The sequence below is a fragment of the Bacillus sp. JJ1533 genome (assembly GCF_036965045.1).
In the GTDB taxonomy this organism is placed as follows: domain Bacteria; phylum Bacillota; class Bacilli; order Bacillales; family Bacillaceae_L; genus Ferdinandcohnia.
Genome location: NZ_JBALOV010000005.1, coordinates 123,551 through 169,029, shown reverse-complemented (window position 1 = coordinate 169,029; position 45,479 = coordinate 123,551). Strand labels below are relative to the sequence as shown.

Here is a 45,479-nt window from a genome sequence, read left to right as displayed (position 1 = left end):
CGAAAATATGCGTGGCATGGGCAAGAATATGCGTCTGATTCCGAAAATATGCGTCGTTTGAGCAGGATATGCGTGCATTTCCGAAAATATGCGTCAAATCCCGAAGATATGCGCCACTTCACATGCAGCCTCAATCGAAATCCTTCATCTCCCCATAATAAACAAAGCCCCACAATCAAATGTGGGGCTTTACCTTTACACTGTTTTGGCTTTCTTTTTTAAGGCTTCAAGATCAAGGATATGAATATCCCTTTGACCATTTACCTCAATTAGATTTTCTGAAATGAACTTAACAAACTTACGGCTAATGGTTTCCGGTGTTGTGCCGATAAGAGATGCTAACACCTTTTTGTTAATCGGGAGCTTAAAGCGACCATCCTTGGAGCGTACTCGGTCGTTGAATAAAAGGAGTACACTTGCCAAGCGCTGCTCGACCTCCATTAAGCTTAGCAAACTCATCCACTCGTCTGCTTGATAAATTCTTTCGTTTAATGCCCGCATGAAGCGTAGCGCCATTTTGTGATTGCGCTCTAATGTATTAAAAAAGTCCTGTTTCTGAATGGTATAGATAACAGTATCGTTAATCGCAACCGCATTTGCATAATGATTTTCTGATTGAAGCATAGCAGATTGACCAAAAAAATCATCTGGGAATAGGAGGCGAACAATTTGTTCCTTTCCGTCTTCTGCTACTTTTGTGATTTTAATAAGACCCTCACCGATGATATACAGCGTATCAGAAGGATCACCCTCTCTAAAAATCACATCTCCTTTGCGGTAGTCACGAATTTGAATGACCTTTTGTAAAAGCTTCATTTCCTTCTCATTTAAACCTTCAAAAATAGGTACCTGACAAATATTGCTTGGATCATGTGGACTGCTAATCATACAGAACACTTTTTCTCCTTTCAAAATGCCCATAAAATGTGGACTCTTGTTGTACTTAAGTTTACCTACCCTGCCGAAGTCTAAACGGACTTTTAGTTGTAAAAGTGTAAGTGGATCAACGACTTTTCAAACGGTTCCTTTACTTCTAGTGGAATGTTGTACTACAATAGAGACTTCACTTTATGTTACTTAAAATCTTATTATTTTCTTTAGCAAAATTCCTTTGAAAACTTGATTTATATCAAGGAAACTTTCTGCTTTCAACTATAAGATAAGAATAACATATTTAATCAGAATTATGACTATATAATGACTCTTATTTTGCCTATTTTTCAGGGTTTTTTCTGGAAAATTCCAATGTAAGCATTTTACTAGAAATTAACTGGAAATGGGGTATAGTATGGGTAGACGTCATAGTTCTATGAAACACAATTGTCTATGTGAATATTACAATAGGTAATATGGAGGCTAATAACAAAATGGATAACCAACTAAGGAAAAATGTGTGGGAGTCATTCTATGGCCCGAACATGGGTTATGTCTTTGACATGTATGAAAAATACAAGAATGATCCGAGTTCAGTAGACCCTTCTGTGAAAGCGCTTTTCGAAGAACTTGGGCCGCCACCGGCAGATGAGCAAGCAGCAACAGCAGAGTTAGTAAGTGGGGGCATCTCACCGAAGACAATCAAGACAATCACATCTGGAAGTAAATTAATTAAAAACATTCGTGCATACGGGCATTTGGCGGCTGATATCTATCCGCTTCGTACAAGACCGAAGCCAGATACAAGCTTTTTAGAGCCTGATTATTATAATCTCACGAAAGAAGATTTAATGGACATTCCAGCAACATATATCTGGGAGGAAGCACCTCCAACCGTTCAAACTGGATGGGATGCTTATGAGCATTTAAAGGCAGCTTATACACAAACCATTGCTTATGAATTTGCACATGTTGATGAGGAAGACGAAAGACAATGGTTAAGACAGCAGGTTGAAATCAATGGAGTAGGCTTAAAGCTTACGGCTGATGAAAAGAAACAGCTGGCAGAGCGCCTGATGAATGTTGATGGCTTTGAAAAATTCTTACACAAAACATTTGTTGGTCAAAAGCGTTTCTCAATCGAAGGATTGGATATGCTCGTGCCAATGCTTGAAAAATTAATTGAAGAAGGCAGTAGTGATGGTACCGACAATATTATGATCGGTATGGCTCACCGCGGCCGATTAAATGTGTTGGCTCACGTACTCCATAAGCCATATGAATTGATTTTCTCTGAGTTCCACCATTCACCAAATAAGGATTTAATTCCATCTGAAGGCTCAAGAGGAATTAATTATGGTTGGTCAGGAGATGTGAAGTATCACTTAGGAGCTGACCATCGCTTCAAAGGCCCTAAGGAGCATGTGACTCATATTAATCTTGCTAACAACCCAAGTCACTTGGAGTTTGTAAACCCTGTTGTATTAGGTATTACGCGTGCAGCACAGGATAACACAAGCAAAGCAGGATACCCTGTTCAAGATAAGCAAAGTGCGATTAGTGTTCTTATCCATGGTGATGCGGCATTCCCTGGCGAGGGTGTTGTTGCTGAAACACTGAACTTAAGCAGATTAAAAGGCTATGAAACTGGCGGATCGGTTCATATCATTGCCAATAACATGGTTGGTTTTACTACAAATAATACAGATTCTCGTTCAACTCGTTTTGCGAGTGACCTTGCGAAAGGCTATGAAATTCCAATTGTACGTGTCAACGCAGATGATCCTGAAGCTTGTCTTTCAGCAATTCACTTTGCGTATGAATACCGCAAGCGTTTTGAAAAAGATATCTTAATTGACTTAGTTGGTTACAGACGTTTTGGCCATAACGAAATGGATGACCCAAGTGTTACACAACCATTATTGTATAAGAAGATTACAAATCACCCTGTTATAGCCGATAAATACGGTCAAAAGTTAGTTGCTGAAAACGTGATAACAGCGGAAGAACTTACCGCTAAACGTGAAGAGTTCATGCAAAGTCTTCAATCCATCTATGATGATTTTGTAGAAAATGAAGAGCGTGTAAAACCTAAGAAGCCGAAAGCACTTTCTGCTATTCCAGATTTTGATACGACGGTACCGGCTGATCTTTTACGCAGCATGAATCGGGGATTATTACAATGGCCACAGTCCTTAACTGTTTATCCGAAGTTAGAACGTATTTTAAAACGTCGTGAAACGGCACTTGATGAAGAGAATAAAGTAGACTGGGCATTGGCTGAAACCTTAGCATTCGGATCTGTTCTTGCAGAAGGAAAAACCGTTCGCTTAACAGGTCAGGATAGTGAAAGAGGTACATTTGCTCACCGTCATGTAGCATTAAATGACTATGAAACTAATGAAAAGTATGTCCCATTACACAATATCCCAGAAGCCAAAGCTTCCTTCTCCATCTATAACAGCCCGTTATCTGAAACTGCTGTTCTAGGATTTGAATACGGTTATAGTGTTCAGGATGAAAATGCACTTGTCCTTTGGGAAGCACAGTTTGGTGACTTTGTGAACGTTGCACAGCCAATTATTGACCAATTCATCTCTTCTGGCCATGCAAAATGGGGGCAAAAGTCAGGTCTTGTGATGCTTTTACCACATGGATATGAAGGACAAGGTCCAGAACATTCAAGTGGTAGAGTAGAACGTTTCTTAAATGCAGCTGGGGAAAATAACTGGATTGTGGCGAACGTAACAAGCGCTTCACAATACTTCCATTTATTAAGAAGACAATCAATGCTTACTTCAACAGATGAAGCAAGACCATTGATCGTCATGACGCCGAAAAGTTTACTTCGTCATCCACAAACAGCTTCATCACTAGCAGATTTAACAGATGGAAGCTTTAAGCCATTACTTGAACAGCCAGGAATGGGAACGGAGAAAGAGAAAGTAACGCGCTTGCTGCTTTGTACTGGTAAAGTAGCGATTGACCTTGCAACAGAAGCTGCTAACTTACCTGCTGAACATACAAATAGCTTGCATATTGCAAGAGTGGAACAAATGTATCCATTCCCTAAGCAGGAGCTAGAAGAACTAGTCAGCCAGTATCCAAATCTTAAAGAGGTTGTTTGGGTACAAGAAGAGCCTAAGAACATGGGGGCATGGCCAGCTCTACAACCAGTTTTAATGGACATTTTATCAGAGGAAATTACATTAGATTATGTTGGTAGACCGAAGCGTTCAAGTCCAGCTACGGGAGACCCGGATATTCATAAACAAGAACAAGCTTGGATTATGCAAGATGCATTGCTAACAGACAAAGGAGGGAATCAGCAATGATCGAAGTGAAAGTACCGGAATTAGCTGAGTCCATTACAGAAGGAACAATTGTTGAATGGTTAAAAAAAGAAGGCGAATTCGTTAACAAAGGTGAATCCATCGCTGAACTTGAAACAGATAAAGTTAACGTCGAAATTAACAGTGAATATACAGGGGTTATTAAAGAATTCTTGTTCCAACCTGGTGATAATGTTGAGGTAGGCCAAGTGATTGCAAAGCTTGATGAAACTGGTTCAGAATCAAGCACTGCAGCTCCAGCTCCTGAAGCTGCACCTTCTGAAGAGCCAAAAGCAGCTGCACCGGCTCCTGAAGCAAAACAAGAGCCAGTGGCAACGGATGCTGCTGGAGAAAAAGGCAAGCAAGCCATTGCTTCACCTGCAGCTAGAAAACGGGCAAGAGAACTAGGCATTGATTTAAACGAGGTTCCATACAAAGATCCACTTGGACGTGTTCGTGTTGAAGGAGTAGAAGCATTTAAACAAGCACAATCTGTACCAGCTCCTGCAGCCAAACAACCTGCAGCAGCGCCAGTGGTAAACGATGACCCACGCGTAGAACGAATTAAAATGTCTAGACGTCGTCAAACAATCGCAAAACGTCTTGTTGAAGCACAGCACACAGCGGCAATGCTGACAACATTTAACGAAGTAGATATGACGGCTGTGATGGATGTTAGAGCTCGTCGTAAAGATGCTTTCTTTAAAAAACACGGGGTCAAACTTGGTTTCATGTCCTTCTTTACGAAAGCAGTTATCGGTGCATTGAAGGCATATCCATTTGTTAATGCAGAAATTCAAGGAAATGAAATCCTGCTTAAAAAATTCTATGACATCGGGATTGCCGTTTCTGCAGAAGAAGGATTAGTTGTTCCAGTTGTACGTAATGCTGACACATTAAGCTTTGCAGGTATTGAAGCTGAAATTGGACGTCTGGCTGAAAAAGCGAGAAACAATCAATTAGGCTTAAGTGACCTTCAAGGCGGCACATTCACAATTACGAATGGCGGTACATTTGGTTCCCTAAATTCAACACCTATTATTAACGCACCACAGGTTGGTATTTTAGGAATGCATAAGATACAAAGACGTCCTGTTGTTGTAGACAATAATGACACTGTTGAGGTACGCCCAATGATGTATGTAGCATTATCTTATGACCACAGAATCATTGATGGGAAAGATGCTGTAGGATTCCTTGTGAAAGTAAAAGAATTATTAGAAGATCCAGAAGACCTTTTATTAGAAGGTTGATTATAAAACGGTACATGCTCTATGGGCATGTACCGTTTTTTCCTTTTTAGGACATGAAAAAACGCTGCTTTCCGTAGAGGGAAAACAGCATTTAGCATGTTTAGATTAAATAACACCTTGAGCGATCATCGCGTCTGCCACTTTTATGAATCCAGCGATATTAGCTCCATATACGAGATTTCCGGGATGGCCGTATTCTTCAGCTGCATCCATGCTGTTGCGGTAAATGGATGCCATGATATCCTGCAGTTTGCTGTCGACTTCTTCAAATGACCATGAAAGTCTCATGCTATTTTGGGACATCTCCAGAGCGGAAACAGCAACACCACCTGCATTAACAGCTTTCCCAGGCCCGAAAAGAACATCGCTTTCTACGAATAAGTCAACTGCTTCTAGTGTGGATGGCATGTTTGCACCTTCACCAACTGCTTTTACTCCGTTTGAAATAAGAGTTTGTGCAGATTCAATATCGATTTCGTTTTGAGTTGCACATGGTAATGCGATGTCACAAGGAATGGACCAAATACCTGAGCAGCCTTCAACATATTCTGCTTCTGGGTGTTCTACCACATATTCCTTGATACGTTTGCGCTCCACTTCCTTAATGCGCTTGATTGTCTCTAAATCTAAGCCATTTTCATCGTAGATATAACCGTTAGAATCGCTACAAGCAACTACTTTCGCACCAAGCTGTTGTGCCTTTTCAATTGCATAAATTGAAACATTACCAGAACCTGAAATGATCACTGTACTTCCTTCGAAAGAAAGACCCTGTTCCTTCAGCATTTCTTCAACGAAATAAACAGTACCATAACCTGTTGCTTCTGTACGGACTAAGCTTCCGCCGTATCCAAGACCTTTTCCGGTAAAGACACCTGCTTCAAAGCTGCCGCGCAGTCTTTTGTATTGGCCGAACATGTAGCCAACTTCTCTTGCGCCAACACCGATATCGCCAGCTGGAACATCGACGTCTGGACCAATATGTCTAGTTAGTTCTGTCATAAAGCTTTGCGTAAAACGCATAATTTCATTATCAGATTTTCCTTTTGGATCAAAATCTGATCCGCCTTTACCTCCGCCAATTGGAAGACCTGTTAAGGAGTTCTTAAGAATTTGCTCAAAGCCGAGGAATTTAATGATGCTTGCATTAACAGAAGGATGAAAACGTAATCCGCCTTTATATGGGCCAAGTGCACTGTTAAACTGAACACGATAGCCACGATTCACATGAATTTGGCCTTGGTCATCCACCCATGGTACACGGAATGTAATCATTCTTTCCGGTTCAACAATTCTTTCTAAAATAGCATGCTTCATATACTTTGGATTCTTAGCAAATACAGGTACAAGCGAAAGGAAGATTTCTTTCACCGCCTGGTGAAACTCAGGTTCATGAGGATTTCTCTTCTTAACCTCCTCATATACTTTGTTCATATAATCGGTTGCTTGTTTTAACTCTGGTACAGGAATAGACTGTTCGATCATAGCCATCGTGTACATTCACCCTTTCTTTGCTATATATTTTTGAAGATGTTCAATAAGGTCCGGAGAAAAAGATTCAGCTTCTTTTTGAACAAAACTTTTGTCAAAATCAAAGGAAAATAATTTTTGTCTGTAAATTCTTGATATTAATCATTTTATATTGAATAATTAATCTAAGCAATATTAATAAAAGATATAAATGATGCCGAAATTAGATGAATCGAGGAGAAAGCCCTGTGGAACTTAGACAACTGACCTATTTTATTGAAGTTGCAAAGCGAGAACATGTTACGGAAGCAGCAAATTCAATGCATATTGCACAGTCCGCGGTTAGCCGGCAACTATTCAATCTAGAAGCGGAATTAGGGGTAGATTTATTTATACGTGACGGACGTAATGTAAAGTTAACGCCAATCGGTAGAGTTTTTTTAGATCATGTTGAGCAGGCATTAAATGTATTGGATAATGCCAAACGTGAGATTGAAGAATATTTGGACCCGGAACGAGGAACGATTCGGATAGGGTTTCCAAGTAGTCTGGCTGCACATACACTGCCAAACGTTGTATCTGCATTTCGAGACCAGCATCCAGAAGTAAAATTTTCGCTGTCACAAGGAAATTACTATTCCTTAGTCGAGCGAGTGAAAACGGGCGAAATTGATATGGCATTGCTTGGTCCTGTACCAAATCAGGAAAAGAAACTCATTGGTACCACTTTATTTACTGATAAAATGGTAGCCCTTTTACACAGCTCACATCCACTGTCATCCAATAAGTCGTTGAGTCTAAGTCAGTTAAAAGAGGAGCAATTTGTATTATTTCCAAATGGCTTTGTGTTACGTGATATTATTGTGAAAGCTTGTAATCAACTTGGTTTTCAGCCGACTGTTTCCTTTGAAGGGGAAGATATTGATGCAATCAAGGGCCTTGTGTCAGCGGGACTTGGGATTACAATCATCCCTGAAATCACCTTGATTGAAAATATTCCACGTTCAACTGTAAAGCTCCCGGTTGTGCACCCTGAGGTAACTCGTTCAGTAGGTGTTATTATTCCTAAAGAGCGAAAGTTACTCCCAACTGAACAACTGTTTTATGACTTTTTAAAGGATTATTTTTCGTTTTTAGACAAATTTCAATATTGACTGCCGTTGTATTTCCTCGGAAATAGGGGAACAATGTCGATTAATGGGGAGCCTAGTGTGGAGGCTCCCTATTTTAGTTTGTCCTATTATTTTTTATTATTATAATTGGTTCTAAATGATAAGCCAAAGAAATAAGAAAAAGGTAAATAAGGATGAATGACCCCGTGCTTAGTGAAGCACGGGGTTACTTTTTATGAAAGTGGAATGGGGTCATAGGTGATTTCATTATTGTTTTGCAGCAATTCGTTTTTAACGTGGGCTGGGGTAAGGATGAGATGTCCGATGTTATTGCCGGTTTCAATGAGAGGGCCTTGGTTTGTGGAAAGATATCGAATCTTTTCTTTCCATGTAAAATTGGATGGACAAGGGACATTGTTTGTTTGCTTTACAATACCATTGGTTTCATTACAGTATCTGTTTATTTCCTTGTTTTGGCGTTTGGCAGCATTAATTGTCACAATAGCCTTCATTAATCCTCCTTGAATTCCGGAAAAACTCATATTGTTCATTGGACTACTGGTAAATTGATAGACGTGTATGTTTTCGTTATTGTTGAATTCAACATTGGTTTTGACAGCAGAAGCGTAATGGACATCACCTGATAAAATAAAGCAATGACTAGGGTTCCACTCCTTTATCTGGTTTAGGAATTCGTTAAAACCCTCTCCGTTAGATTTCCACGACTCAAAATCAAATGCTGTTGTAACAGGGACTCCAATTGTTTTTAACGGAAAGATATATTGATTAAGAAAGGACTCGATTAAGCCGATTCCATAAACAGGAGTTGGGGATACAACAAGGAGCGCTTCTCCGTTCTTCCAACCACTTTTGTATAGACAATCTGTGATTGTCTCCCAGCCGTGTTCGTTGATGAGCTGAGGAGGTCGATCCTTTTCTTCTATGTTTCGACCAAGGGAAACAGGAAGTGGAGTGTGATCATATTTTCGCTGTGTCCGTGTATCAAGAAAGATCGCCTTTGGATTAGTGGGTGCTACAAAGTTCCACTCGGAATACTTCCAGAGTAATTCCTCCCACACTTGATGAGAATTTGAACGAGTATTGAAGGTCTTACTATATTTCCGCAACTTTCGCAAAAATCCATGATCAAATTGTTTAGGGTTATTGCCCCAGCCTTGGAACAACAAGTAAGCCATAAGGCCATTTGCAATCACATGACGTCCGAGACTTGACTGGTAGACGTTTTTCTTCCAATCGTGGCTGATATTCCAATCATCTGTTATATCATGATCATCGAAAATCATATAAGTTGGAATATTGGCAAGTAATCTTCTCACTTTTGAGAGAGTTCGATATGTTTCCTCCACGTCAGCTACATGGTCGTTATATTCTTTTTTGTACATCTTTTTTTCCTTTTTCCGTTTATTTTTCTGTTCTTTTCCATAAATGAAATAGATTTGTCTTTTCTTGATGGATTCTTCAAATGCAGGAAAATGACCTTTACTTAAAAATGCATCCCAAAGTTCTGGCGACCACGACAGTAAATATAATGCGGCATATTCACCAAATGTGATTGCATGGTTACTAGCATGCGAAGAAGTGAACTTGCAAAACCTCTCCATGATAAATTTTCTTCCGCGGGTTTGGAAAATTGATCTTTTAAAAGGTTTTTCTTTCAGTCGCGGTTCAATATTTTCAAGCTTTTCATGTTTGCCAATTAGTTTATTGCCGACCTCTGTCATGATAGGAAAAACTGGGTCTGGCACATCATCTGCATATATTTGATCGCCCATTAAAAACAGGGTGCTAGGGCGTTTTTCAAGATCGAGAAAATACTTTTCAATTGTGTCGTCTCCTTGGCTTAGGGCATCTTCCCCTTTCCCATGGAGCTTACGACATGACCCATACAGGAGATTCGTATGTTTTTCGTGGGGGTCTGGGATATAAAAGCTTGGAAATGAAAGCTCTCCATATGTGATGGAGTTTGGTTGATCTTTCCCTATTAGCCCGAAATCGCCTAGGGTAAGAATCTCACCATTTTTTTGAAAATAGAGGTCATAACCCAAAAGTTTTTTTATAGGGAATTGTGTTCCATTTGGCGTTAGTTTAATAAGGCTGATATAAAGTTGATTCCCTGCACGAAATGTGGTCGTTTCGGATTTACAGCGAATTTCATGGTATGAAAAACCCGTACCCTCATTATTTTGAATTTGGTACAGCTTTGCACCAAGCTTATAACGTTTTCTTAATGCTATCCAAATATAGATGTGAGAAGGCTCAACACGACGCAGGATTGGCCCCGATAAAATCGTTGGTAGATCCATTTGGTTCACCATCCCATATTGTTATTTCTATATAACTATTCAATAACGATCGGGACGGTGCCTAGTTCACTGAAGGCCAGGGATAGGGGTTCCTGTATTTTAATCACTACTCAATATTTCGAGCGGCAAAATAGTTTGTCAAATTCAGGTGTAACGGCTTATAATTCGAATTAGGCAGTAGGAAGTTGTAAGGAGAGAGTAAAATGATTCAACGTTTTTTTACATATTACAAACCGCACCGGAAGTTGTTCATTATAGATTTCAGCTGTGCCGTGATCGTGGCGATTTTAGAGCTTGCTTTTCCACTAGCAGTGCAATGGTTCATTGATAAACTCTTGCCAACTAGTAACTGGTCGGCAATTGTCTGGGTGAGCATTGGGTTGTTAGTCTTATATCTTGTCAGCTCAGGATTGCAGTTTATCGTGGGTTACTGGGGTCATAAGCTTGGAATCAATATTGAAACCGACATGAGACAGCAGCTATTCCAGCATGTGCAAAAGCAATCGTTCCGCTTTTTTGATAACACTAAAACCGGTCATATTATGAGCCGGATTACAAATGACTTGTTTGATATCGGGGAGCTTGCCCATCATGGTCCAGAGGATTTATTCATTGCCATCATGACTTTCGTCGGAGCATTCTGGATCATGTTAACCATCAATGTAAAGCTTGCATTAATTGCGATTATTGTGGTGCCATTTTTAATTTGGCTCATTGCGTTTTCAAATGTTCGCATGAATCGTGCATGGAAGGCCATGTATAGCAATATCGCCGATGTCAATGCACGAGTGGAGGACAGTGTTGCAGGAGCACGTGTTGTCCAATCCTTTACAAATGAAGAATTCGAGATTTCAAGGTTCAAAGTAGATAACCGTAAATTCCGTCGGTCTAAGCTTAGTGCTTACAAGGTTATGGGATCAACATCCGCAGGAATCTATCTTATGACACGCTTGTTTGTGCTAATCGTGCTAGTAGTTGGTGCTTGGCTAAGTTTTACTGGTGAGCTTACGTACGGTGAACTTGTTGGATTTGTCCTATATGTCAATGTTCTTTTTAAACCGATTGATAAAATTAGTGCTTTACTGGAGCTTTATCCAAAGGGCATGGCAGGTTTCAAACGCTTTACAGAGTTACTTGATATGGAGCCAGAAGTGGAGGATGCAAAGGATGCAGTCGCTGTTCCATCCCTTCGTGGTGATATCGTGTTTGACCATGTCACATTTGGTTATGATGAAAAGCAAGGTCCTGTCTTAAAGGATATTAATTTAAAGGTTCATGCTGGAGAAACGGTCGCGTTTGTCGGTCCTTCCGGAGCAGGGAAAACAACGATTTGTTCATTAATTCCACGTTTCTATGATGTCGATGGTGGTGCTATTTCAATTGACGGCATGGATATTCGTAAAATGACAAAGCAATCTCTTCGTTCACAAATTGGAATCGTGCAACAGGATGTTTTCCTTTTTACAGGAACACTAAAGGAAAATATTGCATACGGGATGTTAGGAGCAACGGATGAACAAATTGAAGAAGCAGCAAAGCGCGCTCATTTAGAAGATTTTATCGCTGGACTGCCTGATGGCTATGAAACACAGGTTGGAGAAAGAGGACTAAAGCTATCTGGAGGCCAGAAACAACGGATTGCGATTGCGCGGATGTTCCTGAAGAACCCACCCATTTTAATTTTAGATGAGGCTACATCAGCCTTAGATACAGAAACGGAACAAATTATTCAAAAAGCACTAACCGAGCTTTCAAAAAATCGCACAACTCTTGTCATTGCCCATCGTCTGGCAACCATCCGTAATGCAGACCGTATTGTAGTTGTGACGGAAGATGGCATTGCTGAGCAAGGCGGACATGATGAACTGCTTGAAAAAGGCGGTATTTTTGCGAATCTGCATCATGTTCAATATCAATCTTAATGACCGGGTTCTCCTGGTCATTTTTTTTAAGATAAGAAAAATTTATTACATAGTTTTCGATGTCCAGCTCCAGGCGCCATCGGCTCTCTGGTCTAAGCCAATCGCTTCGGAAGGCAAAAAGCGCCTTCTGTCAGCGCTCGTCTTTTGCTTGTCGCCGATAAACGGGCGCCTTGCGCTTTTCTTATTGAATGGGTCTTTGGTCATGCAAATATTTCAACGATTTAGAAGTCTATTACACTAGAAGGGATAGAAGAAAAAAGAATCCTGTCGTACTCTATCAGAAGATAGGGAAAAGGTAAAATCTATAATTGAAATAATATTTCAAAAAATGGGAAATTTGTATGGAAGGTAATTTTACCCTCCTGACGAACTTATCTAGTATAACAATAAACAGTAGGGGGAATTGCATGTGAAAAAGGTTTTAAAGCTATTATTTGTGTTTACTTTTGTCGGTATATTTTCACTTCAAGGTATTTGGGAAAAATCAGCAGAAGCAAGCGAAGGTGAGGAACCAATTATTCGGATTGGAGTCGTTCCTTCTGCAGAATCTTTGAAAATAGGAGGAGTGGGTGACTTTGATGTTATCAACAAAGTAACAGGTGAAGTCCTTTTCACAGGTTCGAATGAGGAGGTTGAAGTTGAACTAGCAGGTTCATCCGTTGTAAAAACAAACTACCGCTTACAGGTAGCATTTTCTACAAGTAATGCATATATTGCCGATTGGCTTGAGCGTGCGAAATCCAATGGGTATCCCACTTATCTTGAGGAATACAATAATGGTTGGAGATTATTAATTGGGGAGTTTCCAGCAGATGCTTCATTTTCAGAGAGAACGGCTTTTAAAAATGAGATTATTGCAAAAGGCTTAGGTGGCAGTGATGCTTATTGGAGGCATATTACAGCAGTTGAAGGTGAGTCGACAATCAAAGTATCAAACGATGAAACAAAAGAAACAACTACTAACCCTATCCAGGTCATTTCAAATGATATAGTTACAATTAACGGCAAGAAATACCGTGGAATCGCGGAAGTAGGATTCAACAGCTCTGGGGCACTTGCGGGAATCAATGAACTTCCAATTGAGGAGTATTTATATGGAGTCGTTCCACGTGAGCTGCCACCTGTCCCATATGGGGAATTAGAAGCGCAAAAATCACAGGCGATTGCGGCTAGAACTTATGCGTTATCCAATATGGGGAAGAGAGGGAAAGATGGCTATGACCTTCTTCCAACCACATCTGATCAAGTGTATGGTGGTTATGGGGATGAACACCCCATCTCAAATGGTGCAGTTGATGGCACACGAGGAATTGTTGCGACATATGAAGGTAAATTAATTACGGCTGTCTTTAACTCTACTAGTGGGGGGTTCTCAGCAAATAATGAAGATGTATGGAATTCAGACCCTGTTCCATACCTGAGAGGGGTGCCTGATGCACAAAGGGGGAAGGCGTTTGAGCATGTTCCATCCATAGAGGTCTTTAAAAACCACAGTAACTCCAAGTCATTACGTGCTGCAAAAGAAGGAGATTTTGAAGCGGATTGGTCAAAATACCATCGCTGGAATTTTGAATGGACGGCAGAAGAGATCAGTGATGTGTTAAGCACGTCATATAATAAAGAAGTAGGTAAGGTTTACGAAATCAATGTGACTGATCGCTCAAGCTCGGGACGTGTGCTGGAAATTGAGTTTGTTACAGAAAATGGTACGTTCTATGAATATAAGGACCGAATTCGTACGACGTTAAAATACATTAATGCAAGCGGTAACCAGGCTTCACTTTTAAGTACCCTGTTCCACATTGAGCCTGTGAAAGATAATAATAAAGAAGTCATAGGCTTTAAAGTATACGGTGGTGGCTGGGGCCATGGCGTTGGTTTGTCACAAACAGGTGCAGTCGGTATGGCTGAAAAAGGTGCAACCTTCGAAGAAATTCTTAAACATTATTACCAAGGAATTGACCTGGAGGATAGATATTAAAAAGGAAGACTCGTGCTCCGGGCACGAGTCTTTTTTCTATAATTTAAATGAACTTTTCAAGGAAACAATGCGGTTGAAGACGAGATTGTCTTCTGTTGTGAGTTTAGGATCTACATTAAAGTAACCATGTCTAAAGAATTGGAACTTATCCTGTGGTTTCACATCTTTCATGTTTGGCTCAACAAATCCGTTTAAGATCTCAAGAGAGTTCGGATTGACATGATCAAGGAATGTTTTATCTTCATCTTCCTCATTTTCTTCTTCATCCAAAATAAGTGGCTCATAAAGACGGAATTCAGCAGGCACTGCTTGTGTCGCTTCAACCCAGTGAATTGTACCTTTTACTTTACGACCGGTAAATCCAGTACCACTCTTCGTTTCAGGGTCATACGTACAGTGAAGCTCAATCACATTGCCTTCCTCATCCTTGATGACTTCTTCACATTTAATGAAGTAGGCATGCTTTAGGCGCACCTCATTACCAGGGAAGAGACGGAAATATTTTTTCGGCGGATTTTCCATGAAATCCTCTTGTTCGATATAGATTTCACGAGAAAATGGAATTTGTCTCGTTCCCATTTCAGGATTTTCAGGATTAATTTCCGCATCGAGCATTTCCACTTGTCCTTCCGGATAGTTTGTAATCACGACTTTAAGTGGATTAATAACACCCATTGTACGTGGTACTTTTAGCTTCAAATCTTCACGTACAAAATGCTCTAGCATTTGTGTATCAACGGTTCCGTTGTTTTTCGCGACTCCTAATTCACGCAAAAATGTACGGATTGCTTCAGGTGTATATCCTTTTCTTCTTAGACCAGAAATGGTTGGCATACGAGGGTCGTCCCATCCGTCCACATGGCCTTCTTCAACTAGCTGCTTCAACTTACGCTTACTCATGACTGTATTTGTTAAATTGATGCGGCCGAATTCGATTTGCTGTGGCTTATTTTCCATTTCACAATGCTCAACAACCCAGTTGTAAAAAGGACGCTGATCCTCGAACTCAATCGTACAAATCGAATGAGTTACCCCTTCAATTGCATCCTCAAGTGGATGAGCATAAGCATATAGCGGATAGATACACCATTTATCACCAGTATTATGATGAGTCGTATGTGAAATTCGGTAAATAACAGGATCACGCAAATTGATATTTGGTGAAGTCATATCAATCTTTGCACGCAGCACCTTTTCGCCATTTTCATACTTGCCAGCGCGCATGTTTTCAAATAGCTCCAGGTTTTCCTCGATCGTACGACTGCGATATGGGCTATCCTTTCCAGGCTCTGTTAGGGTTCCGCGATATTCACGAATCTCATCTGAACTTAAATCATCTACATACGCAAGGCCTTTTTTAATGAGCAAAACAGCCCGGTTATACATTTCTTCAAAATAATCCGATGCAAAGAATAAACCATCCCACTCATATCCGAGCCATTTTACATCCTCTTTAATCGAGTTCACAAACTCAATATCTTCTTTTAAAGGATTGGTATCATCAAATCGCAGGTTTGTTTTACCTTTAAACTCATCCGCAAGGTCAAAATTTAGAATGATTGATTTTGCATGCCCTATATGAAGATATCCATTTGGTTCTGGAGGAAAGCGGGTAACGACATGATCGCGTTTACCGGTTTCTAAATCATCGATAATGGTATTCCTAATAAAATTTGAAACGTTATTATTCTCCACGGCCATAACCTCTTTCGTTATCCTGTACTGGATGTTCAAAATCACGTTGATTTCATGTCTCTTTGAATATCCTCTATAATGGATGAATATATCATAAATCCAGAATAATTACCATTATTCTCATGTTTACCAAAGTTTAAGTTGATTATAATACTGTCTTTCATATAAGCTTTACTGTACATGCAATTTTTAACCATCGGAGCGGTGTTTTATGGAAAAAAAGACTGAAATTATTGAGATCTGCCTTTTGGCGGGAAAAATTATGCTTGAAAGTGGAGCCGAGACGTATCGGGTAGAGGATACGATGAACCGGATGGCAGCAGCATTTGGGATAGTATCGTCCCATAGCTATGTTACACCCACTGCGATTATGTTTTCAGCAAGCGAGGCAGAACCTACTACTTTAGTACGTATTAATGAACGGTCCACTGATTTAGAAAAAGTGACCCTCGTCAATAGTATTTCACGCAAAATTAGTAGTGGAGATTTAACACTTCAAGAAGCAAAGCAGGAGCTAGAAGAACTGTCGAAAAGGGACCTTTCCTATCCGATTTGGATTCAGATTTTTTCGGCAGCCATCGCGAGTGGCTGTTTTACAATCATGTTCCTTGGGACATGGACAGATTTTTTACCAGCCTGTGTAGCGGGAGGAGTAGGTTTTGCTTTTTTTATCTTCATTCACAAGTTAATTCGAATTAAATTTTTCTCGGAAATTTTGGCTTCGTTTGTGATAGGAATCGTTGCCTACCTCTTTATCATAGCTGGGTTGGGAGCAGAGCTTGATAAAATCATCATAGGCTCTGTCATGCCACTTGTACCCGGTTTGTTAATCACAAATGCAATCAGGGACTTAATTGCAGGCCACCTTGTTTCAGGGATCTCGAAAGGTGCAGAAGCATTTTTAACAGCTTTAGCAATTGGTACAGGAATAGCTGTCGTGTTAGCGATATTTTAAGTATGGAGGAGTTTCAAATGCTTTCCCATTTAATTACAAGCTTAATTGCTTCTAGTACATTTGGCATCATCTTTAACGTTCCAAAAAAGTCGCTTATAAAATGTGGACTAGTTGGGATGATTGGTTGGATGTTATATATCTTTTTATTTTTGAGAGGTATTGATGCTGTTTATGCGACGCTTGCTGCCTCTGTCTTGGTTGCGATTATCAGCCATATTTTTGCTAAAGTATATAAAAACCCAGTAATTATTTACAGCATCGTCGGAATCATCCCATTGGTGCCTGGTGGAATTGCGTATAATTCAATGCGAAATTTTGTTGAAAATGATTATTCCACAGCATTATCACTCGCAGCAAGGGCGTTCATGATATCTGGATCCATTGCGTTTGGGCTCGTGATATCAGAGGTATTAAATCAGTTGATTATTAGAAGGAAAAAGAGAGTTTAAGATGTAGTTTCCTGGATGTTCGGTTCCAGGAGACTTTTTATTTTGGGTTCGGTACTGTTTGTGGCTAAAACCGATAGAACTGGATTAAAGTCGATAGAATGGAAATAAAGCCGATAGAAATCCACACACCGGTCTGAAAAATCAAGAAAGATAAAGGAGTTTTTGCATATCCATAGAAAATAAGGGGTAGATCCATAAACACCATCTTTCAATATCGAAAGGAGACGTGTATGAGCAAAAACGACGGCATTTACGATGATTTATCAAAGGATATGACATATGGTGATTATCTTCAATTAGATTCTTTACTATCTAGCCAGCATCGGCTTTCCGAGCATCATGACGAGATGCTGTTTATCATCATCCACCAAACAAGTGAGCTTTGGATGAAGCTTATTTTACACGAGGTCAATGCGGCAAAAGCATCTATTTTAAAAAATAATCTCGAACCAGCCTTTAAAATGCTATCAAGGGTCTCGCGAATTCAGCAGCAATTGATCCAATCCTGGGATGTTTTGTCCACCTTGACACCCTCTGAATATATGGAATTTAGAGGTGAACTCGGAAAATCCTCGGGCTTCCAATCCTATCAAAATCGGTTAATTGAGTTTTCATTGGGACATAAAAAACCGAATGTCCTAGGGGTTTATAAGCATCAACCGGAAGTGTATAAACAGGTGGAGACCGCGCTAAAAGAGAAAAGCATTTATGATGCGGCAATTCAAGCCCTTTCCAAAAGAGGATTTAACATCGATAAATCATGCCTTGAGCGGGATTGGACGAAGGATTATAAAGCCAACGATAGTGTCGAACAGGCTTGGCTAGAAGTCTATCAAAATATTGAAAAGCATTGGGATTTTTACGAGCTTGCGGAGAAACTTGTTGATATCGAATCCCACCAACAGAAATGGCGCTATAATCATATGATTACTGTCGAAAGAATTATCGGGTACAAAAGGGGGACTGGTGGCTCGGCAGGTGTCGAGTATTTGAAGCAGGTCATGAACCACCGCTTTTTCCCGGAGCTTTGGAGTATACGGACGAAATTATAAAGGAGTTCACCAAAGGGTAAACTCCTATTTGATGACAAATTCCTTAAATGGTAAGTAGTAAACATTGTAATTTTCGAGTTGTTCGAAACCGACTTTCTTCGCTATTACAATGGAGTCTTTTCGGAATGACTCTGTTGTCCAGTGCGGGTTTCCACCTCGACTGAGACAATCTTTGATAAAGGCCCTTGCCATTGCAGTAGCAAGCCCTTTTCCGCGATGGCTTGAATCATATTTATTAATTCCAATCTCGTATTCATTTTTCGATACAAAAACAGACAGGCACGTTCCGACAACTGCCGGGCCATGAACAACTGCATATCCAAAACCATTTTGAAAAAATGAATGTAGATCCCAAAATTTGATGATTTCATTTTTAACGATTTGACTTTCATCCCATTCTATTAGCTCCTTGTCAATGAGCCTTACCTCATAACCTTCAGGGATTTTCTTCATATCGTCTGGATTAAACCATTCTTTATGGAAAACAAACGGTACACGTTCCCCTTTATGGAGTGTGACACGAGTGAAAATGGATTCGATTGATCCATTCCATTCGTGATTTGGATAAATTTCAAGATTTAATGTATCTTCCTCAGGGAGTGCCTCCACCCGAATCACGGATGAAATAAATTCCTCAAGCCCTAAGTTAAATTCATGATGATCAACCTTCCCACAAAGATAGAACATCTCATTCTTCGCCCAAATAAACGCGGTTTCAGGGTTGCTTCGACTGTCTGCATAAACCTCTCCCAGATTGTTTCCATCAATCACTCCGTTAATAACCGGATGGCTTTCTAACCCTGCAAGAAGTGGCTTTATCTTATTAAAATGAACTGGTTCGAGTTTAGTAATCATATCCGTCACACCCTTTTTCCGATTCATACACTCTTCTATATTCGAACCTATTATAATGGAATCTAACATCCTGTAGAACAAGTATTTTTCAAAAAACTTTAGTCTCTGAAAAAATTGTGTAAAATAAAGAGGAATGAACTGTACTGGAGGAAATGTCATGGTGACGATGAAGGAAATTGCGAGACTGGCAAATGTGTCAAGTGCAACTGTTTCGCGAGTGTTGAACGACTCGGGATATGTAAGTGACGATGTTCGCAAACGCGTTATGAAAATTATAGAAGAAACAGGTTATATTCCAAGTGAGCACGCTAAAGCATTGCGGACTAAGCAATCCAATGTCATTGGTGTCATTTTACCAAAGCTAAGCACAGAAACAGCAAGTAGGATTGTCAATGGAATTAGTGAAGAACTAGCAAAGCACAGCTATCAAATCTTGCTTACAAATACAAATTTGGATCCGAAAAAAGAAATCGAATATGTAAAGCTTTTAAAAAGTAAACAAGTTGATGGGATTATTCTGCTTGCGACCAATCGCGGAGAGGACCTGTTACGTGAAATCAAAAAACTAAGCATTCCGTTTGTGGCGACTGGTCAAGAAATGGAGGGGGTTGCTTCTGTCATCAACAATAACTTCCAAGCTGCAAAGGATATCACCAATCTTTTAATTAAAAAAGGTCATAGCAATATTGCGTTTATCGGTGTGGATGAGACGGATTATGAGGTTGGATATAAGCGGAAAGCTGGTTATTTAGCTGCATTGGAGGAAAATCAACTACCTGTCGTGAAAGACTGGATTGGGAGTGCTGAATTTACAATTGAATCTGGCTATTCGACAGCAAAGACGATTTTTGCAGCTTCGCCTGAAAAGCCAACTGCAATTGTTGCTGTCACAGATCGGTTGGCGATTGGAGCAATGGAATATCTAAAAGAACAAGGATTGGCGATTCCGAATGATGTTGCGTTAACGGGAATGGGTGCATCCGATTTATCAAAGTATGTTGTTCCAACATTAACAACCGTTGACTTTCTTAGTGAGCATACGGGTGCAGAGGCGGCTAAGACGTTGTTAGGAATCCTACAGGAAGGAGTTTCCTTAGAAAAAAAACAAATCGATTATAGACTAATCATCCGAGATAGTATATAATCAGTTTCGTAAACGGTGTGTAATCGATTCCATATATTTTTTCAGAAATATGTAATCGATTACCTATTTTTATCATACATGTGTAATCGATACCATAGAGATACTAAATTTTATAGGGGTGAAAGTAAATGTCAGAAAATCGTAGAATTGCTGAAGAAATTATTGAGGCAGTTGGTGGTAAAGAAAATATTCTTTCGGCTGCCCACTGTGCAACCAGATTGCGAATTATGATTCAAGACAAAGAAAAAATTGACCAAGAAAAGGTTGAAAATGTAGATAAGGTTAAAGGTGCATTCTTTAACTCGGGCCAATTCCAAGTCATCCTTGGCACAGGAACGGTAAACCGTATCTATGAAGAGGTTGAAAAGCTTGGTGTTGAAACGACTACAAAATCTGATCAATCAAAAGAAGCAGCTAAAAGCGGAAATGCTTTTCAACGTGCGATTCGTTCATTTGGCGACGTGTTCGTCCCAATTATTCCAGCATTAGTTGCGACAGGACTATTCATGGGCCTTCGTGGATTAGTAATGCAGGAGGAAATCCTTGCATGGTTCGGCTTAACGCCTGCGGATATTTCGCAAAACTTTCTTCTATTTACAGAAATCTTAACAGATACCGCTTTTATTTTCTTACCTGCTCTTGTCGCATGGTCCACATTCCGTGTATTTGGCGGGAATCCAACAATCGGACTTATACTTGGATTAATGCTTGTTAGCCCTTCCTTGCCAAACGCGTGGGGAGTTGCAGGCGGTGACGTTGAACCGATCAAATTCTTTGGGTTCATACCAGTAGTCGGTTATCAGGGTTCCGTTATTCCAGCATTTATTACGGGTATTGTGGGTGCAAAGCTAGAAAAATGGATTCGCAAACGTGTTCCAGAAGCATTAGATTTAATTGTTACTCCATTTTTAACATTGCTCATCATGATTGCCTTAGCTCTTTTTGCAATCGGACCAGTGTTCCATACCGTTGAAAATGTGATATTAGATGCGACTGTGGCAGTACTTGAATGGCCATTTGGATTAGCCGGATTAATTATTGGATTCCTTAACCAAATTATCGTGATCACAGGTGTTCACCATGTATTTAACCTATTAGAGGTTAAATTACTTGAAAACTTCGGCTTCAACCCTTATAACGCCATTGTGACATGTGCGGTGGCAGCACAAGGTGGAGCAGCTTTAGCTGTAGGTTTAAAGACAAAGTCAGTTAAATTAAAAGCATTGGCATTACCATCTACATTATCCGCATTTTTAGGTATCACAGAGCCTGCTATTTTCGGGGTTAACCTCCGTTATGTGAAACCATTTATCATGGGACTTATCGGTGGTGGTGTCGGTGGATTCCTAGCTTCACTTCTTGGTCTTAAAGGAACGGGAATGGCTATCACAGTAATCCCAGGAACACTGCTTTATTTAAACGGACAAATTTTACTCTATATCCTCGTAAACGTAGTAGCAATTGGTGTTGCCTTTGCTTTAACTTGGATGTTCGGATACTCAGATAAAATGCAAGAAAAATAAGAAATGTGTACGGCGCCCGGCAAACTGGCTTGTTGCCTCGAGCCGAGGGTTTCTTGAACGAGAAAAAACGGAAGGCAAGTAATTACTTGCCTTCTTTACGTAAGGAGTTCATCATGAATCAGCACGAATTAATAGAAAAAGCAAATCAGGAAGTGGCGAGACAGAGGGAGAAGGTCGAAAACGACCCGTACCGACTGCGATTTCACTTAATGCCCCCCGTTGGTTTGTTAAATGATCCCAATGGGTTTATTCAGTATAAGGGTGTGTACCACCTCTTTTACCAATGGAATCCGTTTGAAACAACACACGGTTCAAAGTTTTGGGGACATTATACCTCAAATAATCTTGTGAATTGGGAACACCAGCCGATTGCTCTTACTCCAAGTGAATGGTTTGAGAAAAATGGCTGTTATTCCGGAAGCGCAGTTGAGCAAGACGGAAAAATGGTGTTATTTTATACAGGAAACGTGAAGAATGAAAAGGGTGAACGTGAGACATATCAGTGTATGGCGGTCTCAAATGATGATGGGTTAACTTTTGAGAAAAAGGGACCGGTCATCTATCTTCCAGAGGGCTTCACTGCTCATTTTCGTGACCCAAAGGTTTGGAAAAAAGATAACACTTGGTATATGGTGCTAGGCGCACAAGATCTTAACGAACAAGGGAAGGTCGTTCTTTACTCTTCTCAGAACCTAAAAGATTGGAATTTTCACGGTTCCATTACGGGCTCTGAATTGAACGGATTAGGGCCATTTGGCTATATGTGGGAATGTCCGGATTTATTCGAGCTTGAAGGCAAAGATGTTTTGCTAGTTTCTCCACAAGGGCTTGAGCCAGAGGGAGATTTATATCAAAATTTATTCCAAGCAGGTTATTTTGTAGGTAGGCTGGATTATGAAACGTCAGTCTATCATCATGGTGATTTTACTGAATTAGATCGGGGCTTTGATTTTTATGCTCCACAAACCACCATTGATGAAAAAGGAAGAAGGCTTCTTTTCGCATGGATGGGAATTACTGACGACAATGAAAAATATCAGCCAACGATTGAAAATGGCTGGATCCATGCAATGACCTTGCCACGTGTTCTGTCACTTCAAGGTGAAAAAGTAATCCAACAACCTGTAGAAGAACTAAAGCAATTGCGAAAAAACGAAGTTTCGTATGAAAATGTTCAAGTTCATACAGACATTGTGACGCTTGATAAGGTAGAAGGAACAACGATGGAAATGCTCATTGATGGAATTTTAGGTGATATGGATTCCTTTGAAATCACATTTAGAGGAGCTGCACGCTTTTATTATTCCGCGAAAGAGAAGAAAATGAGTCTCCACAGGAAAAACTTTAAAGATGGGAAATTAGAATCAAGGTACTGTGAGATTGATAGGATTCACAAGTTACACGTCTTTTTGGATACTTCTTCAATTGAAATTTTTGTGAATGATGGCGAAGAAGTTTTTACAGCACGATATTACCCAGATACGAAAAATGAGTCCGTTTCTTTTGTAGCAGAGGGCAATCTCCAATTTAATGTGAAGAAATGGGATTTAGATTAGGAAGTGAAGGTATGAAACAGGGAATTATTTGTTTAGGTGAGGCATTAATTGATTTCATTCCACTTGATGAAGACAATATGCAATTTTTAAAAAGCCCAGGAGGTGCACCGGCAAACGTGCTGTTGGGGTTGCGAGGCTTGGTGCGAAGTCCTCTTCATCGGAAAAGTGGGGGACGATGTTCTTGGCAACTTTTTAAAAGAGACCTTAGAAAACTATAACGTTCAAACTGGAGCTATAAATAGAGTGGTCTTCATCAGGTTTATGAAGACCGAAACGTCGAAGAAAATGAAGCGAAACATTCTTCATCGGTGTTATGAAGACCAAAACGTCGAAGAAAATGAAGCGAAACAGTCTTCATCGGTGTAATGAAGACGCAAACGCCGAGGAAATTGAAGCGCAAAGGTCTTCATCGGGTTGATGAAGACCAAAACGCCAAAGAAACTGGCGTGAAAAGGTCTTTATCAGTCAAATGAAGACCCAAACATCAAAAAAATTGTAATGAAAAATCCTTCATCCTCATAAAAAGGTGGACCCCAAACGGGAATCCACCTTTTCGCTTACAATGACTTCTCTAACTCAAACCAGTACGTGCACAAAGTTTCCAAGCCTTTATCAAAATTTTCAAGATGGAAGTGCTCATTTGGGGCGTGGAAGTTTTCAGTTGGTAGTCCAAAGCCCATTAATACAATCGGCGCATGAAGAACTTCATCTAAGGTTGCAATTATCGGTAATGATCCGCCACCGCGAGTAAATGACGTTGGCACCTTGTACACCTCTTCATAAGCACGGCTTGCAGCTTGAATCGCCGGATGGTCAAATGGTGTCACATATGGCGCACCTTTGTCAAAAAGTTGAAGACTTACCTCAACGCCAACTGGTTTGTTTTTCTCAATATGTTGCTTTAGTTGTTCGACAATTACATCAGGATCCTGGTTTGGAACAAGTCGACACGTGATTTTTGCATGAGCCTCTGAAGGGATCACGGTCTTGATGCCGTCACCTTGGAAACCACCATAAATTCCGTTAATATCAAGAGTTGGACGGACCCATGTTCGTTCAAGATAGCTATAGCCCTTTTCCCCATAAAGCGCAGGAACTCCAAGCTCTTGACGTTGTTTTTCCTCATCAAAGTTTAAAGCTTCATATGCTTGTTTTTCTTCATCGGTTAAGGGGAGTACATCCTCATAAAAACCTTCAACTGTCACTTTACCGTCCTCATTATGGAATGAGTTCAATAATTGAACAAGTGCATTAATGGGGTTATGTACGCCACCACCGTATAGCCCGGAGTGTAAGTCGCTGGTAGATCCTTTAACATCAATTTGAAGGCCCGCAAGTCCACGTACACCGTAGCAAATTGTTGGTTTTCCACGCTCATTCATGCTTGTGTCAGAAATCACAATAACGTCTGCCGCAAGCAATTCTTTATTTTCCTTAACAAAGGCTGGAAGGTTCGGACTCCCAATTTCTTCTTCGCCTTCAATACAGAATTTGAAATTAAGTGGCAATGTCCCTTCCGTCTTTAGAATGGCTTCTAACGCCTTCAAGTGCATAAAGGTTTGCCCTTTGTCATCACTTGCTCCACGTGCAAAAATTTTATCATCACGAATTTCTGGCTCAAACGGAGGGCTGTCCCATAAATGAAGCGGGTCAACTGGCTGAACATCATAATGACCATAAATTAATACAGTAGGTTTTCCTTTTGCATGAAGCCAGTCCCCATATACAACCGGATGTCCTTTTGTTGGGTGAATGCTGACATTTTCCATCCCAATATTACGAAGTGCGTTTGCTACCCACTCCGCCGTTTGGTTTACATCCTCTTTGTGATCAGGCAAAGCACTAATGCTAGGGATTTTAAGAAATTCAAATAGTTCTTGTAGATGTGATTCTCTGTTTTCAGTTAAGTAGTTCTGAATATCTTGATTCAAAGCAGGTTCCTCCTTATGTTGAATACAATACTTAATTTCTAGTTTAATTGTAAAAATCCTTTAAAAACAATGATAACGTATTTATGTATGAATTTTGTAATTTTAATCACAAAATATTTGTAGTTTTTTGTCGAACTATGCTATAGTCTAGTTGTAAACAATTCGCCCACTTTAACCAAAAGTGGCAAGTTTCCCCAATCCCCCAAATTTCGAAAATTCGAACCCAAATAGTAAAGATTTAAGGTCTGAAAATCTAGTTTTCGACCGGTCACAGATTTATATGTTAAAAAAATTCAAATCAATATGGTTTGTTTTTTTTATTTCGTAAAAGGAGGTGAATAAACAAATTGAAAAAAACCTTTAATATTACAAAAACTCATTAACATTGCTCGTTGGAGGATTAATTTTCCAATAGAGTTTAAACTCACTGCAAATGGAAAAATGATGGAGAAAGTTTCTAACTTTTTCAAGAAAGCAGTTAATGATCTTTATTCCCAAATAGGGGCTTTTTTATTGTACAAAAATTTAATAGGGAGGTTTATGTTGTGCATTTATTACCTCGAGAAATTGATAAGCTCATGATTGTTGTAGCTGCAGATCTTGCGAAGCGCCGGAAGGAAAGAGGCTTAAAACTAAACTATCCGGAAGCTGTTGCATTGATTACATATGAAGTAATTGAAGGTGCAAGAGACGGGAAAACCGTTGCTGAACTTATGGAGTACGGAACGACTGTTTTGTCACGGGAAGATGTGATGGAGGGGATACCTGAAATGATTGACGACATACAGGTTGAGGTAACCTTTCCAGATGGAACGAAATTAGTTACAGTCCATAGCCCGATACGCTAAACCATTCAAGGAGGGATTTCATAATGATACCTGGGCAATACGTTTTACAAGAAGAAGAGATTATTTGTAATGAAGGAAGAGAGATTTATACGCTTTCTGTTATGAATACAGGTGACCGTCCGATTCAAGTAGGGTCACATTTTCATTTTTATGAAGTGAATGAATTTCTTCATTTTAATAGAGATGAGGCATATGGAAAACGATTAAATATCCCAGCTGGGGCAGCAGTTCGATTTGAACCAGGGGATGAAAAAGAAATTCAACTCATTTGTTTGGCTGGTGAACGAAGGGTATATGGGTTCAATAATAAAGTAGATGGCTCTCTGGAAGGAGGGTGTAAATAATGAGTTTCAGAATGTCCAGAAAGCAGTACGCAGAAATGTTTGGTCCAACAACAGGAGACTCAATCCGCCTGGCAGACACAGATATATTTATTCAAATTGAAAAGGATTATACCACTTACGGGGAAGAGGTTGTATTCGGTGGCGGGAAGGTCATACGGGACGGTATGGGGCAGCATCCACTGGCGACTAGAGGAGAAGGTGTCGCTGACACGGTAATTACAAACGTTGTCATCCTTGACTACACAGGCATTGTCAAAGCCGACCTAGCGATCCGAGACGGAAAAATCTATAAGATTGGTAAAAGTGGTAACCCATTAGTAATGGATAATGTGGATATTATTATTGGTGCATCTACTGAAATAATTGCAGGTGAAGGCTTAATTGTTACAGCTGGAGCGATTGATACTCATGTGCATTTTATTAACCCAGACCAGGTCAACGTGGCACTCACAGCTGGCACAACGACTTTAATAGGTGGTGGGACTGGGCCTGTAGCGGGATCGAAGGCTACGACGGTTACACCAGGAGAATGGAATATCCATCGTATGCTCCAAGCAGCAGAAGGACTTCCAATCAATGTCGGATTTACAGGGAAAGGTCATGCAGCTTCCATGGACCCATTAGCGGAACAAGTAAGGGCTGGAGTGATTGGACTTAAGGTTCATGAAGATTGGGGAGCCACGGGTTCATCCCTCGATTATGCCTTAAGAGTAGCAGAGAAATACGATATTCAAGTTGCTCTGCATGCGGATACCTTGAATGAAAGTGGATTTATGGAAAACACGATGGCAGCTGTAAAAGACCGAGTTCTTCACATGTATCATACAGAAGGGGCAGGCGGAGGGCACGCACCTGACTTAATAAAATCAGCAGGGTACTCAAATATTTTACCTTCATCAACAAACCCGACCCTTCCATACACGATCAATACGGTTGATGAACACTTAGATATGGTGATGGTATGTCACCACTTAAACCCATCTGTTCCTGAGGATATCGCTTTTGCGGATTCTAGGATTAGAAGGGAAACGATCGCTGCAGAAGACATATTACAGGACATGGGTGTCTTCAGTATGGTCAGCTCTGATTCACAAGCAATGGGGCGTGTAGGTGAGGTGATCTTACGTACATGGCAAGTCGCAGATAAAATGAAAAAACAACGAGGGCCAATAAAGGGGGACAGTAAGTTCGCAGATAATAACCGTGCAAAGCGTTATATAGCTAAATACACGATTAATCCTGCAATTACACATGGAATTTCCCAACATGTAGGCTCCATTGAAGAGGGAAAGATGGCTGACCTTGTCTTGTGGTCACCAAAGTTTTTCGGAGTAAAACCAGAAATGGTAATTAAGAATGGTCTTGTTGTAACAGGTTTGATGGGGGATTCTAATGCGTCTATACCTACTCCACAGCCGTATATATACCGCCCAATGTATGCGCAATATGGAAAAGCCTTATTTAATAGCTCAGCCACATTTATTTCTCAGGTGGCTTACGATGAAGGGGTCCATGAAAGACTTGGACTGGAAAAAATCATTCTTCCTGTTGGTGGCATCCGCACGCTATCGAAAAAAGATATGAAATTGAATGCTGAAACACCGGAGATTACGGTTGATCCACAAACATATGAAGTGAGAGTTAATGGGGAGCTGCTAACGTGTGAACCGGTTGATGTGGTCCCAATGGGGCAGCGATATTTTCTATTTTGAGGTGAATGTGGTTGATTATTGAAAAAATTATTACAAATCTAGAAGAAATGGATCGTAGCGAACTTGAAAAGCGCCATATCGAAAAAGTGTATTTAGAAAGCTCGCATTTAGTAAAAAGGATTCAGAGGGTAAAAACGGACCATGGTAAAGAAATCGGGATTCGATTGAAAGAAGCACGTGATCTTGAAGCGGGCGACGTGTTATACATGGATGATAAAAATATCATTGTCATTGATGTGCTTTCGGATGACCTGCTCGTGATTAGCCCTCGAGATATAAAAGAAATGGGAACGATTGCTCATCAGCTTGGAAACCGTCATATCCCAGCTCAGTTTGAAGACGAAAATATGCTCGTTCAGTATGATTACCTAATAGAAGAACTGTTGCAACAACTTGAAATTCCATATAGACGGGAAGACAGAAAGGTAAAACAAGCATTCAGACATATAGGTCATAGCCATGGATAAAAATATCCTCTCTTTATTTCAATTGTGTGATTCTAACCTACCGACAGGGGCATTTAGCCATTCTTTTGGTTTGGAAACATACATACAAGAGAATCTTGTAACAGATGCAGAAACCTTTTACAAGTGGCTTCAAGTATATGTAAATGAGCAGCTCATCTATACAGATGGGCTTTCCTGTTGTCTCGTTTATGAAGCACTACAAAACGAAAATATTCAACAAATATGGGAGCTTGATCGAAAGCTAAATGTACAGAACTTGCCGCGGGAAACAAGGGAAGGAACACAAATGATTGGTGATCGCATGCTTAAGCTGGCTGAAACTTTATACGACATGCCATCACTCACACAATATAGGGAACGGATTAGGCAAAAGCAGGCATATGGCCACTCATCCATCGTTTTTACAATGGTTGCTTTCGGACTAGGGATATCAAAGCCAAATGCCATTCTGTATTATTTATACTCTACCATTTCGAGTCTTGTTCAAAACGCTGTTCGTGCTATACCTCTTGGGCAAACCGCTGGACAGCGAATCATTCATGATTTTCAATCCGAATTAACACAGGCAGTTGAAAAAATTTTAGAATTACCTGAAGAGGACTTTGGAATTGTATCTCCTGGCCTTGAATTGTCCCAAATGAAGCATGAACGAGTCAATATCCGTATTTTTATGTCATAAAAGAATTAGGTAAAGGAGTGTTATAAATGGAACCAGTTAAAATTGGAGTTGGAGGGCCTGTTGGAGCAGGTAAAACAATGCTAGTAGAAAAATTAACCCGTCGTCTTGAAGGGGAAATAAAAATGGCAGTTGTAACAAATGACATTTATACGAAGGAAGATGCGAAGTTTTTAATAGAAAACGGTGTTCTTCCTGAAGATCGAATCATAGGCGTAGAAACAGGGGGTTGTCCGCATACAGCGATACGCGAGGACGCTTCGATGAATTTTGCTGCGATCGATGAATTAATAAGCCGTCATCCTGATGTTGAACTCATCTTTGTCGAAAGTGGCGGGGACAACCTTGCAGCCACCTTTAGCCCGGAATTAGTTGATTTCTCGATTTACATCATCGATGTGGCCCAAGGGGAGAAGATTCCTCGTAAAGGTGGACAAGGTATGATTAAATCCGATTTGTTTATTATTAACAAGACCGACCTTGCGCCACATGTCGGTGCTAGCTTGGAAGTAATGGCCAATGATACAAGAGTATTTCGAGGAGATAAACCATTTGTCTTTACAAATTTAAAAAATGAAGAAGGACTCGTTGAGGTTATTGACTGGATTATGAAGCACGTATTATTAAGAGGATTAGAGTAAGATGACAGCTTGGACAGGTGAATTATCCTTGAATCTTGAAGACCGTAACGGAAAGACTGTTGCAAAGAGGGTTTATTTTCAGGGAGCCTTCAAGGTGATGAGACCCATATATCATGATGATTCAGGGAAGGTATGTTACTACCTTTTAAATCCCGGGGGCGGATATTTAGATGGAGACCGCTATAGGATGGAGATAGCGGTAGAAGAAGGAGCAAAAGTGACATTAACGACTCAAGGTGCAACAAAAGTATATAAAACACCTAATGACCACGTTTATCAAGAAACAGTGATTTCACTTAAGAAAGGGAGTTATTTAGAATACCTCCCTGATCCCTTAATCGCCTATGAAAATGCCCATTATAAGCAAAAAAATGTGATTCATATGGAAACAGGTGCTACATTTCTTTATACAGACATCATAACTCCTGGTTGGTCTCCGAGCGGGGATAAATTCAGTTACAATACGATTCAATTAGTGAATGAAATTTATATTGATAATAAGCTAGGTGTATTTGATCATATTAAACTATCCCCTGCTCAACAGGCGATAACTGAAATAGGATTGATGGAAGGCTATACCCATCTGGGTTCTATGATCGTGATTGGCAATCAAACTAGTAACCAACTACTTGATGAGTTGTATGAAATTATTAAAGGAACTGAAACTGAATTTTCCTTTGGTCTGTCAAGGTTAGCTGTACCAGGATTTAGTATTCGGGTGCTAGCCAATTCGACACAGCTCATTGAAGGTATCTTTGCAAATTGTCATAGGGAAATTATGCAAAGATGGTTCGGGACGTATCCTATTTCATTGCGAAAATATTAAAGAAAGACATAGAATCCCCCTTTAGACAATGAGAATATTTATGCTACACTTAGGAAATTACTTTAATAGTGAAGAAATGAGGGGGATTGAAATGTCAAAGGAATCCAATGAAGAAAAACCCGTAATTGAAAACTTTAAGGTTGAACCCTTTTTGGAGGATCATGTTCATCATCAAAGACATGCTTTCACATTTAAAATTCAAGGTGATGAATTCAAGGGTCATTTTCATGACGATGAAATCAAATGGCTCCATCCACATCCGAAACAAATGATAGGTGAAGAAAAAGTAGAAGTGATTGAATCCGCGATTTACGATTCGATGAAGGAACATGGAATTACCAGCGGGATTAAAGACTTTGAAATAAAGCAAGCCTTTGAGGACCGCACATATGAACGCAAGCAATTCATTCTACAAGTACAAGGCGAAGAATTCAAAGGATTTGTACATGAGGGTGAAATCCAATGGTTCCATCCACAACCACACCAAAAGCTTGAAGAAAGGCATGTCGAAGCCATTGAAACAGAGATTCATGAAAAAATAGTGCAACCAAAAGAAGAGGGAAAATAATAGTATAAGAAAAAAGGCCAGGTGGCCTTTTTTTGTTGCATTTTTTTAGGTGAGCCATGATGCAAAAGTATGAAATAATATTTTGAAAAATAGTAATAAAGTACGAAGGTTAATTTTAGAAGCTTACAGAAATAAAGAGTATAAGGAAAACTAGTAATGTTTTTCCAATTGCACGCGAAGGAAAACCTACTGGTTATAAAAAAATCTGGAAAAGCGGGGGAAATATTTTGCCGAAAAGATGGGGACGCAGTTTTGTAAGTGCTTTGGTAATGATTGTTCTAGTTTCAGGTCTTTTTTCTCAAGTTGGACAAGTTTCAGCAGCCGAGGATAACAGGTCATGGAAAGAATACACAGAAAAAATTATGGCGAAGGATATAGACAATGGAACGTTAGAACTTGAAATTCAAGGCACTAAAAAGCTTGCAAAAAATGTTGATGTTACCCTAACTGGGGAAAATCGAGTGTACCAAAAATCTCTTGCCGATGTAAGAGTCGGTGCTGAAAATGTAACCATTCGAGTGAATCATAAAAATGAAATTACAAAAATTGATATCGATGGACCTACTCCGATTGAAACAATGAGGGTCGGGATCATGACAACAAACTTCGCATCTGTTGATCATGATACGATTGTGCTAAGCTCTCAAGCGGGTCTTGAAATCGTTGATAAAATTGCAGAGGAAACATTCTCAATTCCAGCAAATGAGAAAGTCACATTCACACCTTCTGAAAATGAAATCATGGTAACCAATGCTTCAGGTGAGGTTTTATATACAACACAAAATAGGCTTTATGCTAATACTGACAAGGATAGCAAAATTAAAGTTGAAAATATTACAAGAGCGAGTGGGGACCCTTCATATCGTGGGTTCTTTGAAATAACGACATCACCAACTGGAGACAAATTAAATTTAATTAATGAAGTTGATTTTGAGCAGTATCTCTATCAAGTGGTTCCAAGCGAAATGCCTGCCTACTTTGGCTTAAATGCACTAAAAGCTCAGGCGGTAGCAGCTAGAACCTATGCAATAGGCGACTACTTAAGTGATCGTTTTGCTAAAGATGGATTCTTTGTATTAGATAGTGTGATGAGTCAGGTTTATAACAATACTCCTGAGAACGCCGCAACAACACAAGCTGTAAATGAGACAGCGGGAGTTATTATGTTAGGTGAAGATGGTAGTTTAGTAGATGCACGCTATTATTCAACTTCAGGAGGATACGGTGCTTCTAAGCATCAGGTTTGGGCCGAAGCGGACGGGACGTTTCCAAGCAAGGTTTTACCGTACCTAATCGCACAAAGTCATACATTTGATCCAAATGACCCAAGTAAAATGCTAGAAATTGATACACAAAGCGAGGAAGAAATTCTCGCATTCTATAAAACATTGTCCCATACAGGCTACGATGGAAATTCTCCATGGTTTAGATGGAAGGTAAGGCTATCTAAAGAAGAGCTGGAGAATACAATCAATGCAAACATTATAAGTAGACAAGCTGCTGACCCTAAATTTGTGTTAACTCAAAATGAATCTGGGGAGTTTGTAAGCCAGCCAATCCCTGCAGAAGGTATTGGGGAACTCGATGATATGTACGTTGCAAAGCGTGGTGACGGCGGAAACATTATGGAACTCGTCATCGAAGGGACAACAGGGACGTACAAAATTATAAAAGAATACAATATTCGTTTTACAATCAGACCATCTAATGCATTTACAAAAGGAGAAACAGTTGTGCTCCATCGTGCGACTGCAGGAAGCACAGACTACACAGGTATACTGGAAAACTACACCATCCTACCATCAGCTTTCTTTGGTTTTGAGTTTGACGAGGAGAATGGCATTACCTTCTACGGAGGCGGAAATGGCCATGGTGTCGGTATGAGTCAATACGGAGCCTATTATCTTGGCACAACATTAGAGTATGGGTTTGATAGAATCTTAACTTCCTATTATCCAAATATGTCGTTAGAGAGTATTTCTGTTTTGAGTAAAGAATAAAAATATCCGAAACTGCTGTTCCGAAAGTGGACGGCAGTTTTTTTGGGTGTAAAATATTATTTTAATAATTTGTGAAATATATTGAAATTTAATTTCCTTTCCGTATAATAAAATTAACAACCAATTCAAAATTGGGGGCTAGAAAAATGTATGTTTTAGGAATTGATGGTGGAGGAACGAAGACAAAAGGGATGATTGCTGATGAAAATGGCAATGTGTATGCAGTGGCACAGGTTGGGGCAACCAATCAAAATGGGGCCGACATGCAAAGCATTGAAAAAGAATTTGAGTCCTTGTTTTTGTCTTTAAAAAATCAGAGTAAAGAAGCGTTTAATAATCTTCATACAATCTTTGCTGGGATTGCGGGTGTTGACCGGCCAGAGGCAAAGAAAATCGCGGAAGAAATTCTAGGTGAGCTCGGCCCTTCAAAGGCTGCCATAATAGTCGACAATGACGGGGTCAATGCATTGTATTCTGGAACCCTTGGGGCACCGGGAATTGTCCAAATTTGTGGCACCGGTTCAATTACCTTTGGTGTTAATGAGAAAGGTGAGCGAAAGCGTGTCGGTGGTTGGGGCTATTTGATTGATGATGAAGGTAGTAGCTATGAACTGGGTAGGGAAGCATTACACGCTATATTTAAGGCATATGACCACAGGGGCCCTAAAACAGCACTAACGGAAAAAATCGTCCAGCATTTCCAAATCACTGATCCATCTGATTTAATTTCCATTGTCTATAACGCTAAACATCCACGTGAAGTCATTGCGCCTTTAAGTAGGTATGTGACAGAGGCTGTTGATCAAGGCGATAAAGTGGCTAAGGAACTCATCCAAGAATCCGGAAGCAAGATTGCGTGCTCCATTCATCACTTGTACAATCAGCTTTTTCCGTTCAATGAAAAGGAAATACCAGTGGTGCTTGTAGGCGGTCTTTTTACACGAAGCGATCTGTATATTCCAATTATTGATACCCTTTTACAACAAATTTCTCTACCGCTTAAACTCGTCACACCTCATATAGAGCCTGTTGGCGGGGCTGTTGCTGCAGGAGTTATTCATACGGGAAGTAAGCTAAGTCAAAGCTTTACAAACAACATAAACAAAATAATAGTACAATAATTTCATATTTATTTTGAATTATTATTTCAAAATTTACAAAAATTTGCTATGATTAGTTTAAAAATAAGTTGTAACGACTAGCGGGGGAACCGTGATGAAAATTTTACAGTTAGATGAGCAATGGATATCAGGAATCGTAAAGCTATGGAATCGAGAACTAAGTGTTGATTTTCCAATGAGAGACGCTCTTTTTAAGCAAAATAGCATTGATGACCCTAATGTACTTTCGTCTGGTTCGTATCTTGCTATCAATGATCAGGAGCAAGTTATCGGTTTCGTGTTAACAAAATACGTTCAAGATAAAACGGAATTGCTACTTAATCATGAAGTCGGGTGGATTCAGGCTTTACTTGTTGATTCGCAGTTTCGTAAAAGTAGAATTGGAAGCGTTTTATTGGAGAGTGCAGAAAAAGCGTTGGAACAACAGGGCTGTAAGACGATCTTTCTCGGTCGTGACCCAGCTCATTATTTTCCCGGAGTTCCTCTTCAATATGAACATACAAGAGAGTGGTTTGAAAAAAGAGGCTACCAAGCATCTGGGATTGCATCAGACATGATGAGGACCTTTACACCGGATGAAAAATTTGATTTTCAAAAACCTAAGGATATTGAGGTTTCCCTAATTGAAAATAAAGATGAGCTAATCTCTTTCCTGCATCGATGTTTTCCTGGTAGATGGGAATATGAAGCAAAACAATATTTTAAAAATGGTGGGACTGGAAGGGAATTTGTTGTATTTCGCAAAGAAAATAAGATTATCGGGTTCTGCCGAATCAATGATTCAAAGTCACCCATTATTGGACCAAATGTATATTGGGCACCATTGTTTGACGAAGGCGTGGGCGGTGTTGGACCGCTTGGAATTGATAAAGAGGAAAGAAATAAAGGTTATGGACTAGCAATTGTCAAGGCGGGTATCTCTTTTTTAAGAGAAAGGCAACTAAACAATATCATTATTGATTGGACAGGATTAATCAATTTTTATAAAAAGATAGATTTCAAGGTTTGGAAACAATATAAGCAATATAGTAAACATATTTAGTCCTTTCTAAAGAAAGAAAAAGAAACCAGACAGGTTGGAAAGGCGTGGCGAACTTGAAGGTTAATATTACAACGTTAACAACTGAGCAACGAAACCAAAGGTCTTTAAATATCGACCAACTTACAACATCTCAAATTATTGAGCTAATGAATGAGGAGGACGAAACTGTATCAAAGGCTGTTAGGATGGTTCTTCCTCAAATTGACAAGGCGATTGAAGCCATCTATGCAACATTAAAACAAAATGGACGGCTATTTTATATTGGAGCAGGAACAAGTGGACGACTTGGCGTATTAGATGCAGCGGAATGCCCGCCGACATTCTGTACACCTCCGGAAATGGTTCAGGCGATAATGGCAGGTGGCGAGTCAGCGATGTTTACAGCCGTCGAAGGAGCAGAGGATGACCAAGAAGGTGGCGCGAGGGATTTAGAAAAAAGAGGCTTTACGAAAAATGATATTTTAGTAGGTATTGCAGCAAGCGGGCGCACACCTTATGTCATCGGAGCCTTGCAGTATGCCCAGAGCCTTGGCGCTATTACTGTTTCCTTAGCCTGTAATCAGAATGCGGAAATCAGCAAGTATGCACACCATAGCATTGAAGTGATTGTTGGACCCGAAATTCTCTCAGGCTCAACGCGGTTAAAATCTGCAACAGCACAAAAAATGATTTTAAATATGCTATCAACAACAGCGATGATTAAGCTTGGTAAGGTCTATGGAAACTTAATGGTCGACCTCCATGCAAGCAATTTGAAGCTTATTGAACGGGCCAGAAGAATCGTTATGGATGTGACAGGGGTTACGTATCAGGAGGCTGAATCCATACTCAATCAAACCAATCAAAAAGTAAAGCCAGCTATCGTAATGGTTTTAGCAGGTGTTTCGATGGAAAAGGCGATTGAAGTGATTGACCAAGCAAATGGATTTACGAGGAAGGCAATACAGTTAGCAAATGAAGGGAAGTGATGTGGATGAGGGATAAGGTGTTAGCTTTCCTTCAGCAGGAAATTGACCAGCATCACATTCCGGGTGCTGTCATTCACATTTCACATCAACAGGAAGTCATTCTTCAAGAGGCGATTGGAAATAGAGTTGTGTATCCAAAAAAGGAACTAATGAAGTTAAACACTATTTTTGACCTCGCTTCCCTAACAAAGGTCGTTGTCACCCTGCCCTCTATTTTATTGTTAGTTGAGGCGGGGAAGCTCCACCTTGATGATAAGGTTTCTCATTTTTTACCAGATTTTGCAAAACACGATAAAACATCGATTACGATTAAAGATTTACTTACCCATTCATCTGGATTACCAGCACATCGGGAGTATTTTAAAGAGTCATTAAATACCGACGAGATTATGGAACGAATTTTTAATGAAAAATTAGTCGTGGGAACTAGCGAGAGGGTCATCTATAGTGACCTCGGCTTCATTCTTCTCTATAAAATAATCGAAAAAGTAACAGAAGAGGACTTTCAGACCTTTTTAAAACGAGAGTTATTTGACAAACTACAAATGAATGAAACTAGTTTTCTACCAAAATATGAACGAGAAAGATTTGCGGCAACTGAATATAGTAACGCTTTACAGGATTATAAGCATGGGATTGTGCATGATGACAATACGGAAAGTATGGGTGGTGTAAGTGGTCATGCTGGGTTGTTTTCAACCATATTCGATCTCGCAAACTATGCCTCTATGATTGAAAATAATGGGGTTTTTAAAGGAAGACGTATTCTGTCAGGGCAGTCCATACGCTTAACAAGGCAAAATTATACCGCTTTTAGCAGTGAGTATAGGGGCTTAGGCTGGGTTTTAAAAAGCCCAACGCTCTCGAGCTGTGGTGACTTATTTTCTCATTCCTCTTATGGTCATACGGGGTTCACGGGAACAAGCATCTGGTTTGACCCGAGTTTTCAGTTACATGTCATCCTACTTACGAATCGTGTTCATTTTGGAAGGAAGGATCCAATTCTTAGGTTAAGACCAAGGTTACATAACTTGATTAAAGCACAGATGGAGAGGGGGTAAAAAGATGTCTGAAAAAATTCATTTGATGATTGTTGGGGCTCACTGTGGAGACGGGGAAATACAAGCAGGAGCAATCGCCCATAAATATGCAAAAGCAGGACATGAGGTTACCTTCCTTCACCTAACAGCAGGTGAAAAAGGTACACCACCCCATCTAAGTGTAGAGGAATATCGTATTCAAAAAATAAAGGAAGCAGAAAAAGCAGCTGAAATATTGGGTGCAAAAAGCATCACTCTTACCCATAAGGATGCGGAGTTAAAGAAAGATGAGAAAACAGTAACCGAGCTTGCAACCATTTTTAGAAGGCTAAAACCAACACTTGTTATTACGCATTGGGAAAATAGTATGCATCCTGATCATGCCCTTTGTCCACGACTTGTTCAAGCCGCGTGGTTAAAGGCGGCATTACCGGGCTTTGAAATGGAAGGGCTTCCACCTCACTCTTTAAGAAGAATGCTTCATAGTGAGAACTGGGAGGACATGGAAGGATATGTTCCGGATATTTATGTAGATGTAACCGATGAATTTGAAACCTATCTAGAGGCGTTATCACAATACTGGTTTATTATGAATTCTACCGATTTCAGGTATTACGACTATTATAAGGCACTTGGAACATTGAGAGGTTGTTTGAACCGTACAGCATACGCGCAAACCCTTAAGTTCCCGGTAGGCGCGAATGTTCGAAAAGGACCAAGTATACCTGGCTTCGAATTATAGTCTGGAGGTGAACCTTTCATGAAGAATACGGATTTGCGAAAAAAAGTCGGCCAATTGATGGTTGTTGGTTTTAAAGGAATAAAAGCCTCTGATGAAATAAAGGAACTCATTTGCGAGCATCATGTCGGTGGAATCATTCTCTTCGCACGAAATATTGGAACACCTCAGGAGATTCTTTCGCTCACAAATGAACTTCAGCAGGTGGCGAAGGATGCCGGACATGAGCACCCACTCTTAATCTGTATTGATCAAGAAAACGGGGTTGTTCGTAGATTAGGAGAAGGCACAACCATCTTTCCAGGGGCAATGCTTTTAGGAGCTACGGGTGAGCCAGAACATGCCTATCAAGTTGGTGTAGCGACAGGAAAAGAGCTAAAGGCACTCGGAATTAATTGGAATTTAGCACCTGTCATGGATGTCAACAATAATCCTGCAAATCCAGTCATCGGTGTAAGATCCTTTGGTGAATCAGCAGATAAGGTTTCCGAGTTTGGAAGAATGGCAATGAAAGGGATGCAGGAGGCTGGTATCATCACAACCTTAAAGCATTTTCCAGGTCATGGTGATACAAATGTCGATTCCCATCTAGACTTACCGGTCATTTCACATAACATCAATCGATTGGAACAAATTGAATTAAGGCCGTTTATTGACAGTATAAAGGCTGGCGCAGATACGATTATGTCAGCACATGTTTATTTTCCAGCGATTGAAGATACTCCTGGTGTCCCTGCAACATTATCCCGAAAAGTAATCACGGGTCTCCTCCGAGAACAGCTTGGATTTGATGGGGTGGTGACAACGGATTGTATGGAAATGAATGCAATTGCCAATACAATCGGTACGGCAAAAGGTGGAGTGGAAGCTATTAAAGCAGGTGTTGACCTGATTATGGTATCCCATCTTCATCCTCTTCAAAAGGAAACGATTGATGCCATTGTAGCGGCCGTGGAATCCGGGGAAATCGACGAAGAACAAATTCATGCGGCAGTTGCAAGAGTTACAAGATTAAAAGAAAAGTATTGCAGCTGGGATGAGATTGGCTCAAGTGAGGTACCGTCATTTGTTGGCGGGAAGGAGCACCAACAGCTTGCGAATGACATCTATAAACAAGGTATTACACTTGTAAAAAATAATGGGATTTTGCCATTGAAGGGTAAGCGTGTTCTAGTCGTTTACTCTGAAAATAAATATACGATGCAGGTTGAGGATAAACGCTATTCTTCAATGTATATTGGTGAAACGATCAAAGAGATTGATGAAACTGCTGAAGTTGTGGAACTATCAAACCCTGCAACAACTGAAGAAATACAGGAAGTAGCTGCAAAAGCCCAACATTTTGATGCGGTTATCGTTGGTACCCTGACTGTTCAAAAAGGGGATGCTCAAACAAAGCTAGTCGAAGCCTTGGGTAACACGGGCGTGCCAGTAATTGTCGTTGCGACAAGAAGTCCGTATGATCTCGCGTTTTTACCTGATGTTCAAGCCTATATATGCACCTATGAATTCCCATACCCAGCTTTGAAAATGGCAGCAAAAGCAATTTATGGATTAGAAAAGGTAACAGGAAAATTGCCAGTTACCATTCCAAAGTAAGGGAGAGGTTGATGTGAGCGAAAGGGTAGTGGTGGGTTTAATGTCAGGAACATCACTTGATGGCATCGATGCGGCTTTAGTCAATATTTCCGAAAGTGACAATCAAAAAATCCAGGTTAAACTGATTCATTTTTCAACACTTCCTTACACGGGATCAATGAGGGAGCGAATATTAGCGTTATGTGACCCAAACAGATCCAGGCTCGAGGATATTTCTTTATCAAATATGCTCCTTGGAGAATTGTTTGCGAAAGCCGCAAAAAAGGTCGTGACTGAAGCGGGTTTTGAGATGAAAGATGTTGATCTAATTAGCTCCCATGGCCAGACCATTTTCCACCAGCCGGAAGCTAAACCGGTGGAAGGCTATAGTCTTACTTCAACCTTACAAATTGGCGATATTGCGGTAATTGCAGAACGAACCGGTGTCATGACAGTTGGAGACTTCCGAACACGTGATATGGCAGTCGGCGGACAAGGTGCACCATTGGTTCCATATGCAGATGATCTGTTATTTAGGACCGTTTCGAGAGGTAGAATCCTAGCTAATATCGGTGGAATTGCGAACATCACCGTTTTACCGCCTGCCGAGAGCGATGAACAAGTACTCGCCTTCGATACCGGTCCAGGGAATATGCTGATTGATGCATTTACGACATGGGCTACAAAAGGAATGCAAACCTATGATAAAAATGGCGAGCTGGCTGCACAAGGAAAAGTAGATGAGAAATGGCTTGAAGAGCTTTTAGATCATGACTATTACAAATTGCCGGCACCAAAAAGTACGGGTCGAGAATTATTCGGTATCGAGTATGCGCAGGAACTTTGGAATACAAAGGCTGATTTGGCCCCAGAGGATAAGATAGCGACGATTACGGAGTTAACAGCCCGAACGATTGCAGATGAATGTAAGAAATTTCTAGATTCTTATAAAATCCAAGAGATGTTTATAAGCGGTGGTGGCTGGTACAACCAAACACTTCGAAAGAAATTGCAAGACCATCTGCCTCCATCCATCAAGCTAGGCAGCACAGATGAATTGGGGATCCCAGCTGATGCCAAGGAAGCAATCGTATTTGCCTTACTGGGGTACCAATGCATCAACAAACGACCGAATAATCTTCCATCAGCAACAGGAGCAAGTATTCCTGTAATCATGGGGAAAATTGCTCTAGCATAAAAAATAAAGGAAAACTGAAGGGAGGCGAGGGAAAGAGTTACTATTTAAAGTTTGTGTTGGCACTGCAATGAAAACAATGATGAAAGATACGTAAGGGGGAAAAGTAAAATGAAAAAATGGCTTAGTCTTTTTCTTATAAGTATTTTAGTAATTGGATTGTTGGCGGCATGTAGTAAAAAAGAGAACACAACAAAAGACGGCGACGGTGACAGTGATAAGGCTTGGACAGGAACGATCACAGTGTGGGATGGACCGCGTTGGCCAGATGATAAAGATAATAAATTCCACTGGATGGAAAGCAAAATTAAAGAATTTGAAGCAGCTCATGAAGGGGTAAAAGTTGATTTAGTTCAAGTTCCATGGGCAGAGCTACCTGATAAATTAGGAGTTTCGATTGCAGGGCAATCTTGGCCAGACGTTGCACCAGTTGATATTAGCGGAAGCGCTGTAAGTATTGACCATATTGAACAAGGTGTCATTGAGTCGGTTAATGATTTATTCACTGAAGATGAGCTAAAGGATTTCTATGAGAATGCACTTGATGCTTATACATTTGATGGAAAATTATATGGTGTTCCTAACTCTTTAACCGTACATGCAATGCTTTTAAACCTAGATTTATTTGAAGAGCGTGGAGTTGAGCCTCCTGCAAACGGTGAATGGACATGGGATGAATTCTTTGCGGCAGCTGAGAAGCTAACATTTGATCGTGATAACGATGGGAAAACAGATGTATATGGATTCTCAACTTATATCCTTCCTGGGTATTATGAAGCTTGGCCATTCTTCTACATCAATGGTGGAAGTCCATTGAATGAAGATATGACAAAATTCACATTTACAGAGCCAGAAGCAGTAGAAGCGATTCAACAGCTTGCGGATCTGAAATTAAAGCATAACGTAGCTCCTGAAACATTAGGGGGTCAAGATGTTGGTGGCACATTCCAAGCATGGGCGAACGAAGAGCAACGTACTGTGGCAATGCAACCATGGGCTACATGGGCAATTAGTTCAGCACAAACAAAATATCCAACAAACTTTGCGGTTGCAAACTACCCAACAGGTAAATCAGGCGAGCCTGTAACAATCGGTGGAGTAGGTGGCTGGACAATGTTCCACCAAGAGGATGCAGGTAAAAAGGAAATGGTTGGCGAATTTATTAAGTTTATCTCGACAACGGATGAGCAATTTACAATGGCAACTGAGTATGGTATTTTCCCTGCACGTAAGAGTGCTGCAGACAAAGATCCATATAAGGACAATCCAGAAATGAAGCGCGCACAAGAAATGTCTTCACAAGTCGTCATGCTACCACGTCACCCTGAGTGGAAGAAAATTGACGAAGCGATTCAAACAGAGCTTCAGTTAGTATTCAATGGTGAAAAGACCGCAGAAGAAGCAATGAAGGCGGCTGAGAAGAAGGTTAATGAATTGTTAGGTGAGTAGTAATTGGCAAGGTGGGCAGTCCAGGTTGGGCTGCCTGCTGCCAAATGAAAGATTGGGGGAATCGCGGTGAAACCCGTTCATCATGCTGCAAATGCAGTAGTACTGACAAAAAAGTCTAAGATATTGAAAGAAATGAAAAAGAACTATTCCGCATATTTATTTTTACTTCCAAAACTTATCCTGTTTATAGCATTTATTGCGATCCCGGTGGTGTGGGCATTTATCATCTCCTTCCAGGAATACAAAATTTTTGGGAGTGAATGGGCAGGTCTAGACAACTATATGAAGGTATTTAAAAGTGATGCCTTTTACGACGCGTTGGGGAATACATTCCTTTTTACAGTTGTAACGGTCCCTTTTAACGTAATAAGTGCACTTATCATTGCTTCTCTCATCCATCCTCTTGGAAAACTATCTCAAAGCTTCTTCCGGGGAGCCTTTTATTTACCGACCGTTACATCGATGGTCATTGTGGCGATGGTGTGGCGCTGGATGTATAACTATGATTTTGGGTTATTTAACTATGTGTTAGGATGGTTTGGCATGGAGCCGCTTAACTGGTTGGGACAATCCTCATCCGCACTTTGGGCCTTAATCATTATGCAATGTTTAATCCCTTTTGGAGTGGGGATCATTCTTTACCTTGCTTCAATGGGTTCCATTTCAAATACATTATATGAAGCAGCGACCATCGATGGGGCAAATAGCTTTCAAAAATGGATTCACATTACTTTGCCATTATTAAAACCTTCAACACTATATTTAACTTTACTTAGTACCATCGGTTCGTTTCAGGTGTTTACACAAATCATTATGATGACAGGTGGAGGACCAGGAACAGCGACGGAAACGCTCGTTCACTTAATCTATAAAACTGGTTTTAGAGACTTTGAATTTGGTTTTGCGGCAGCACAATCAGTTATTTTATTCTTTATCATTCTACTATTTTCTGTTATTCAATTCCGTTTACTTCGGTACGATGACTAGGGGGAAAGCGTTATGACATCAAGTATTCAAAAAATAAACAAGCTCATCATATATGTGCTGCTATCCGTTTTTGCGATTGTTTCCCTTTTGCCATTGTATTGGGTATTCAGTACATCCCTGCAGCTAAGTAGTTACCAGGATGAAGAACTAGAACGTCAAGTATCCTATGTTGATTCAAACCCTCCCAAAATGTACCCGATGGGGATTACGGAGTACTTTGGGCATTGGGGAAAAGCCAGAGATGCAGAAAACGCGGGTGATACTAAAAGTGCTACCTATCACCGTGAGGTCATGGACAACATCATTGAAGATACATTTTCTGGATTTACGACCTTGTTTAATAAAAATAACGTAGGGATCTGGTTTTTTAATAGTTTTTATATTGCAGTTGTGGTAACGATTGGGATTCTCCTCTTTGACTCAATGGCCGGGTATGTCCTTGCGAAAAAACGGTTCCCGGGACGGAATCTCATTTTCTGGTCAATTATTGCCACAATGATGATACCAGGACAGGTTACCTTAGTACCATTGTTTATTATGGTTCGAAATTTTGGGATTATGGATACACACTGGGCACTTATTTTCCCAGACTTAGCGATGGTTTTCGGGGTGTTTTTAATGAGACAATTTATGCACTCCATTCCAGACGAGCTGATTGATGCGGCGAAAATCGACGGTGCAAGTGAATGGAAAACATATTGGAAAATCATCCTGCCACTTGCCAAACCAGGGTTAGCCGCACTGGGTATCTTTACATTTATGAACGTGTGGAACTCTTTCTTGTGGCCAATTATTGTGTTAAACGATGCTAACCTATATACATTGCCAGTTGGATTAAAAACATTACAGGACGCAAACTTGGCAAGCTTCAAGCTTCTGATGAGCGGAGCGGCAATTGCCTCCATCCCAATGATTATCGTATTTATGTTGTTCCAACGTCATTTTGTAAAAGGATTAACACTTGGTGGAGTGAAGGAATAGGGAGAGAGACTCTCTCTCTTTTTTTGAGGGGAGGAAAATGTTTTGGAGCTTGGAGTTGATCGTTTTTTAAGAAATTATGTGGATTTATGTAAAGGAAAGCGTGTTGGACTGGTTACGAATATGACTGGGGTTAACCAGAATCTAACACCGACTATTGATTTATTCCATGAGCATCCAGACATTCAAGTTACGGCCCTTTACGGCCCTGAACACGGGATTCGAGGAAATGCAAAGGAAGGGGAAAAAATTGATTCCTTTGTCGATCCTTATACAAAGATACCAGTCTATAGTCTTTACGGATCAACGAAAAAGCCGACAAAGGAAATGCTTGAGAAGGTAGACATGATATTCTTTGACCTTCAAGATATTGGGGCAAGGTATTATACGTTTATTTATACAATGGCTTATGTTATGGAAGCATGTGCGGAGTTCGGTAAACAATTTGTTGTCTTGGACCGACCAAATCCTATAACTGGCACCATAATGGAAGGAAATCTAGTGGAGAAGGATGTTCGCTCCTTCGTTGGGCTCTATCCAATCCCGAATCGCCACGGGATGACCGTTGGAGAAATTGCGCTCATGTATAAGCATGAATTTGGAATCGACTGTGAGGTAATCGTGATTCCAATGGAAGGCTGGAGCCGTGAGATGTTCTATGATGAAACAGACCTGTTTTGGATCCCTCCTTCACCTAATACGACAGGAATGGATATGTGTACGTTATACCCAGGCACCTGTTTAGTGGAAGGAACAAATTTATCAGAAGGAAGAGGTACAACTAAGCCTTTTGAATATGTAGGAAGTCCTTATATTGAGGGCTACCGATTGGCAAAGTATTTTAATGAGAAAAAGCTACCTGGTGTATTGGCT

General features: G+C 40.3%; 37 protein-coding genes and 1 pseudogene (1 of these 38 cut by a window edge). 32 read left to right on the top strand and 6 right to left on the bottom strand.

Translation table 11 applies throughout. The features are described 5' to 3' along the window. Positions 1-195: 195 nt before the first annotated feature. Complete coding sequence (locus V7138_RS03490; protein WP_335394318.1) at positions 196-921, bottom strand: Crp/Fnr family transcriptional regulator; 726 nt, start codon at positions 919-921, stop codon at positions 196-198. Between the two features lie 446 nt (positions 922-1,367). Here V7138_RS03490 and V7138_RS03485 point away from each other — a divergent pair, with 446 nt between their 5' ends. Continuing rightward, complete coding sequence (locus V7138_RS03485) at positions 1,368-4,208, top strand: 2-oxoglutarate dehydrogenase E1 component (RefSeq protein WP_335394316.1); 2,841 nt, start codon at positions 1,368-1,370, stop codon at positions 4,206-4,208. Next, entirely contained in the window at positions 4,205-5,458 is a 1,254-nt protein-coding gene (odhB, locus tag V7138_RS03480; protein ID WP_335394314.1) for a 2-oxoglutarate dehydrogenase complex dihydrolipoyllysine-residue succinyltransferase, read from the top strand. Before V7138_RS03485 ends, odhB begins: the two co-directional genes overlap by 4 nt. A 105-nt stretch (positions 5,459-5,563) precedes the next feature. Here the strand turns inward: odhB and gdhA are convergent, their stop codons facing one another. Beyond that, positions 5,564-6,943: an NADP-specific glutamate dehydrogenase gene (gene gdhA, locus V7138_RS03475; RefSeq protein ID WP_438824308.1), complete on the bottom strand. Its 1,380-nt coding sequence runs from the start codon at positions 6,941-6,943 to the stop codon at positions 5,564-5,566. Between the two features lie 233 nt (positions 6,944-7,176). Between gdhA and V7138_RS03470 the strand changes: the two genes are divergently transcribed. Next, positions 7,177-8,082, top strand: coding sequence for a LysR family transcriptional regulator (locus V7138_RS03470; protein ID WP_335394310.1), 906 nt, complete (start codon positions 7,177-7,179; stop codon positions 8,080-8,082). Between the two features lie 191 nt (positions 8,083-8,273). Here V7138_RS03470 and V7138_RS03465 read toward each other — a convergent pair whose 3' ends face one another. After that, a complete protein-coding gene (locus V7138_RS03465) occupies positions 8,274-10,364 on the bottom strand; it encodes a hypothetical protein (RefSeq protein WP_335394308.1) in 2,091 nt (696 codons plus the stop codon). 203 nt (positions 10,365-10,567) lie between these two features. Here V7138_RS03465 and V7138_RS03460 point away from each other — a divergent pair, with 203 nt between their 5' ends. Next, positions 10,568-12,286 (top strand): ABC transporter ATP-binding protein, encoded by a 1,719-nt coding sequence (locus tag V7138_RS03460; protein WP_335394306.1) that lies wholly within the window; start codon positions 10,568-10,570, stop codon positions 12,284-12,286. A gap of 409 nt (positions 12,287-12,695) precedes the next feature. Next, entirely contained in the window at positions 12,696-14,267 is a 1,572-nt protein-coding gene (locus V7138_RS03455; protein WP_335394305.1) for a SpoIID/LytB domain-containing protein, read from the top strand. 36 nt (positions 14,268-14,303) lie between these two features. Here V7138_RS03455 and V7138_RS03450 read toward each other — a convergent pair whose 3' ends face one another. Further along, a complete protein-coding gene (locus V7138_RS03450; protein WP_438824307.1) occupies positions 14,304-15,968 on the bottom strand; it encodes a glutamine--tRNA ligase/YqeY domain fusion protein in 1,665 nt (554 codons plus the stop codon). Between the two features lie 205 nt (positions 15,969-16,173). On the opposite strand from V7138_RS03450, the gene V7138_RS03445 reads away from it, so the two are divergent. The 3 genes from V7138_RS03445 (at position 16,174) to kynA (ending at position 18,418) form a co-directional block, all read left to right on the top strand. Beyond that, positions 16,174-16,917: a threonine/serine exporter family protein gene (locus V7138_RS03445; RefSeq protein WP_335394301.1), complete on the top strand. Its 744-nt coding sequence runs from the start codon at positions 16,174-16,176 to the stop codon at positions 16,915-16,917. A 17-nt stretch (positions 16,918-16,934) separates the two neighbouring features. Continuing rightward, complete coding sequence (locus V7138_RS03440) at positions 16,935-17,366, top strand: threonine/serine exporter family protein (RefSeq protein WP_335394299.1); 432 nt, start codon at positions 16,935-16,937, stop codon at positions 17,364-17,366. A gap of 230 nt (positions 17,367-17,596) precedes the next feature. After that, the gene (gene kynA, locus V7138_RS03435; RefSeq protein ID WP_335394297.1) at positions 17,597-18,418 is read left to right on the top strand and encodes a tryptophan 2,3-dioxygenase; all 822 of its coding nucleotides are present in this window, start codon (positions 17,597-17,599) and stop codon (positions 18,416-18,418) included. A 24-nt stretch (positions 18,419-18,442) separates the two neighbouring features. Here kynA and V7138_RS03430 read toward each other — a convergent pair whose 3' ends face one another. Beyond that, the gene (locus tag V7138_RS03430) at positions 18,443-19,273 is read right to left on the bottom strand and encodes a GNAT family N-acetyltransferase (RefSeq protein WP_335394295.1); all 831 of its coding nucleotides are present in this window, start codon (positions 19,271-19,273) and stop codon (positions 18,443-18,445) included. A 157-nt stretch (positions 19,274-19,430) separates the two neighbouring features. Here V7138_RS03430 and V7138_RS03425 point away from each other — a divergent pair, with 157 nt between their 5' ends. From V7138_RS03425 to V7138_RS03410, 4 genes and pseudogenes are all read left to right on the top strand, one after another. Continuing rightward, positions 19,431-20,417 carry a LacI family DNA-binding transcriptional regulator gene (locus V7138_RS03425; protein ID WP_335394294.1) on the top strand — a complete coding sequence of 329 codons (987 nt, stop codon included), beginning with the start codon at positions 19,431-19,433 and terminating at the stop codon, positions 20,415-20,417. A gap of 128 nt (positions 20,418-20,545) precedes the next feature. Beyond that, the gene (locus V7138_RS03420; RefSeq protein ID WP_335394292.1) at positions 20,546-21,940 is read left to right on the top strand and encodes a sucrose-specific PTS transporter subunit IIBC; all 1,395 of its coding nucleotides are present in this window, start codon (positions 20,546-20,548) and stop codon (positions 21,938-21,940) included. Between the two features lie 113 nt (positions 21,941-22,053). Next, complete coding sequence (locus V7138_RS03415; RefSeq protein ID WP_335394290.1) at positions 22,054-23,496, top strand: glycoside hydrolase family 32 protein; 1,443 nt, start codon at positions 22,054-22,056, stop codon at positions 23,494-23,496. Positions 23,497-23,507: 11 nt separating this feature from the next. Further along, positions 23,508-23,724: pseudogene (locus V7138_RS03410) on the top strand (PfkB family carbohydrate kinase); the annotation flags it as partial. A gap of 329 nt (positions 23,725-24,053) precedes the next feature. Here V7138_RS03410 and V7138_RS03405 read toward each other — a convergent pair. Then, positions 24,054-25,427: a dipeptidase gene (locus tag V7138_RS03405; protein WP_335394287.1), complete on the bottom strand. Its 1,374-nt coding sequence runs from the start codon at positions 25,425-25,427 to the stop codon at positions 24,054-24,056. Between the two features lie 545 nt (positions 25,428-25,972). Between V7138_RS03405 and V7138_RS03400 the strand changes: the two genes are divergently transcribed. From V7138_RS03400 to V7138_RS03305, 20 genes are all read left to right on the top strand, one after another. Further along, positions 25,973-26,275 (top strand): urease subunit gamma, encoded by a 303-nt coding sequence (locus tag V7138_RS03400; RefSeq protein ID WP_335394285.1) that lies wholly within the window; start codon positions 25,973-25,975, stop codon positions 26,273-26,275. A gap of 23 nt (positions 26,276-26,298) precedes the next feature. Further along, a complete protein-coding gene (locus V7138_RS03395; RefSeq protein ID WP_335394283.1) occupies positions 26,299-26,619 on the top strand; it encodes an urease subunit beta in 321 nt (106 codons plus the stop codon). Beyond that, the gene (ureC, locus tag V7138_RS03390) at positions 26,619-28,331 is read left to right on the top strand and encodes an urease subunit alpha (protein ID WP_335394281.1); all 1,713 of its coding nucleotides are present in this window, start codon (positions 26,619-26,621) and stop codon (positions 28,329-28,331) included. The genes V7138_RS03395 and ureC overlap by 1 nt, the downstream gene beginning before the upstream one ends. Before the next feature lie 11 nt (positions 28,332-28,342). Then, a complete protein-coding gene (gene ureE, locus V7138_RS03385; protein ID WP_335394279.1) occupies positions 28,343-28,798 on the top strand; it encodes an urease accessory protein UreE in 456 nt (151 codons plus the stop codon). Continuing rightward, the gene (locus V7138_RS03380) at positions 28,791-29,477 is read left to right on the top strand and encodes an urease accessory protein UreF (protein ID WP_335394277.1); all 687 of its coding nucleotides are present in this window, start codon (positions 28,791-28,793) and stop codon (positions 29,475-29,477) included. Before ureE ends, V7138_RS03380 begins: the two co-directional genes overlap by 8 nt. Positions 29,478-29,503: 26 nt before the next feature. Continuing rightward, entirely contained in the window at positions 29,504-30,115 is a 612-nt protein-coding gene (ureG, locus tag V7138_RS03375) for an urease accessory protein UreG (RefSeq protein ID WP_335394275.1), read from the top strand. 1 nt (position 30,116) lies between these two features. Further along, entirely contained in the window at positions 30,117-30,941 is an 825-nt protein-coding gene (locus V7138_RS03370; protein ID WP_335394273.1) for an urease accessory protein UreD, read from the top strand. A gap of 91 nt (positions 30,942-31,032) precedes the next feature. Beyond that, positions 31,033-31,509, top strand: a complete 477-nt coding sequence (locus V7138_RS03365; RefSeq protein ID WP_335394271.1) for a hypothetical protein — start codon at positions 31,033-31,035, stop codon at positions 31,507-31,509. A gap of 227 nt (positions 31,510-31,736) precedes the next feature. After that, a complete protein-coding gene (locus V7138_RS03360) occupies positions 31,737-33,509 on the top strand; it encodes a SpoIID/LytB domain-containing protein (protein WP_335394269.1) in 1,773 nt (590 codons plus the stop codon). A gap of 146 nt (positions 33,510-33,655) precedes the next feature. Continuing rightward, entirely contained in the window at positions 33,656-34,630 is a 975-nt protein-coding gene (locus tag V7138_RS03355; protein ID WP_335394267.1) for an N-acetylglucosamine kinase, read from the top strand. 94 nt (positions 34,631-34,724) lie between these two features. Then, complete coding sequence (locus V7138_RS03350) at positions 34,725-35,672, top strand: GNAT family N-acetyltransferase (RefSeq protein WP_335394265.1); 948 nt, start codon at positions 34,725-34,727, stop codon at positions 35,670-35,672. Between the two features lie 44 nt (positions 35,673-35,716). Further along, entirely contained in the window at positions 35,717-36,640 is a 924-nt protein-coding gene (gene murQ, locus V7138_RS03345; protein WP_335394263.1) for an N-acetylmuramic acid 6-phosphate etherase, read from the top strand. Positions 36,641-36,645: 5 nt separating this feature from the next. Further along, positions 36,646-37,701: a serine hydrolase domain-containing protein gene (locus tag V7138_RS03340; protein WP_335394262.1), complete on the top strand. Its 1,056-nt coding sequence runs from the start codon at positions 36,646-36,648 to the stop codon at positions 37,699-37,701. A 4-nt stretch (positions 37,702-37,705) separates the two neighbouring features. Then, the gene (locus V7138_RS03335; RefSeq protein ID WP_335394260.1) at positions 37,706-38,422 is read left to right on the top strand and encodes a PIG-L deacetylase family protein; all 717 of its coding nucleotides are present in this window, start codon (positions 37,706-37,708) and stop codon (positions 38,420-38,422) included. Between the two features lie 18 nt (positions 38,423-38,440). Further along, positions 38,441-40,018: a beta-N-acetylhexosaminidase gene (nagZ, locus tag V7138_RS03330; RefSeq protein ID WP_335394258.1), complete on the top strand. Its 1,578-nt coding sequence runs from the start codon at positions 38,441-38,443 to the stop codon at positions 40,016-40,018. Positions 40,019-40,031: 13 nt separating this feature from the next. Further along, positions 40,032-41,195, top strand: coding sequence for an anhydro-N-acetylmuramic acid kinase (locus tag V7138_RS03325; protein WP_335394256.1), 1,164 nt, complete (start codon positions 40,032-40,034; stop codon positions 41,193-41,195). Positions 41,196-41,303: 108 nt separating this feature from the next. After that, positions 41,304-42,641, top strand: a complete 1,338-nt coding sequence (locus V7138_RS03320) for an ABC transporter substrate-binding protein (protein WP_335394254.1) — start codon at positions 41,304-41,306, stop codon at positions 42,639-42,641. A gap of 66 nt (positions 42,642-42,707) precedes the next feature. Beyond that, positions 42,708-43,628 (top strand): carbohydrate ABC transporter permease, encoded by a 921-nt coding sequence (locus V7138_RS03315; protein ID WP_335394252.1) that lies wholly within the window; start codon positions 42,708-42,710, stop codon positions 43,626-43,628. Positions 43,629-43,640: 12 nt separating this feature from the next. After that, positions 43,641-44,609 carry a carbohydrate ABC transporter permease gene (locus V7138_RS03310; RefSeq protein ID WP_335394250.1) on the top strand — a complete coding sequence of 323 codons (969 nt, stop codon included), beginning with the start codon at positions 43,641-43,643 and terminating at the stop codon, positions 44,607-44,609. Positions 44,610-44,651: 42 nt separating this feature from the next. Then, positions 44,652-45,479, top strand: the 5' portion of a protein-coding gene (locus tag V7138_RS03305) for an exo-beta-N-acetylmuramidase NamZ family protein (RefSeq protein ID WP_335394248.1). Its footprint extends 324 nt past the window's final position; the window shows 828 of its 1,152 coding nt (coding positions 1-828); its start codon is at positions 44,652-44,654; its stop codon lies beyond the right edge, outside the window.

Bases quoted from the DNA above. Each gene is read 5' to 3' on its own strand.
- V7138_RS03490 (WP_335394318.1), bottom strand. From the start codon at position 921: ATGGGCATTTTGAAAGGAGAAAAAGTGTTCTGTATGATTAGCAGTCCA.
- V7138_RS03485 (WP_335394316.1), top strand. From the start codon at position 1,368: ATGGATAACCAACTAAGGAAAAATGTGTGGGAGTCATTCTATGGCCCG.
- odhB (WP_335394314.1), top strand. From the start codon at position 4,205: ATGATCGAAGTGAAAGTACCGGAATTAGCTGAGTCCATTACAGAAGGA.
- gdhA (WP_438824308.1), bottom strand. From the start codon at position 6,943: ATGATCGAACAGTCTATTCCTGTACCAGAGTTAAAACAAGCAACCGAT.
- V7138_RS03465 (WP_335394308.1), bottom strand. From the start codon at position 10,364: ATGGATCTACCAACGATTTTATCGGGGCCAATCCTGCGTCGTGTTGAG.
- V7138_RS03460 (WP_335394306.1), top strand. From the start codon at position 10,568: ATGATTCAACGTTTTTTTACATATTACAAACCGCACCGGAAGTTGTTC.
- V7138_RS03450 (WP_438824307.1), bottom strand. From the start codon at position 15,968: ATGGCCGTGGAGAATAATAACGTTTCAAATTTTATTAGGAATACCATT.
- V7138_RS03445 (WP_335394301.1), top strand. From the start codon at position 16,174: ATGGAAAAAAAGACTGAAATTATTGAGATCTGCCTTTTGGCGGGAAAA.
- V7138_RS03440 (WP_335394299.1), top strand. From the start codon at position 16,935: ATGCTTTCCCATTTAATTACAAGCTTAATTGCTTCTAGTACATTTGGC.
- kynA (WP_335394297.1), top strand. From the start codon at position 17,597: ATGAGCAAAAACGACGGCATTTACGATGATTTATCAAAGGATATGACA.
- V7138_RS03430 (WP_335394295.1), bottom strand. From the start codon at position 19,273: ATGATTACTAAACTCGAACCAGTTCATTTTAATAAGATAAAGCCACTT.
- V7138_RS03425 (WP_335394294.1), top strand. From the start codon at position 19,431: ATGGTGACGATGAAGGAAATTGCGAGACTGGCAAATGTGTCAAGTGCA.
- V7138_RS03420 (WP_335394292.1), top strand. From the start codon at position 20,546: ATGTCAGAAAATCGTAGAATTGCTGAAGAAATTATTGAGGCAGTTGGT.
- V7138_RS03415 (WP_335394290.1), top strand. From the start codon at position 22,054: ATGAATCAGCACGAATTAATAGAAAAAGCAAATCAGGAAGTGGCGAGA.
- V7138_RS03395 (WP_335394283.1), top strand. From the start codon at position 26,299: ATGATACCTGGGCAATACGTTTTACAAGAAGAAGAGATTATTTGTAAT.
- ureC (WP_335394281.1), top strand. From the start codon at position 26,619: ATGAGTTTCAGAATGTCCAGAAAGCAGTACGCAGAAATGTTTGGTCCA.
- V7138_RS03380 (WP_335394277.1), top strand. From the start codon at position 28,791: ATGGATAAAAATATCCTCTCTTTATTTCAATTGTGTGATTCTAACCTA.
- ureG (WP_335394275.1), top strand. From the start codon at position 29,504: ATGGAACCAGTTAAAATTGGAGTTGGAGGGCCTGTTGGAGCAGGTAAA.
- V7138_RS03370 (WP_335394273.1), top strand. From the start codon at position 30,117: ATGACAGCTTGGACAGGTGAATTATCCTTGAATCTTGAAGACCGTAAC.
- V7138_RS03365 (WP_335394271.1), top strand. From the start codon at position 31,033: ATGTCAAAGGAATCCAATGAAGAAAAACCCGTAATTGAAAACTTTAAG.
- V7138_RS03355 (WP_335394267.1), top strand. From the start codon at position 33,656: ATGTATGTTTTAGGAATTGATGGTGGAGGAACGAAGACAAAAGGGATG.
- V7138_RS03350 (WP_335394265.1), top strand. From the start codon at position 34,725: ATGAAAATTTTACAGTTAGATGAGCAATGGATATCAGGAATCGTAAAG.
- V7138_RS03340 (WP_335394262.1), top strand. From the start codon at position 36,646: ATGAGGGATAAGGTGTTAGCTTTCCTTCAGCAGGAAATTGACCAGCAT.
- V7138_RS03335 (WP_335394260.1), top strand. From the start codon at position 37,706: ATGTCTGAAAAAATTCATTTGATGATTGTTGGGGCTCACTGTGGAGAC.
- nagZ (WP_335394258.1), top strand. From the start codon at position 38,441: ATGAAGAATACGGATTTGCGAAAAAAAGTCGGCCAATTGATGGTTGTT.
- V7138_RS03320 (WP_335394254.1), top strand. From the start codon at position 41,304: ATGAAAAAATGGCTTAGTCTTTTTCTTATAAGTATTTTAGTAATTGGA.
- V7138_RS03310 (WP_335394250.1), top strand. From the start codon at position 43,641: ATGACATCAAGTATTCAAAAAATAAACAAGCTCATCATATATGTGCTG.